Origin of the sequence: Pseudomonas flavocrustae, assembly GCF_029872515.1 — a bacterium.
In the GTDB taxonomy this organism is placed as follows: Bacteria; Pseudomonadota; Gammaproteobacteria; order Pseudomonadales; family Pseudomonadaceae; genus Chryseomonas; species Chryseomonas aestiva.
On the sequence record NZ_JAPDIQ010000004.1, the window covers coordinates 331,315 to 387,965 of the forward strand.

At 66.3% G+C, this 56,651-nt stretch carries 49 protein-coding genes (2 of these 49 only partly in view); 25 read left to right on the forward strand and 24 right to left on the reverse strand.

The window, feature by feature from the left end:
• From apaG to OMP44_RS12120, 5 genes are all read right to left on the reverse strand, one after another.
• Positions 1 to 347, reverse strand: partial view of a Co2+/Mg2+ efflux protein ApaG gene (apaG, locus tag OMP44_RS12100; protein WP_280308395.1) — the 5' portion only. 40 nt of this gene lie to the left of the window's left edge; the window shows 347 of its 387 coding nt (coding positions 1-347); it begins with the start codon at positions 345 to 347; its stop codon lies beyond the left edge, outside the window.
• A gap of 34 nt (positions 348 to 381) precedes the next feature.
• Positions 382 to 1,173, reverse strand: a complete 792-nt coding sequence (rsmA, locus tag OMP44_RS12105) for a 16S rRNA (adenine(1518)-N(6)/adenine(1519)-N(6))-dimethyltransferase RsmA (protein ID WP_017640354.1) — start codon at positions 1,171 to 1,173, stop codon at positions 382 to 384.
• A gap of 277 nt (positions 1,174 to 1,450) precedes the next feature.
• On the reverse strand, positions 1,451 to 2,446 hold the full coding sequence (pdxA, locus tag OMP44_RS12110) for a 4-hydroxythreonine-4-phosphate dehydrogenase PdxA (RefSeq protein WP_280308401.1): 996 nt from the start codon (positions 2,444 to 2,446) through the stop codon (positions 1,451 to 1,453).
• Positions 2,447 to 2,496: 50 nt separating this feature from the next.
• Positions 2,497 to 3,792, reverse strand: coding sequence for a peptidylprolyl isomerase (locus OMP44_RS12115; protein WP_187981267.1), 1,296 nt, complete (start codon positions 3,790 to 3,792; stop codon positions 2,497 to 2,499).
• Positions 3,773 to 6,577, reverse strand: a complete 2,805-nt coding sequence (locus OMP44_RS12120; protein WP_187980504.1) for an LPS-assembly protein LptD — start codon at positions 6,575 to 6,577, stop codon at positions 3,773 to 3,775. Before OMP44_RS12120 ends, OMP44_RS12115 begins: the two co-directional genes overlap by 20 nt.
• A 119-nt stretch (positions 6,578 to 6,696) precedes the next feature.
• On the opposite strand from OMP44_RS12120, the gene OMP44_RS12125 reads away from it, so the two are divergent.
• The 3 genes from OMP44_RS12125 to OMP44_RS12135 are packed head-to-tail and all read left to right on the forward strand — an operon-like array spanning position 6,697 to position 9,142.
• Complete coding sequence (locus tag OMP44_RS12125; protein WP_280308406.1) at positions 6,697 to 7,719, forward strand: aminoglycoside phosphotransferase family protein; 1,023 nt, start codon at positions 6,697 to 6,699, stop codon at positions 7,717 to 7,719.
• Positions 7,716 to 8,381 (forward strand): N-acetylmuramate alpha-1-phosphate uridylyltransferase MurU, encoded by a 666-nt coding sequence (gene murU, locus OMP44_RS12130; protein ID WP_280308408.1) that lies wholly within the window; start codon positions 7,716 to 7,718, stop codon positions 8,379 to 8,381. Before OMP44_RS12125 ends, murU begins: the two co-directional genes overlap by 4 nt.
• The gene (locus OMP44_RS12135) at positions 8,378 to 9,142 is read left to right on the forward strand and encodes a DnaJ domain-containing protein (RefSeq protein ID WP_273862366.1); all 765 of its coding nucleotides are present in this window, start codon (positions 8,378 to 8,380) and stop codon (positions 9,140 to 9,142) included. Before murU ends, OMP44_RS12135 begins: the two co-directional genes overlap by 4 nt.
• Here the strand turns inward: OMP44_RS12135 and OMP44_RS12140 are convergent.
• Positions 9,117 to 10,127: a DUF3530 family protein gene (locus tag OMP44_RS12140; RefSeq protein WP_280308411.1), complete on the reverse strand. Its 1,011-nt coding sequence runs from the start codon at positions 10,125 to 10,127 to the stop codon at positions 9,117 to 9,119. The two genes, OMP44_RS12135 and OMP44_RS12140, sit on opposite strands and share 26 nt — an antisense overlap.
• A gap of 137 nt (positions 10,128 to 10,264) precedes the next feature.
• Between OMP44_RS12140 and rpe the strand changes: the two genes are divergently transcribed.
• The 7 genes from rpe to OMP44_RS12175 all read left to right on the forward strand — a co-directional run bounded on the left by rpe (position 10,265) and on the right by OMP44_RS12175 (position 17,871).
• Positions 10,265 to 10,942: a ribulose-phosphate 3-epimerase gene (gene rpe, locus OMP44_RS12145; protein ID WP_187980500.1), complete on the forward strand. Its 678-nt coding sequence runs from the start codon at positions 10,265 to 10,267 to the stop codon at positions 10,940 to 10,942.
• A complete protein-coding gene (locus OMP44_RS12150) occupies positions 10,939 to 11,619 on the forward strand; it encodes a phosphoglycolate phosphatase (RefSeq protein WP_348529677.1) in 681 nt (226 codons plus the stop codon). Before rpe ends, OMP44_RS12150 begins: the two co-directional genes overlap by 4 nt.
• 243 nt (positions 11,620 to 11,862) lie before the next feature.
• A complete protein-coding gene (trpE, locus tag OMP44_RS12155) occupies positions 11,863 to 13,341 on the forward strand; it encodes an anthranilate synthase component I (protein ID WP_273805779.1) in 1,479 nt (492 codons plus the stop codon).
• A gap of 10 nt (positions 13,342 to 13,351) precedes the next feature.
• Positions 13,352 to 13,945 (forward strand): anthranilate synthase component II, encoded by a 594-nt coding sequence (locus OMP44_RS12160; protein WP_158891520.1) that lies wholly within the window; start codon positions 13,352 to 13,354, stop codon positions 13,943 to 13,945.
• Positions 13,946 to 14,995 (forward strand): anthranilate phosphoribosyltransferase, encoded by a 1,050-nt coding sequence (trpD, locus tag OMP44_RS12165; protein ID WP_017640366.1) that lies wholly within the window; start codon positions 13,946 to 13,948, stop codon positions 14,993 to 14,995.
• A complete protein-coding gene (trpC, locus tag OMP44_RS12170; protein ID WP_187980491.1) occupies positions 14,992 to 15,819 on the forward strand; it encodes an indole-3-glycerol phosphate synthase TrpC in 828 nt (275 codons plus the stop codon). The genes trpD and trpC overlap by 4 nt, the downstream gene beginning before the upstream one ends.
• Positions 15,820 to 16,089: 270 nt before the next feature.
• Complete coding sequence (locus OMP44_RS12175) at positions 16,090 to 17,871, forward strand: BCCT family transporter (RefSeq protein WP_280308423.1); 1,782 nt, start codon at positions 16,090 to 16,092, stop codon at positions 17,869 to 17,871.
• Positions 17,872 to 17,929: 58 nt separating this feature from the next.
• On the opposite strand, the gene crp is transcribed toward OMP44_RS12175, so the two are convergent.
• Positions 17,930 to 18,574: a cAMP-activated global transcriptional regulator CRP gene (crp, locus tag OMP44_RS12180; RefSeq protein ID WP_017640369.1), complete on the reverse strand. Its 645-nt coding sequence runs from the start codon at positions 18,572 to 18,574 to the stop codon at positions 17,930 to 17,932.
• A 209-nt stretch (positions 18,575 to 18,783) separates the two neighbouring features.
• Here crp and OMP44_RS12185 point away from each other — a divergent pair, with 209 nt between their 5' ends.
• Both OMP44_RS12185 and speD read left to right on the forward strand, forming a co-directional pair.
• Positions 18,784 to 19,206, forward strand: a complete 423-nt coding sequence (locus OMP44_RS12185; protein WP_158891526.1) for an OsmC family protein — start codon at positions 18,784 to 18,786, stop codon at positions 19,204 to 19,206.
• A 265-nt stretch (positions 19,207 to 19,471) separates the two neighbouring features.
• A complete protein-coding gene (speD, locus tag OMP44_RS12190) occupies positions 19,472 to 20,266 on the forward strand; it encodes an adenosylmethionine decarboxylase (RefSeq protein ID WP_007159721.1) in 795 nt (264 codons plus the stop codon).
• Between the two features lie 54 nt (positions 20,267 to 20,320).
• On the opposite strand, the gene OMP44_RS12195 is transcribed toward speD, so the two are convergent.
• The 3 genes from OMP44_RS12195 to OMP44_RS12205 form a co-directional block, all read right to left on the reverse strand.
• A complete protein-coding gene (locus tag OMP44_RS12195) occupies positions 20,321 to 21,580 on the reverse strand; it encodes a cation:proton antiporter (RefSeq protein ID WP_133861932.1) in 1,260 nt (419 codons plus the stop codon).
• Positions 21,581 to 21,780: 200 nt separating this feature from the next.
• A complete protein-coding gene (locus OMP44_RS12200; RefSeq protein WP_273862362.1) occupies positions 21,781 to 21,972 on the reverse strand; it encodes a hypothetical protein in 192 nt (63 codons plus the stop codon).
• Between the two features lie 87 nt (positions 21,973 to 22,059).
• Entirely contained in the window at positions 22,060 to 25,566 is a 3,507-nt protein-coding gene (locus tag OMP44_RS12205) for a bifunctional diguanylate cyclase/phosphodiesterase (RefSeq protein ID WP_273862361.1), read from the reverse strand.
• A 367-nt stretch (positions 25,567 to 25,933) separates the two neighbouring features.
• Between OMP44_RS12205 and OMP44_RS12210 the strand changes: the two genes are divergently transcribed.
• A complete protein-coding gene (locus OMP44_RS12210; RefSeq protein ID WP_017640375.1) occupies positions 25,934 to 26,293 on the forward strand; it encodes a BON domain-containing protein in 360 nt (119 codons plus the stop codon).
• Positions 26,294 to 26,370: 77 nt separating this feature from the next.
• A complete protein-coding gene (locus tag OMP44_RS12215; RefSeq protein WP_133861929.1) occupies positions 26,371 to 26,823 on the forward strand; it encodes a PA2169 family four-helix-bundle protein in 453 nt (150 codons plus the stop codon).
• A gap of 53 nt (positions 26,824 to 26,876) precedes the next feature.
• Here the strand turns inward: OMP44_RS12215 and acs are convergent, their stop codons facing one another.
• The 9 genes from acs to OMP44_RS12260 form a co-directional block, all read right to left on the reverse strand.
• Positions 26,877 to 28,820, reverse strand: a complete 1,944-nt coding sequence (acs, locus tag OMP44_RS12220; RefSeq protein ID WP_280308432.1) for an acetate--CoA ligase — start codon at positions 28,818 to 28,820, stop codon at positions 26,877 to 26,879.
• 126 nt (positions 28,821 to 28,946) lie between these two features.
• Positions 28,947 to 30,611 carry a glucose-6-phosphate isomerase gene (gene pgi, locus OMP44_RS12225; protein ID WP_280308434.1) on the reverse strand — a complete coding sequence of 555 codons (1,665 nt, stop codon included), beginning with the start codon at positions 30,609 to 30,611 and terminating at the stop codon, positions 28,947 to 28,949.
• A 181-nt stretch (positions 30,612 to 30,792) separates the two neighbouring features.
• Positions 30,793 to 31,650, reverse strand: coding sequence for a pantoate--beta-alanine ligase (gene panC, locus OMP44_RS12230; protein WP_280308436.1), 858 nt, complete (start codon positions 31,648 to 31,650; stop codon positions 30,793 to 30,795).
• Positions 31,647 to 32,447: a 3-methyl-2-oxobutanoate hydroxymethyltransferase gene (panB, locus tag OMP44_RS12235; protein ID WP_273862359.1), complete on the reverse strand. Its 801-nt coding sequence runs from the start codon at positions 32,445 to 32,447 to the stop codon at positions 31,647 to 31,649. Before panB ends, panC begins: the two co-directional genes overlap by 4 nt.
• Before the next feature lie 129 nt (positions 32,448 to 32,576).
• Positions 32,577 to 33,080 carry a 2-amino-4-hydroxy-6-hydroxymethyldihydropteridine diphosphokinase gene (folK, locus tag OMP44_RS12240; RefSeq protein ID WP_280308439.1) on the reverse strand — a complete coding sequence of 168 codons (504 nt, stop codon included), beginning with the start codon at positions 33,078 to 33,080 and terminating at the stop codon, positions 32,577 to 32,579.
• Positions 33,077 to 34,468 (reverse strand): polynucleotide adenylyltransferase PcnB, encoded by a 1,392-nt coding sequence (locus OMP44_RS12245; protein WP_280308441.1) that lies wholly within the window; start codon positions 34,466 to 34,468, stop codon positions 33,077 to 33,079. Before OMP44_RS12245 ends, folK begins: the two co-directional genes overlap by 4 nt.
• Before the next feature lie 698 nt (positions 34,469 to 35,166).
• Complete coding sequence (locus OMP44_RS12250) at positions 35,167 to 36,582, reverse strand: sigma-54-dependent transcriptional regulator (RefSeq protein WP_133861922.1); 1,416 nt, start codon at positions 36,580 to 36,582, stop codon at positions 35,167 to 35,169.
• A 115-nt stretch (positions 36,583 to 36,697) separates the two neighbouring features.
• Positions 36,698 to 39,646 (reverse strand): sensor histidine kinase, encoded by a 2,949-nt coding sequence (locus OMP44_RS12255; RefSeq protein WP_133861921.1) that lies wholly within the window; start codon positions 39,644 to 39,646, stop codon positions 36,698 to 36,700.
• Entirely contained in the window at positions 39,630 to 39,806 is a 177-nt protein-coding gene (locus OMP44_RS12260) for a hypothetical protein (RefSeq protein WP_007159707.1), read from the reverse strand. Before OMP44_RS12260 ends, OMP44_RS12255 begins: the two co-directional genes overlap by 17 nt.
• A 104-nt stretch (positions 39,807 to 39,910) precedes the next feature.
• On the opposite strand from OMP44_RS12260, the gene OMP44_RS12265 reads away from it, so the two are divergent.
• Entirely contained in the window at positions 39,911 to 40,327 is a 417-nt protein-coding gene (locus OMP44_RS12265; protein WP_280308455.1) for a VOC family protein, read from the forward strand.
• Here the strand turns inward: OMP44_RS12265 and gluQRS are convergent.
• Complete coding sequence (gene gluQRS, locus OMP44_RS12270; RefSeq protein ID WP_280308457.1) at positions 40,324 to 41,214, reverse strand: tRNA glutamyl-Q(34) synthetase GluQRS; 891 nt, start codon at positions 41,212 to 41,214, stop codon at positions 40,324 to 40,326. The two genes, OMP44_RS12265 and gluQRS, sit on opposite strands and share 4 nt — an antisense overlap.
• A gap of 84 nt (positions 41,215 to 41,298) precedes the next feature.
• Entirely contained in the window at positions 41,299 to 41,742 is a 444-nt protein-coding gene (gene dksA / locus OMP44_RS12275; protein WP_007159704.1) for an RNA polymerase-binding protein DksA, read from the reverse strand.
• A 291-nt stretch (positions 41,743 to 42,033) separates the two neighbouring features.
• On the opposite strand from dksA, the gene OMP44_RS12280 reads away from it, so the two are divergent.
• From OMP44_RS12280 to deoA, 6 genes are all read left to right on the forward strand, one after another.
• Positions 42,034 to 43,209 carry a pyridoxal phosphate-dependent aminotransferase gene (locus OMP44_RS12280; protein ID WP_280308460.1) on the forward strand — a complete coding sequence of 392 codons (1,176 nt, stop codon included), beginning with the start codon at positions 42,034 to 42,036 and terminating at the stop codon, positions 43,207 to 43,209.
• Positions 43,206 to 43,913, forward strand: a complete 708-nt coding sequence (sfsA, locus tag OMP44_RS12285; RefSeq protein WP_280308463.1) for a DNA/RNA nuclease SfsA — start codon at positions 43,206 to 43,208, stop codon at positions 43,911 to 43,913. The genes OMP44_RS12280 and sfsA overlap by 4 nt, the downstream gene beginning before the upstream one ends.
• Before the next feature lie 105 nt (positions 43,914 to 44,018).
• Positions 44,019 to 45,281: a NupC/NupG family nucleoside CNT transporter gene (locus OMP44_RS12290; RefSeq protein ID WP_187980479.1), complete on the forward strand. Its 1,263-nt coding sequence runs from the start codon at positions 44,019 to 44,021 to the stop codon at positions 45,279 to 45,281.
• Between the two features lie 151 nt (positions 45,282 to 45,432).
• The gene (locus OMP44_RS12295) at positions 45,433 to 46,368 is read left to right on the forward strand and encodes a nucleoside-specific channel-forming protein Tsx (RefSeq protein ID WP_280308471.1); all 936 of its coding nucleotides are present in this window, start codon (positions 45,433 to 45,435) and stop codon (positions 46,366 to 46,368) included.
• A gap of 13 nt (positions 46,369 to 46,381) precedes the next feature.
• Entirely contained in the window at positions 46,382 to 46,795 is a 414-nt protein-coding gene (locus tag OMP44_RS12300; protein ID WP_273862355.1) for a cytidine deaminase, read from the forward strand.
• Positions 46,796 to 46,806: 11 nt separating this feature from the next.
• Positions 46,807 to 48,117, forward strand: a complete 1,311-nt coding sequence (deoA, locus tag OMP44_RS12305; RefSeq protein WP_280308473.1) for a thymidine phosphorylase — start codon at positions 46,807 to 46,809, stop codon at positions 48,115 to 48,117.
• A gap of 177 nt (positions 48,118 to 48,294) precedes the next feature.
• On the opposite strand, the gene OMP44_RS12310 is transcribed toward deoA, so the two are convergent.
• Together OMP44_RS12310 and OMP44_RS12315 are read right to left on the reverse strand one after the other, a co-directional pair.
• Positions 48,295 to 49,107: a cyclic nucleotide-binding domain-containing protein gene (locus tag OMP44_RS12310; protein ID WP_158895641.1), complete on the reverse strand. Its 813-nt coding sequence runs from the start codon at positions 49,105 to 49,107 to the stop codon at positions 48,295 to 48,297.
• Between the two features lie 130 nt (positions 49,108 to 49,237).
• Complete coding sequence (locus OMP44_RS12315; RefSeq protein ID WP_280308477.1) at positions 49,238 to 50,785, reverse strand: bifunctional aminoglycoside phosphotransferase/ATP-binding protein; 1,548 nt, start codon at positions 50,783 to 50,785, stop codon at positions 49,238 to 49,240.
• A 153-nt stretch (positions 50,786 to 50,938) separates the two neighbouring features.
• Between OMP44_RS12315 and mrcB the strand changes: the two genes are divergently transcribed.
• From mrcB to OMP44_RS12330, 3 genes are read left to right on the forward strand one after another with little or no spacing between them, the layout of a single operon-like run.
• Complete coding sequence (gene mrcB / locus OMP44_RS12320) at positions 50,939 to 53,281, forward strand: penicillin-binding protein 1B (RefSeq protein WP_263259366.1); 2,343 nt, start codon at positions 50,939 to 50,941, stop codon at positions 53,279 to 53,281.
• 35 nt (positions 53,282 to 53,316) lie between these two features.
• The gene (locus OMP44_RS12325) at positions 53,317 to 54,066 is read left to right on the forward strand and encodes a tetratricopeptide repeat protein (RefSeq protein WP_280308508.1); all 750 of its coding nucleotides are present in this window, start codon (positions 53,317 to 53,319) and stop codon (positions 54,064 to 54,066) included.
• The gene (locus OMP44_RS12330) at positions 54,066 to 54,392 is read left to right on the forward strand and encodes a YqcC family protein (RefSeq protein WP_133861910.1); all 327 of its coding nucleotides are present in this window, start codon (positions 54,066 to 54,068) and stop codon (positions 54,390 to 54,392) included. The genes OMP44_RS12325 and OMP44_RS12330 overlap by 1 nt, the downstream gene beginning before the upstream one ends.
• 1 nt (position 54,393) lies before the next feature.
• Here OMP44_RS12330 and OMP44_RS12335 read toward each other — a convergent pair whose 3' ends face one another.
• Positions 54,394 to 54,858 carry a DUF4124 domain-containing protein gene (locus tag OMP44_RS12335; protein WP_280308482.1) on the reverse strand — a complete coding sequence of 155 codons (465 nt, stop codon included), beginning with the start codon at positions 54,856 to 54,858 and terminating at the stop codon, positions 54,394 to 54,396.
• Positions 54,859 to 55,256: 398 nt separating this feature from the next.
• On the opposite strand from OMP44_RS12335, the gene OMP44_RS12340 reads away from it, so the two are divergent.
• A protein-coding gene (locus OMP44_RS12340; protein WP_133861908.1) for an acetolactate synthase 3 large subunit crosses the window boundary here: on the forward strand, positions 55,257 to 56,651 show its 5' portion. The gene runs 330 nt beyond the window's last position; the window shows 1,395 of its 1,725 coding nt (coding positions 1-1,395); the start codon lies at positions 55,257 to 55,259; the stop codon falls past the right edge of the window.

The window sequence follows — 56,651 nt, forward strand, 5'->3', positions numbered from 1 at the left end:
ATGGTGGCCTCGAAGGTATGGCCATCGCTGGCGACCATCTGGTAGCTGCCCCTCATGCTGCCCACCTGGGTCGGCATCAGGGTGCCGCTGGAATAGCTGTGGGTTTCGCCCGGCGCGATCAGCGGCTGCTCGCCCACCACGCCCGGGCCGCGCACTTCCTGCGCCTCGCCATTGCCGTCGGTGATGATCCAGTGGCGGCTGAGCAGCTGCGCCGGCAGCTGGCCGTCATTGCGGATGCTCACGTCGTAGGCGAAGGCGTAGCGCTCCTGGCTGGCGCTGGATTGTTCGGGCAGGTAGCGGGTGGTGACCTGCACGGTGATGAGGTAGCGCGGATCGGGCTCGGTCACAAGAGGATTCTCGGCAGATACGGATGGAGGGGCTTCAGCTGGACGCCAGCTGGTTGGCCAGGCGTACATAAGCGGCCAGGTCCAGCTGTTCGGGGCGCAGCCCCGGGTCGACATCGGCGGCTTCGATGGCGGCGCTGTCCAAGGTGCCCTTGAGGGTGTTCCTGAGGGTCTTGCGCCGCTGGCCGAAGGCCTCGCGGACGACGCGCTCTAGCAGGACCGGATCGCGCGCCACGTGGGGGCGCTCGGTGTGGGGCACCAGGCGCACGATGGCCGAATCCACCTTGGGCGGCGGATTGAAGGCGCCCGGACCGACATTGAAAAGGTGTTCCACGCGGCAGTGGTACTGCACCATGATCGACAGCCGACCCCAGTCGCCGTTGCCGGGCACCGCGGCCAGGCGTTCCACCACTTCCTTCTGCAGCATGAAGTGCATGTCGGCGATGATGTCGGCGAAGCTGAGCAGGTGGAAGATCAGCGGTGTGGAGATGTTGTAGGGCAGGTTGCCCACCACCCGCAGCCGATCGCCGGCGGCGATGCTGGAGAGGTCGTACTTCATGGCGTCACCCTGGTGCAGGGTGAACAGCGGATTGAGGCCGAACTTGAGTCGGAGCAGGGGAATCAGGTCCTGGTCCAGCTCGATGACGTCGAGCCGGGCGCCACTGCCGAGCAGGCCTTCGGTGAGGGCGCCCTGGCCCGGGCCGATTTCCAGCAGGCGTTCGCCGGGTCGACCGTGGATGGCGCGCAGGATGCGATGGATCACTCCGGCGTCGTGCAGGAAGTTCTGGCCGAACCTCTTGCGGGCGCGGTGTTGGTAGAGCTCGGTCATCAGGTGCTCCGGCGCAGGCAGCGGGCCTGCGATTTCAAGACGGCAAAGACCCACCAGTTTAGCAGACCCTTTACCGTCACCGGAGCGCTCAGAGCCTGTTCATAACCTGCTGTGCGTCGGCAAACTGCGTTGAAAAGACCCTGGAAGGCCAGCTCCGTCGGAGATGCTCTTTTACCCTTCGTAAACTCGCCCGCGAGTCCGATCCGCTTCCTCAGGGCTTTTTGCGGGGCCGCCCAGGCCTTGTTTGTCTCTAACTCGCGAGGTTATGAATAGCCTCTTAAGTCACCGAATAGCGATGGGCCGCCATGCTGTAGGCGGTCTCCAGGGCGACCTTCAGACTGCCGGTATCGATGCGTCCGCTGCCGGCCAGGTCGAGAGCGGTGCCATGGTCGACCGAGGTGCGGATGATCGGCAGGCCCAGGGTCACGTTGACCGCGGCGCCGAAACCCTTGTGCTTGAGCACCGGCAGGCCCTGGTCGTGATACATGGCCAGGACCGCATCGCAGTGCTCGAGGTGCTTGGGCGTGAAGAGGGTGTCGGCGGGCAGCGGCCCGATGAGGTCGAGGCCTTCGGCGCGCAGGCTGTCCAGCGCCGGCTCGATGATCTCGATCTCCTCACGGCCCAGGTGACCGCCTTCGCCGGCATGGGGATTGAGACCGCAGACCAGGATGCGCGGCCGCGCCACACCGAAATAGCGCTGCAGATCGCCATGCAGGATGCGGGTCACGTCCAGCAGTGTCTGGCGATCGATGGCATCGGCCACCTCGCGCAGTGGCAGATGGGTGGTGACCAGGGCCACTCTCAGGCCGGCCGTTGCCAGCAGCATCACCACCTGGGGGGTTTGGGTCAGCTCGGCGAGAAATTCGGTGTGGCCGGAAAAGGCCACGCCGCCGTCGTTGATCACGCCCTTGTGCACCGGCGCGGTGATCATCCCGGCAAAGGTGCCGTCGAGACAGCCCTGGCCGGCGCGGGTCAGGGTGTCCAGGACATAGGCGGCATTGGCGGTATCGAGCTGGCCGGTCACCACCGGGGCACCCAGCGGGGTATCCCAGACATAGAGCGCACCGGCGGGTGCCGGGCGGTCGGGCCAGGCCGTGGGAGCGACCTCGATGAGCTCGATGGCGAGTCCCAGCTCGATCGCGCGAGCGGCCAGGAGGTCGCGGCTGGCGATGGCGATCAGGGCGTGGGGCTGGGCCACGCGGGCCAGCAGCAGGCAGAGGTCGGGACCGATACCGGCGGGCTCACCGGGGGTCAGGGCGAAGCGCAGGGCCATGGCGGGCTCCGGAAACAAGAAGGCCGCAGGGGGTGCCTGCGGCCTTGGGGTTACTGCTTGATCTCGACGTAGGCTTCGTCGCGGATCTGGCGCAACCAGGTCTGCAGTTCCTGGTCGTACTTGCGGCTACGCAGGAGATTCAGCGCCTGCTGCTCGCGCGCCTGCTGGGTGTTGTCGGTGGCCCGACGGCCCAGGACTTCCAAAATGTGCCAGCCGAAGGCGGTGCGGAACGGCTGCGACAGCTGGTTGACCGGCGAGTTGTTCATCACCTCGCGGAATTCCGGGACCAGGGATTCCGGATTGATCCAGCCCAGGTCGCCGCCATTGAGCGCCGAGCCCGGGTCTTCCGAGAAGCTCTTGGCCAGGGTGGCGAAGCTCTCGCCGTTCTGGATGCGCTCGCGCAGGCGCGCCGCCAGGCGCTGGGTCTCGGCATCGCTGCGCACGGCATTGGGCTTGAGCAGGATGTGCCGGACGTGCACCTCGTCGACGATGCTGGCCTCGCCTCCGCGCTTCTCTTCCACCTTGAGGATCACGAAGCCACCGGGCACGCGCACCGGCTGGGTGATGCCGCCGACGCCGACACTGCCGATCAGGCGATCAAAGGGCGGGGGCAGCTGGGCGGCCTTGCGCCAGCCGATCTCGCCACCGTCGAGGGCGTTGTCACCGGCCGAGCGGGCGATGGCCAGCTGGTTGAAGTCGGCGCCCTGACGCAGCTGGTTGTAGGTGTCCTGGGCCTGGCGCGCGGCGGCGTCGAGACCGGCGGTGCCAGCGTTGTCCGCTGCCGGGATCAGGATGTTGGCCAGGCGATACTCTTCGGATAGCTGTAGCTTGCCCAGGTCCGAGGCGAGGAAGTTCTGCACCTCCTGCTGGGTGACCTGCACGCGCTGACCGACCTGACGCTGACGCACCCGGCTGATCATCATCTCGCGGCGGACCTGCTCGCGGGCGGCGTCGTAGGAGAGACCGTCGCGGGCCAGGGCCTTGCGGAAGTCGGCCACGCTCAGGCCATTGCGCTGGGCGATGGTGGCCACGGCCTGGTTGAGCTCCTCGTCGGAGATCTTGACGCCCATGCGCCCGGCCAGCTGCATCTGGATGTCTTCCAGGATCAGCCGTTCGAGCACCTGCTGACGCAGCTCGCTTTCCGGCGGCGCCGCGGCGCCGCGGCGGGTGATGTTCTGCTTGACCTCGTTGAGTCGCTGATCGAGCTGGCTCTGCATGACCACGTCGTTGTCGACGATGGCCACGACCTTGTCCAGCGGAACCACGGCAGCCTGAGCCAGAGGGGAGAGAGCGAGCGCCGCGCCCAGGGCGAGCGGGCGCAGGGCGTTACATAGCTTGGTCTTCACGTTCACGATAGCCTTGAATGCCTCTGTCCAGGAAGCCTTCGGTCTTGCCGCCGAAGACGTTGCCAAGTCCCTTGAGCACGATCTGCAGGAAGATCCCGCGATCGGCTTCGGAACTCTGGGCGGTGTAGAAGACGTCGTCTTCGCTCTTGAGCCAGTAGCGGCTGATCAGGCGCAGCTTCCAGCAGCAGTTGTCGTATTCGAAGCCACCGAAGGCTTCGAGGGTACGGCTCTTGTTGTAGTCGAACTGCCAGCGGGCAATCGCGGACCACTGGGGCACGATCGGCCAGATGAAGGAGATGTCGTGCTGGTCGACCTTGTAGTCGTCGCTGTTGTAGGTGAAGCGGCCGAAGTTCGGATCGAACACCCGGACGTTGTCACGATAGCGATAGCCGACGTTGAGGATCTTGCCCGGCTCGGCTTCCGGCTGGTAGTGGAACATGACGCTGCCGGAGTCCGTCTGGTGCAGGGTCGGATCCCAGTTGAATTCGCCATTCACGCGCCAGTCGCGATTGAAGCGATACATGCCGGCCAGGGCATAGGGCGAGCGCGAGGTGGTGGCCTGGGGATTGTCGATGTTCTGCCCCAGGCTGCGGGCGTAGGCCAGGTCGTCCTTGGTCAGGCCGGGCAGCTGCACTTCGCGGTCGCGGAAGTAGAACAGCTGACCGAAGCTCACGTTGGCGCGCTCGAAGCCGTTGGGCTCGATGAAGCGGCTGGTGGCACCCAGGGCCAGCTGGTTGGCGTCGCCGATGCGGTCGCGACCGGTGAAGCGGTTGTCGCGCCACAGCGAGCTGTAGCTGAAGGTGTATTCGCCGGTATCGAACACCGGCAGATCGTCCTGGTCGCGGTTGGGTACGTAGAGGTACTTGGCGCGGGGTTCCAGGGTCTGCTTGCCGCCTTCGCCGAACAGATTCGAGGTGCGGTCGAAATAGAGGCCGCTGTCGAGGCTGAAGATCGGCACCGAGCGGGTCGGGCTGTCGTTGAAGCTGGTCACGCTGGAACCGGCCGCAGCACGACGGCTACCGCCAACCAGCGGCGAGTTCAGGTCGTTCTGGCCGGTGCTGTCCAGATCCAGGTCGTAGCGGGTATAGGCATAGCGCAGCGACGGCGTCAGGAAGCCCCAGGACGCGGTCATCGGGCGGGCAATGCCCGGCTCGACGTGGTAGCGATTGCCTTCGGCGCGGGTCAGGCCGAACAGGTTGACGTCCGGGCGGTTGCGCACGTTGGTGCGGTTGCCGTTGTCGTCCAGGTCGAAGTAGGTGTTGTCGTCGAAGCTGCGGGTGAAGCGCACCGCCTCGGTGTCGTAGGTGAAGTCCAGACCGCCCGGGTTGTAGGGCAGGGCGCCGCTCAGGGTCAGCTGCGGCAGGCGGTTGTAGGGCGTCACGTCGGAGACGGTGGCCAGCTGGTAGGCCTGGGCGTTGAGGCCGGCGACGAAGGTGTCGCCGCGGTAGGTCAGGCGACCCTGCTGGTTGACGTAGGTCGGCTTGTTGATGCCGAGGTCGGTGTCCAGGTCCTGGAAATAGTAGGGGTCGCTGATGCGGGTGTAGTCCACCTCGGCCATCAGGCGCGAATCCAGGCCGCTGCGATTCTTCCAGCCGTACAGCCAGCGGTTGTCGGTGGCTTCCGGTTCGCCCTCGTGCTCCGGGTCGGTGTCCTTGAGGTAGGAGCCGTAGACCTCGCCTTCGCTGCTGCGGGTCAGGTAGCGGAAGTCGCCCTCGGTCTGCAGGCCGTGCTTGGCCATGTAGCGCGGATAGAGGGTGGCGTCATAGTTGGGCGCCAGGTTGAAGTAGTAGGGCGTGGTGATCGCGAAGCCGGTGTCGCTGGAGGTACTGATCGAGGGCGCCAGGAAACCGGACTGCCGACGGTCGTCGATCGGGAAGTAGATGAAGGGCGTATAGAGGACCGGGATGTCCTTGACCCGCAGCGTGGCGTTGGTCGCGTAGCCGAGGCCGGTGGCCGGATTCAGGGTGACGGTGTTGCCCTTGACCTGCCAGGCGTTGCTGCCCGGTTCGCAGGTGGTGTAGGTGCCATCCTTGAGGCGGATGATGGCGTCGTCGCCACGCTTGGCGTAGAGCGCGCTGCCACGGGCGCGGCTCTGGTGCATGACGAATTCGGCGTTGTCGACCTGGACCTGGCCGTTGTCCAGCTGCATGTCGGCCTTGTCGCCGACCATCAGCAGGCCGTTGTCGCGGAATTTGACGTTGCCCTTGAGCTCGCCGCGATTCTCCAGCTGGTGCAGGTTGGCTTCCTGGGATTCCACCTGCATGCCGCCCTGGCGCAGCACCACGTCACCGGCCAGGGTGGCGACCTGCTGCTCCTGCTCGTAGCGCGAGGCCTTGGCGGAGATATAGGTCGGGGCCTTGGCGGTCGGGGTGTCGTCGTACATGCCCGGACGCTGCGGCTCGACATAGGCACCGCTGCAGTAGGGACCGGTCTCGGCCAACTGGGCCGGGGTCAGCTGATCGCGCGGGACCCAGTCCAGGTGGCTGTAGTCGGCGCTGCGGGACTTGAGGGCGCGGCCCTTGCTCTCGGTCACCAGCACGGCAGCATCGCCCTTGCGCGCGGCGGGCTCCGCCGCGACGCCCTGGGTCTCGCCCTTGCTGGGGCGGGGCGGAATGGCCGCGGTGGGTGCCTGGGTGTTGCACGACCAGCCGCCGCCGGCTCCGGCGTTACAGCTAAACTGCTCGGCGGGGGCGGCGATAAGGGCGGTGACGGGCTGCATGGCGAGCAGGCTGCCGGTTACCAAGAGGGGAAATTTTCTGCGAAACGCGGGGGTTTTCACGGCCATCCTTAAAGTCGTCCTGCACGCCGGCCATTAAGGGGCCGCGGCCTCTCGATGGGCTCAAAAAGATAGCGGATAATAAAACATGACCTGCACATCGGCTAGGGCCGAGGGATCCGCTGTAAATGACTGAAGATGTTCGCTTAAACCAGATAGAAGACTGGCTGACCACCGTTCTACCGGAAATTTTCCGGGAACAGGCCTGGGGCGAGGTGCCCAAGGTTAGCCTGACCGCGGCCAGCAGTGATGCCAGTTTTCGCCGTTATTTCCGCTGGGCGGGCGAGGGCCGCAGCCTGATCGTGATGGATGCGCCGCCGCCGCAGGAGGACTGCCGTCCGTTCGTCCAGGTGGCCGCGCTGCTGGCCGAGGCCGGGGTCCATGTACCGCGCATCCTGGCTCAGGATCTGGAGCGGGGATTCCTGCTGCTGAGCGATCTCGGCACCCTGACCTATCTGGAGGTGATCAATGCGGCCAATGCCGACGATTATTTCCAGGCGGCCATCGATGCCCTGCTGGCTTTCCAGGGCAAGCAGCCGACGAACGGCAGCCTGCCGCTCTACGACAGGGCTCTGCTCGCCCGCGAGTTGAGTCTGTTTCCAGAGTGGTACGTGGGTCGCGAACTGGACATGACCTTCAGCGCGAGTCAGCTCGAACGCTGGCAGGCCGTCTGCGACCGATTGATCGACAGCGCCCTGGCGCAACCCCAGGTGCTGGTCCACCGGGACTTCATGCCGCGCAACCTGATGCTGAGCACGCCCAATCCGGGCGTGCTGGACTTCCAGGATGCGGTCATCGGGCCGGTGACCTATGACATCACCAGCCTGTTCAAGGATGCCTTCCTCAGCTGGCCCGAGCCGCTGGTGCAGCGCTGGCTGCTGGGCTACTGGGAGCAGGCGCGTGCCGTCGGCATCCCGGTGCAGCCCGACTTCGCCGATTTCCAGCGCGCCTCGGATCTGATGGGCGTGCAGCGCCATCTCAAGGTGATGGGCATCTTCGCCCGCATCTGGCATCGCGACGGCAAGCCGCGCTACGTCGCCGACACCCCGCGCTTTCTCGCCTACATCCGTACCGTGGTGGCGCGGCGACCGGAGCTGGCCGATCTCGGCGCCTTGCTCGACGAGCTGCACGCCGCGCGGGTCGACGCATGAAGGCCATGATCCTGGCGGCGGGCAAGGGCGAGCGGATGCGACCGTTGACGCTGAGCCTGCCCAAGCCGCTGATCGAGGTGAACGGCCGGCCGCTGATCGAGCATCACATCCGGGCGCTGGCCGCGGCAGGCATTACCGAGCTGGTGATCAATCACGCCTGGCTGGGCGCCCAGCTGGAAGCCGCCCTCGGCGATGGCGGCCCGCTGGGGGTCACCATCCGCTTCTCTGCCGAAGGTGAGCCGCTGGAGACCGGGGGCGGGATCTTTCGCGCTTTGCCACTGCTGGGTAGTGCGCCCTTCGTGCTGGTCAGCGGCGATATCCGCACCGATTTCGCCTTTGGCACCCTGACCTTGCCAGCCGGTTGCCTGGCGCACCTGGTGCTGGTCGACAATCCGCTGCATCACCCGGGCGGCGACTTCGGTCTGGTGGACGGGGGGATCACCCTGGATGCCCCGGAAAAGCTCACCTACAGCGGCATCGCCGTGCTGCATCCGCAGCTGTTCGCCGAGCGCACGGCCGGGGCCTTCAAGCTGGTGGACGTGTTGCGACCCGCCATTGCCGCCGGACAGGTCTCGGGCCAGCGGCTGGACGGTCGCTGGGTGGACGTGGGCACCCTGGAGCGGCTGGCGGAAGCGGAGCGGCTGTTCGGGACGGCTTCTTGAAGGTCTGGTTCTGGCCGCTGACGGTGCTGGGCTTCCTGGCCGGCTGGGCCGTGGCCAGCATTCCCGGCGCCCTGCTGGTGGCGCTGCTCGCCCATGCCGGCGAGCGCCAGCTGGGGCTGACTTCCCTGGCGGGCTGGAAGGCACGCTGGCAGGGGCGCCCCGGGCGCTTCGAACATCAGGCGCAATTCCAGATGCTCGGTCGTCTGGCCAAGCGCGGCGGTCGGGTGCTGACGGCCCACATCCGCCAGGCCGAAGGCGAGATCGAGCGTCTGGGGCTCGGCGCCGACGACCGCAAGAAGGCCATCGCCGCCTTCGAGCAGGGCAAGGGCGGCACCCTGCCGTCGACGGCCGACCTGCAGCGTCTCAGCGAGCGCAGCGAGGGCATCCTGCGCGCCTGCTGGCGCATGGTCTGGATCAGCGGCAGCGTGCGCCCTGGGGACCGCGACGAGATCCTCGGTTGGGGGCAGGCGATGGGTCTGGCCGAAGCCCAGGTGCTGGCCCTGCAGCCACCGGTGCAGGCGGCGCCGCGCCAGCCCGGCAGCGAGGAGAGGTATCGCAAGGCGCTGCAATTGCTCGGCGTTACCGATGACGCCGACGCCGCCACGGTCAAGCAGGCCTATCGGCGGCTGCTCTCCCGCCACCACCCCGACAAGAAGGCCGGTGCCGGAGCGGGCCAGTCGGCGGTCTATGCCGCTGCCCAGCGCACCGCCGAGCTGCATGCCGCCTATCAGCTGATCAAGAGGCGGCGGGGCTTCCGCTAGCGGCCGGTGGCAGGCGATCCAGCCAGGCGCGCAGCCGGCGAACGGTCTGCTCCTGCTCCGCGGCGCGGTCGCCGGGAATCACCGGCAGGTCGATCTGCCGATAGCCCTTGTTGGCCTTTTGCGCCGCGCGCTCCTTGCGCCGTTGGGCGGCCGGTCCGGGTGCATGTACCAGGTCGGCGATCTGCAGATCGGTCTTGCCCATGGTGGCGTCCAGCCGCGGCGGCAGCCCCTGGGGCTCACGACCATCGATGAGCACCAGTTGCTTGACCTCGGCCGGTTCCTTTTCCGCCAGATAGCGCGCGGCCCAATAGGCGCCGGTGCCGTGGCCGACCAGTACGATGGGGTTGGCGCCCTGTTGCAGTGCCAGGTCGATGCCAGCGGCTATGCGGGCCAGCACCCGGGTGGCCTGGGCATTGGCCGCGGCTTCGGGATCGACCGGCGCGACCGCCGCCTGGGCCGGTTCGCCGCTGCCGGCTTCGGCCTGGGTCGGGGCGGCGGGCGCCGTGCCGCTGCCACCGGTCACCGGCGGTGCCGTCTGCTCGCTGTTGACCTGGGCGTCGGTGTCCGCCGGGGCGGTATCGCGTTCGATCGCCACCACCGGGTCATAGGGGTCGGGCAGGCTCAGGCTGATGGTCTGCCAACCGTAAGTGGGTAGCTCCTGGCGTACGGGGGCTATCACATTGGGCCAGTCGGCCGATTCGCCGTCGCCCGGCACCAGCACTACCGTCCCGCTGGCCTTGGCCCGGGCGGCGGGCACCAGCAGGGCAAGAAAGGACTCGTCGCCGGCCTGCAGGGTCTTCTGCTGCTCGGCGGGCAGCTGCCGCATCAGCGCCTGCTGCTGCTCCTGACTTCGCGTCAATGCTGGCGCCAGGGCTGTGGGAGCCGCAGGCGGTTCCGGCGCCGGGGTGGGCGCTTCTTCGGCACGCACCGGGGCGGCGAGGCCAAGCAGAAGGAGGCAGAGCGGCAGCAGGGCTGGCGACGACATCGACGGGAATCCTCGACAGGGGCACGGTTGACCCTGGCGAGCGTACCGCCGTTCGCCCCGTCGGGGCAGCGGGAACGCCCGAGCCGCACACGGATCTCCGTTACAATGCCGTCCTCAACCTTCGCCGAGGCTATCCCATGCAACCCTTCGCCATCGCCCCCTCGATCCTGTCCGCCGATTTCGCCCGCCTGGGCGAGGAAGTCGACAAGGTCCTCGCCGCCGGTGCCGACATGGTCCATTTCGACGTGATGGACAACCACTATGTGCCCAACCTCACCATTGGCCCGATGGTCTGCAAGGCGTTGCGCAACTACGGGGTCACCGCGCCCATCGACGTGCACCTGATGGTCAAGCCGGTGGATCGCATCATCGGCGACTTCATCGAGGCCGGCGCCACCGACATCACCTTCCATCCCGAGGCCTCCGAGCACATCGATCGCTCGCTGCAGCTGATTAAGGATGGCGGCTGCCGGGCCGGCCTGGTGTTCAATCCGGCCACCTCGCTGGACGTGCTCAAGTACGTGATGGACAAGATCGACATGGTGCTGCTGATGAGCGTCAACCCCGGCTTTGGCGGCCAGAAATTCATTCCCGGTACCCTGGACAAGTTGCGCGAGGCGCGCGCCCTGATCGATGCCTCCGGCCGGCCGATCCGGCTCGAGATCGATGGCGGGGTCAACGTCAAGAATATCGGCGAGATCGCGCGCGCGGGTGCCGACACCTTCGTCGCCGGCTCGGCCATCTTCGGCCAGGCGGACTACGCCGCGGTGATCCAGGCGATGCGCGCCGAGCTGGCCAAGGCCCGCTCGGTATGAGCGCCCTGGTGCGGCTCGGTGGCGGGCATCCGCCGGCCCTGGTGATGTTCGACCTCGACGGCACCCTGCTGGATTCGGCACCGGACCTGGCCGCCGCGGTGGACGCCATGCTCGAACGCCTGGACCGCGCGCCGGCGGGGCTGGACAAGGTGCGGCTGTGGATCGGCAACGGCGCCCGGGTGCTGGTGCGTCGCGCCCTGGCCGATGACATGCAGCACGACGCCGTGGACGCTGCCGCCGCCGACGAGGCCCTGGCGCTGTTCATGGAGCTCTATGGCGGCAGCCACGCCCTGACCCGCGTCTATCCGGGGGTGCTGGACAGCCTGGCGCTGCTCCGCACCCTGGGCGTGCGCCTGGCGGTGATCACCAACAAGCCGGAGCGCTTCGTCGCGCCGCTCCTGGCCGACATGGGCCTGGGTGACTTCGACTGGATCGTCGGCGGCGATACCCTGCCGCAGCAGAAGCCGGACCCGGCCGGCTTGCTGTGGGTCATGCAGCAGGCCGGCGTGGTGGCCGGCCAGGCCCTGTTCATCGGCGATTCGCGCAACGACATCCGCGCCGCCCGTGCCGCGGGGGTGCGCTGCGTGGCCCTGAGCTATGGCTACAACCATGGCGAGGCCATCGCCCTGGAGCAGCCGGATCTGGTCGTCGACGATCTGCGCGAGCTGTTCATCTAGCACGCCGAGGTGGCCGGCCGGTTGCCATGCTGCGCCGGCTAGGCTAACGTGGCCCTTCAACCCCCCGCCTCAAGAGCAAGAGATCGCATCGTGGTGGTCACCCGCACAGGCTCCTCGCGAGCATGGATGAAAGTCATCAAGGCCCTGGCCCGTTGGCGCTGGCGCGCCTGATTTCGTCCTGGCCGGTATCTGACCGGCGCGCTGTGCACCCGACCTTTCGTTTTCCTCGCCACGAGGCTGATCATGACCCGCGACGATTTCCTGCGCCTGGCCGCTCAAGGCTATAACCGCATTCCCCTGGCCTTCGAAACCCTGGCCGACTTCGACACCCCGCTGTCCATCTACCTGAAGCTGGCCGACGGCCCCAATTCCTATCTGCTGGAATCGGTGCAGGGCGGCGAGAAATGGGGGCGTTACTCCATCATCGGCCTGCCGTGCAGCCGTGTCCTGCGCGTCCATGGTCATCGCGTGGTGGTCAGCGATGCCGGTCGCGAGGTCGAGGTGATCGAGCACTGCGACGATCCCCTGGCCTTCGTCGAAGCCTTCAAGGCGCGCTATCGCGTGCCGACGCTGGACGGCCTGCCACGCTTCAACGGTGGCCTGGTGGGCTACTTCGGCTACGACAGCGTGCGCTACGTCGAGCGGCGCCTGGCGGCCTGCCCCAATCCCGATCCGCTGGGTACGCCCGACATCCTGCTGATGGTGTCCGATGCCGTGGTGGTGTTCGACAACCTGGCGGGCAAGATCCACGCGATCGTGCTGGCCGATCCGGACGAGGCCGACGCCTTCGACGCCGCCCAGGCGCGTCTGGCCGACATCCTCGACCGCCTGCGCCAGCCCATCGTGCCGCGCCGCGGCCTGGATCTCGCCGCCCCGGCCGGTCCGGAGCCGAGCTTTCGTTCCAGCTTCAGCCGCGAGGATTTCGAAGGCGCGGTGCAGCGCATCAAGGACTACATCCTGGCCGGCGACTGCATGCAGGTGGTGCCCTCGCAGCGCATGTCCATCGCCTTCCAGGCGGCGCCCATCGACCTCTATCGGGCGCTGCGCTGCTTCAACCCCACGCCCTACATGTATTTCTTCAACTTCGGCGACTTCCATGTGGTGGGCAGTTCGCCCGAGGTCCTGGTGCGGGTGGAGGACGGCGAGATCACCGTGCGTCCCATTGCCGGGACCCGTCCGCGTGGCGCCACCGAAGAAGCCGATCTGGCCTTGGAACGCGATCTGCTGGCCGATGCCAAGGAGCTGGCCGAGCACCTGATGCTGATCGACCTGGGGCGCAACGACGTGGGCCGGGTCTCCACCACCGGCAGCGTGACCTTGACCGAGAAGATGGTCATCGAGCGTTATTCCAACGTGATGCACATCGTCAGCAACGTGACCGGTCGGCTCAAGCCCGAGCTGAGCGCCATGGACGCCCTGCGCGCCATCCTGCCGGCCGGCACCCTGTCCGGCGCGCCGAAGATCCGCGCCATGGAGATCATCGACGAACTGGAGCCGGTCAAGCGGGGCATCTACGGCGGCGCCGTGGGTTACCTGGCCTGGAACGGCAATATGGACACCGCCATCGCCATCCGCACCGCGGTGATCAAGGACGGCGAGCTGCACGTGCAGGCCGGGGCAGGGATCGTCGCCGACTCGGTGCCGGCGCTGGAGTGGGAAGAGACCCTCAACAAGCGTCGCGCCATGTTCCGCGCCGTCACCCTTGCCGAACAGTCCGTCTGAGGAATCCGCCATGCTGCTGATGCTCGATAACTACGATTCCTTCACCTACAACCTGGTGCAGTACCTGGGCGAGCTGGGCGCCGAGGTCAAGGTGGTGCGCAACGACGAGATGCCGGTCGAGGCACTCGAAGACCTGGCGCCGGAGCGCATCGTCGTCTCTCCCGGTCCCTGCACGCCCAACGAGGCGGGCATCTCCCTGGCCACCCTGGAGCGCTTCGCCGGCAAGTTGCCGGTGCTGGGCGTCTGCCTGGGGCACCAGAGCCTGGGCCAGGCCTTTGGCGGTGAGGTGGTCCGGGCCCGCGAGCCGATGCACGGCAAGACCAGCCCGGTCTACCACAACGGCGAAGGCGTCTTCGCCGGTCTGCCCAATCCCGTCACCGTGACCCGCTACCATTCGCTGGTGGTCAAGCGCGAGACCCTGCCCGAGTGCCTGGAGATCACCGCCTGGACCCAGCATCCGGACGGCAGCATGGACGAGATCATGGGCCTGCGGCACCGCGAATTCATGATCGAGGGGGTGCAGTTCCACCCCGAATCCATCCTTACCGAACATGGCCATGATCTGCTGGCCAACTTTCTCCAGCAGCAGGGAGGGCGGCGCTAGATGGACATCAAGCAGGCCCTGAATCGCATCAGCGGACAACTCGACCTCAACGTCGCCGAGATGCAGGCGGTGATGCGCCAGATCATGACCGGTGGCGCCGACGAGGCGCAGATCGGTGCCTTCCTCATGGGTATGCGCATCAAGAGCGAGACCATCGACGAGATCTGCGGCGCGGTCAGCGTGATGCGCGAGCTGGCCACCCCGGTGGTGCTGCCGAGCCTCGATCACGTGGTCGACGTGGTGGGTACCGGTGGCGATGGCGCCAATATCTTCAACGTCTCCTCGGCCTCGGTGTTCGTGGTCGCGGCGGCGGGCGGCAAGGTCGCCAAGCACGGCAATCGCGCGGTGTCCGGCAAGAGCGGCAGCGCCGATCTGCTGGAGGCCGCCGGCATCTACCTGGAGCTGACTCCGGCGCAGATCGCCCGCTGCGTCGAGCAGGTGGGCGTCGGCTTCATGTTCGCCCAGTCGCACCACAGCGCCATGCGTCACGCCGCCGGGCCGCGCCGCTCGCTGGGGCTGCGCACCCTGTTCAACATGCTCGGTCCCCTGACCAATCCGGCCGGGGTCCGGCACCAGGTGGTCGGGGTGTTCAGCGCCGCGCTGTGCCGGCCGCTGGCCGAGGTGCTGCAGCGCCTGGGCAGCCACCATGTGCTGGTGGTGCACTCCCGCGACGGCCTGGACGAATTCAGCCTGGCCGCGGCGACCCAGGTCGCCGAACTCAAGGACGGCAGCATCAGCGAATACCAGGTGCTGCCGGAGGATCTGGGCATCAAGAGCCAGACCCTGGTCGGCCTCACCGTGGACGGCCCCGAGGCCTCCCTGGCGCTGATCCGCGACGCCCTCGGCCGGCGCAAGACCGAGGCCGGGCAAAAGGCTGCCGACATGATCGTGCTCAATGCCGGCGCGGCGCTCTACGCCGCGGATCTCGCCCACAGCCTGCACGAAGGGGTACTCTTGGCCCACGACGCGCTCTACAGCGGCCTGGCCCGGGAAAAGCTGGACGAGCTCGCCCATTTCACATCCGTCTATCGCGAGGAGGGTCGCCCGTGAGTGTGCCAACCGTGTTGCAGAAGATCCTGGCCCGCAAGGCCGAGGAGATCGCCCAGCTCAAGGCTCGGACCAGCCTGGCCGAACTCGAGGCCCAGGCCCGTGCCGCCGACGCCCCGCGCGGCTTCGCCCGCGCCCTGCAGGCCCAGGTGGCGCGCAAGGAGGCAGCGATCATCGCCGAGGTGAAGAAGGCCTCGCCGAGCAAGGGTGTGATCCGTGAACACTTCGTGCCGGCCGAGATCGCCCACAGCTACGCCCTGGGCGGGGCCACCTGCCTGAGCGTGCTCACCGACGTGGACTTCTTCCAGGGTGGCAACGCCTATCTGCAGCAGGCGCGCGCCGCCTGCCAGCTGCCGGTGATCCGCAAGGACTTCCTCGTCGACCCCATCCAGGTGGTGGAAGCCCGGGCCATCGGCGCCGACTGCATCCTGCTGATCGTCGCCGCGCTGGACGACGGCCTGATGGGCGAACTGGCCGCCACGGCCAAGGACGTCGGCCTGGACGTCCTGGTCGAGGTACATGACGGCGCCGAGCTGGAGCGCGCCCTGACGGTACTGGATACCCCACTGGTGGGGGTCAACAACCGCAACCTGCACACCTTCGAGGTCAGCCTGGAAGCCACCCTCGATCTCTTGCCGCGTATCCCCCAGGATCGCCTGGTGATCACCGAGAGCGGCATCCTCAATCGCGCCGACGTGGAGCTGATGGAGATCAACGAGGTACGCGCCTTCCTGGTCGGCGAAGCCTTCATGCGCGCCGACGAGCCGGGTCAGGAGCTGCAGCGTCTGTTCTTCCCGGATCGCCGGTTCCCGCTCAGAGACGCCTGAGGCGCCGGTCGTTCGCACAAGGCCCCGGGGATAACCCTGGGGCTTTTTTCTTTCCGCAGGGTGATCCATGTCGACTCGCGCCCACCCCGGGTGGCGGGAACGACCTCCGTGTGCCCGCTGCCGACGCAGGGCTTTGTTTCCATCGGAATAAACCCGGTTAATGGCCTCCGACTCGCTGAACCGTGGCGAGGCGCGGAGACGGCTGGCTGTCGCAGGACAAGACAGCGCTCCGCCGCACCAGGCCATCCATAACCAGGGCAAGCAAGCACCATGGCAACGGAAGAAAAAAGCGAAACACTTGATATCAGCGTCACCGATCCCTCCCGGACCGAGGAGTCGCGCCGGGATCGGCGACTCGCCGGCACCACCGACTGGGTAGTCTTCGGCGTCACCAGCATCGCCGCGCTGGCCTTCGTGATCTGGGGCTTCGTCAACCAGGCCAGCCTGGCCAGCAGCGCCTCCACCGCCCAGGGCTGGGTGATCACCCACTTCGGCTGGCTGTTCGTGCTCACCTCCACCGGCTTCGTGGTCTTCGTCATCTGGCTGGCCGCCAGTCGCTATGGGCGGATCCCCCTGGGGCGCGACGACGAGCAGCCGGAATTCCGCACCCTCTCCTGGGTGGCGATGATGTTCAGCGCCGGCATGGGGATCGGCCTGATGTTCTTTGGCGTCGCCGAACCGCTGTCGCACTATCTCAATCCGCCGCCCGGTGGCGCCGCGGGGCAGAGCAGCGCCGCCCTGCAGGTGGCCATGGCGACCACGCTTTTCCACTGGACCCTGCATCCCTGGGCCATCTATGCCGTGGTCGGGCTGGCCATCGCCTATGGCACCTATCGGCGCGGTCGCAGCCAGCTGATCTCGGTGGCCTTTCGCCCCCTGATCGGCGAACACGCCAATGGCCCCGTCGGTCGCGTCATCGACATGATGGCGATCTTCGCCACCCTGTTCGGCTCGGCGGCCTCCCTCGGTCTGGGCGCCCTGCAGATCGCCGGCGGACTCGAACACAATGGCTGGATCGAGCAACCCGGAAAAATGCTCTACATCAGCATCATCACGGTGCTGACGGTGGCCTTCGTCATCTCCGCGGTGTCCGGGGTCGAGAAGGGCATCCAGTGGCTGTCCAACACCAACATGGTGCTGGCGGTGGCCCTGGCGCTGTTCGTCTTCGTCGCCGGTCCGACCCTGCTGATGCTCAATCTGCTGCCCACCGCCATCGGCGACTACATCGACCTCCTGCCGGAGATGATGGCGCGCACCAGCGCCAGCGGTGGCGAGGCCATGGGCAACTGGCTGTCCAGCTGGACGGTGTTCTACTGGGCCTGGTGGATTTCCTGGACGCCCTTTGTCGGCATGTTCATCGCCCGTATCAGTCGCGGTCGCACCATCCGCCAGTTCGTCACCGGCGTGCTGCTGGTGCCGAGTCTGGTCAGCGTGGTCTGGTTCGTCATCTTCGGCGGCGCGGCCATCGACGCCATGCGCCTGGGTGCCTTCACCCTGGTCGACGGCGCGGTGAACAGCAACTTCGCCCTCTACGACCTGCTGGCCAGCTATCCCTGGGTCTCGGTGACCTCGGTGCTGGTGATGGTGCTGGTGGCGATCTTCTTCGTGTCCGGCGCCGACGCCGCGTCCCTGGTGATGGGCACCCTGTCCGAGCGCGGCACTACCGAGCCTTCGCGGCGCACGGTGATCTTCTGGGGCGCCCTCACCGGCGCGGTGGCGGCGATCATGCTGGCCATCGGTGACCCGGGCAACCCGGGTGCGGCGCTCAACGGCCTGCAGAATCTGACTATTGTGGTCGCGCTACCCTTCGTGGTGGTGATGGCGCTGCTGTGCCTGGCGCTCTATCGCGATCTGCGTTGCGATCCGCTGATGCTGCGGCATCTGCGCGGTACCGAGCTGATCGAGAAGGCGGTGCTCTATGGCGCGGTCAAGCACGGCGAAGAATTCCACTTCGTCGTGGGCGAGCCCAAGGCCAAGGGCAATGACGAGAAGATCGTCGACGAGAAAGCCACGGTGCGGGTCGCGAAGGTCCAGCCGCAGGTCGAGAACTGAAGCCAGGATGGGCGGGGGGAGCGGCCCCCGCCTGCTGGCAGGGGCACGCTAAGCGGGCTCAGCGGGTGCCGAACACCACCATGGTCTTGCCCTTGACGTGGACCAGACCCTGTTCTTCGAGGGACTTCAACACGCGACCGACCATCTCGCGGGAGCAACCGACGATGCGGCCGATTTCCTGACGGGTGATCTTGATCTGCATGCCATCCGGGTGGGTCATGGCGTCGGGCTGCTTGCACAGGTCGAGCAGGGTACGGGCCACGCGACCGGTGACGTCGAGGAAAGCCAGGTCGCCGACCTTGCGGGTAGTCTGGCGCAGGCGCTCGGCCATCTGGCGACCGAGGGAGAACAGCATGTCCGGATCGTGCTGGCTCAGTTCGCGGAACTGACCGTAGCTGATCTCGGCGACTTCGCACTCGGTACGGGCACGCACCCAGGCACTGCGCTCGGGCTCGCTGCCTTCCTTGGAGAACAGCCCCATCTCGCCGAAGAAGTCCCCGGCATTGAGATAGGCGATGATCATTTCGCGGCCTTCATCGTCTTCGATGAGGATGGTCACCGAACCCTTGAGGATGAAGAACAGGCTTTCGCTGTTGTCGCCAGCGTAGATGATGGTGGTTTTTGCGGTATAGCGGCGACGCGAGCAGTGCGCTAGCAGCTTGTCGATGTGCTGTAACTTCGCGGGTGGGATGATAGCGGCCATGCTGATTCCTGAGGTTGAAAGCTAACCTGAGTCGGGGGCACCGAGGTCCGAACCGGTGCATGCACAGGCTGCGCCGGTTCCAATCCAAAGACCGGATAAGAACATGCGCAGCTTAAATGCGAGCTGAATAACCCTTCACTGCGCCCCAGTTTACGCCATCCAGCATGTTAAGCTGATCACCATTTGCATATATAAGTAGGACGAAAGCGATGAAAGCGCGCATCCAGTGGGCAGGCGAGGCCATGTTCCTCGGTGAATCCGGCAGTGGCCACGTGGTAGTCATGGACGGCCCGCCGGAAAGCGGTGGTCGCAACCTCGGCGTGCGGCCGATGGAAACCGTGCTGATCGGCCTGGGCGGCTGCGCCAGCTACGACGTGGTCAGCATCCTGCGCAAGGCGCGGCAACCGGTGGAAAGCTGCGAAGCCTTCCTCGAAGCCGACCGCGCCGACACCGAGCCCAAGGTGTTCACCCGTATCCACCTGAAGTTCGTGGTCAAGGGCCGTGGTCTCAAGGAAGCCCAGGTCAAGCGCGCCATCGAGCTGTCGGCGGAAAAGTACTGCTCGGCGTCCATCATGCTCGGTCGGGCCGGCGTCGAGATCACGCACAGCTACGAACTCGTCGAACTCGCCTGATGCTCTTGCAGGCGACGCCCGTCCAGGCGTCGCCCTCCGCGTCACCCCTTCCCGCCGACATCAATTCATCACCTGGGCCCGGCAGACTCTGGCCCCAGCCGCTGCCGATCTGCATAATGCGCCGCTCTTAAGGGGCAAGCCCCCGACAAGTACAGCCAATCGCCATCGCGAAGAGGTGTTCGCCGCCCTACGCAGCTTGCGCAATCCGCAACTGACGGGCACTCAGGACCGCGGTCAGAGACCGCACGACGGGAGCTTTACCACCGTGAAAAGCAAACTCAGGCTTCATGGTTTCAACAACCTGACCAAGACCTTGAGCTTCAACATCTACGACATCTGCTACGCCGAGACGTCGGAAGATCAACAGGCCTATGTCCAGTACATCGACGAGGAATACGACGCCGAGCGTCTGACCCAGATCCTGACCGACGTGGTCGATATCATCGGGGCCAACATCCTCAATATCGCCCGCCAGGATTACGATCCCCAGGGCGCCAGCGTGACCATCCTGATCTCCGAGCAACCGGTCGAGCCGACCGAGAGCCAGATCGAGGAGTCGCCCGGTCCGCTGCGCGAGACCATTCTCGGCCATCTGGACAAGAGCCACATCACGGTGCACACCTATCCGGAGATCCATCCGGACGACGGCATCGCCACCTTCCGCGTCGACATCGACGTTTCCACCTGTGGCGTGATCTCCCCGCTCAAGGCCCTGAACTACCTGATCCACCAGTTCGACTCGGATATCGTCACCGTGGACTATCGGGTGCGCGGTTTCACCCGCGACATCGAAGGGCGCAAGCACTTCATCGACCACGAGATCAATTCGATCCAGAACTACCTGTCCGAGGACACTCGCGCGGCCTACCAGATGACCGACGTGAACGTGTATCAGGACAACCTGTTCCACACCAAGATGCTGCTCAAGGAATTCGAGCTGGACAACTATCTGTTCGGCGACGCCTCGCGCAGCCTCTCGTCCGAACAGCGTCAGCAGATCACCCAGCGCCTCAAGCACGAGATGCGCGAGATATTCTCCGGCCGCAACCTGCCGCGCTGATCGCTCGGGTACCCAGAAACCCCCGCCATGGCGGGGGTTTCTCGTTTCCGGCGATCAGTGATGCTCGTCGCGCGCGACCGGGGCGCCACCGGTGACGCTCTTGACCACCCGGCCGATGGTCAGGCCCTGGCCGAGGATGGAAACCAGCACCACGATGTAGGTCAGGGCGAGGATCAGATCCCGTTCCGGACCGGCCGGCAGACTCAGCGCCAGGGCCACGGAGACCCCGCCGCGCAGGGCGCCCCAGGTGAGGATGCGCGCCGTGCCACGGGTCATGTTGCGCCAGTGCGGGCTGAGCAGCACCACCGGTGCCACGCTGATCCAGCGGGCGAAGAGGATCGCCAGGGTCACCAGCAGCGCCGCGCCCAGGTGAGCCCAGCTGAACGGCAGTACCAGCAGCTCCATGCCGATCAGGGCGAACAGCAGGGCGTTGAGGATCTCGTCGATCAACTCCCAGAAGCCGTCCAGGTAACGCCGGGTGAAGTCGCTCATTGCCTTGGTTCGTCCCAGGTTGCCGATGATCAGTCCGGCCACCACCATGGCGATGGGACCCGAGACGTGCAGGTGGCTGGCCAGCGTCGAGCCGCCGATCACCAGGGCCAGCGACAGCATCACCTCGATCTGATGCTGCTCGATACTCAGCATCAGCCAGTAGCAGGCGAAGCCGATCAGCAGGCCGAACAGGATGCCGCCACCGGCTTCTTCGAGAAACAGCCAGAGCGCCGCGTTGACCGTGGGCGCCTCGCCCAGCTGGATCACCCCCAGCAGCACCGAATAGACCACCACGGCCACGCCGTCATTGAACAGCGCCTCCCCGACGATGGTGGTTTCCAGCGACTTGGGCGCGCCGGCCGAGCGCAGGATGCCGAGTACGGCGATGGGATCGGTCGGAGAGATCAGGGCACCGAAGATCAGGCAGTAGAGGATGTCGACGTGCCAGCCCAGCCAGCCGAAGATCCAGTGGCTGAGATAGCCGATCAGCACCGTCGAGATGATCACCCCGAGGGTCGCCAGGCCGCCGATGGCCCATTTGTAGTCGCGCAGGTCCTTGAGATTGACGTGCAGGGCGCCGGCGAACAGCAGGAAGCCGAGCATCCAGTTCATCAGCAGGTCGTTGAAGTCGATCTGCCCGAGCAATTCGCCGATGCGGTGTTCCAGGCCGGGAAAGCCGAGCCAGGAAAGACTTTGCAGGCCGACCGAGAAGATCAGCGCGATGACCATGACGCCGATGGTGGGCGGCAGGCCGACGAAGCGATAGTTGAGGTAGGTGAGCAGCGAGGTGAAGCAGATGAAGGCGGCAGCGAGTTCAAGCATGGCGTTCCAGATCCATCAGACAGCGAGCCCCTGCGAACGCAGGGCCTAGGGGTAGGATGGGGCGGACGCCGCAAAAGTTACATTTTCGATAGCTGGCTAGCCAATCGTTCGCCGAAGAACAGCCGTGAACCGCCCTGGGCCGTCGCTGAACGGGCGGCGCCAGGGTGATCCAGAAGACGAACGGTCAGGGTGCTGCCGGCCTAGAGCGGCACGGCCATTGCCGTGGTCGCTTCGCGCAGCGGCAACGGATGGGGGGCGGCGATGCGCGCCTCCAGCGTGGCCACGTAGCTGCGGGCATCGGCTTCGCTGAGGAAGGTGATGGCCTGCTTGTCGATGCAGACCTGCCAGGCACTGGTGGTGGACTTGCGCAGGGGACGAACCACGATCTTCATGCTGGTACCCTCGGGGACAGACGGAAAGTGGAAACCCGAGTCTAGAGCGGTTTTGATTGCAATACCGTGACATTCGTCGCTTAGCCGCTAGGCGCGCGCCTTCTGCCGTTCGGCATACCAGGCCTCGAACTCGTCCGGCGGCAGTGGCGGACTGAACAGGAAACCCTGGCATTGCTGGCAACCCAGCTTGCGCAGGATGTCCCACTGCTCGGTGGTCTCCACCCCTTCGGCCAGCACGTCGAGATCCAGCCCCTGGCCCAGGGCGACGATGGCCGCGGCGATGGCCTGGCTGCTGTGGGTGCCGCTGTCGCTGCGCAGTTCGTGCATGAAGCTCTGGTCGATCTTGAGCTTGTCCAGGGGGAAGCGGCGCAGGTAGGCCAGCGAGGAATAGCCGGTGCCGAAGTCGTCCACCGCGATGCGCACCCCCAGGGTCTTGAGGGTGGCCAGGGACAGCAGCGCCTCCTCGACATTGTTCATCAGGGTCCCTTCGGTGATCTCCAGTTCCAGATTCTCGGCCGGCAGGCGACTGCGCGCCAGGGCGCGGGAAATGGTGCTGGCCAGGTCGCGCTTGGCGAATTGCCGGGGCGAGATGTTGATCGCCAGGGTCTCCAGCTCCAGTCCCTGGGCGAGCCAGCTGTGCATCTGCTGGCAGGCGCTTTCGATGATCCAGTCGCCCAGTGGCACGATGAGTCCGGTCTCTTCGGCCAGCGGAATGAATTCGGTGGGTGGGATCAGCCCCAGCTCCGGATCCCGCCAGCGCACCAGGGCTTCCACGCCAATGGTCTGGGCCGTGCTGACACTCATCAGCGGCTGGTAGTAGAGGACGAAATCACCGCGCTTGAGCGCCGTGCGCAGCCGCGATTCCAGATTCAGCCGCCGCCGCGACTGCTCGGTGAGGGCCTGGGTATAGAAGCGGAAGGTGTCGCGACCCTGGTCCTTGGCCTGGTGCATGGCGGTGTCGGCATTGCGGATGAGGTCATCGGCGGTGGCGCCATCGTCGGGAAAGAGACTGATGCCGATGCTGGCGTTGAGATAGATGTCGTGCTCGCCGAGGTGAAAGGGCTGCTCCAGCTTGCCGAGCATGGCCTGGGCGATCTGGGCGGCGAATTCGGGCCGGTCTATCCGCTCGATGATGACCAGATACTCGTCGCCACCGATGCGCGCCAGGGTGATGTCTTCGCTGAGCAGGGCGCGCAGGCGGGCGGCGAATTCCACCAGCAGTTCGTCACCCAGGGCATGGCCGTGGCTTTCGTTGACCGTGCGGAAATGATCGAAGTCGAGGATCAGTACGGCGACCAGGTATTCCTGGGGCTCGGCCAGGGCCAGGGCATGCTCCAGATGGGTGCGCGCCAGCAGGCGATTGGGCAGGTCGGTCAGGGGATCGTGATGCGCCAGGTGACTCAGGCGCGCCTCGCTTTCCCGCAGGCGCGTGGTATCGCTGACGGTGACCGTGTACTGCCGGGTTTCCCGGGGGTAGAGGGTGTCGATGGCGGTCCAGGCCGGAAAGGTAGTGCCGTCGAGGCGCGGCCAGAGCAGTTCGCCCTCCCAGCGGCCCTCGCGGCGCACCGCGCGCCAGAGTTCACGGTAGAAGCGCTGGTCCTGGCGACCGCCGCCGGGCAGTCCCAGCCGCTGGCCGAGCAGGGTGCCTTCCTGGGCGCCCAGCAGGCGGGCGAAGGCCGGATTCACCGCCAGGATCCAGCGGCGCTCGTCGAGCAGCAGCAGGCCGTCGCGACTGTTCTGGAACATCGCCGCGGCCTGGCGCAGGCTTTCTTCCTGCTGCTTGCGCAGGGTGATGTCCTGGGCGGTGCTGATGAAATACTGGGGCACCCCCTGGTCGTCGCGGATCAGGCGCGTGGTGACATTGGCCCAGACCGGCTGGCCACTGCGATGCAGATAGCGCTTTTCCAGGGTGTAGCGGTCCTGGCCGGTGTCGACCAGTTGTTTGCGCAGGGTGGCGCCCAGGGCGCGCTCGTCCGGATGGGTCACCGAGGCGGTGTCCTTCTGCAGCAATTCCGGTTGCGAGTAGCCGAGCATCTGGCAGAAGTGGTGGTTGGCGCTCAGCCAGCGACCTTCCAGGTCGCTGAGCATGATGCCGGTGTAGGCCTGCTCGAAGATGCCGCGGTAACGCGCCTCGCTCGCGCGTTGGGCCTGGACCACGCGCTGTTGGCGGATGGCCAGCACTGCGAGGCGGGTGAATTCGGTGATCAGCGCCTGGGTTTCCGTCTCGGGCAGCCGCGCTTCTCCATAGTAGACGCCCAGGGCGCCCACGGCGCGCTGCTGCTCGTCCTGCAGGGGCAGGGCCCAGGCGCCGCGAATGCCGGCCGCCTGGGCGGCCGGCAGCAGCTTCTGCCAGGCCGGATCCAGTTCGACATCGATGGTGAACACCGGGGCATTGGTGGTGATGGCACTGCAGCAGCCCTGGTCATGGTGGCTGCGCGGCACGCTTTCCAGTGCCGCCTGGAAGGCGGGTGGCAGGCTCGGTGCGGCGGCGACCCGCAGATGCTCGCCCTGGTCGTCCAGCAACAGGGCGACGCGCATCTCCGGATAGATCCGTTCCAGCCGCTGGGCGATGCCCTGCTGGATCTCCGCCAGCGGCAGGCCGGTGAGCAGATCGTCGAGGACGTCGCTGCGGGCCTGTTGCAGCTGCTGCGCCTGGTAATCGTGATGAATGTCGGTGAGGGTACCCTGAATCTCGCCATCGAGACCGGCGCGCAGCTCCATCTGCATCCAGCGATGACTTTCCACCGACAGGCGCAGCCGTACCACGCCATTCCAGTGCAGGCGCTGACCGGCGGCGAAATCGGCCACCAGCTGGCGCAGGCGGGCCCCATCCTGGGGGTGGAAGGCCTGATCCAGGGGGTGGTTGAGTTGCTGGCTGGCGGGTTGGCCGGTCAGGGCTTCCCAGGCCGGATTGAGAAACTGCCAGCGGCCACGGTGATCACTGGCGAAGACCACCAGCGGCAGGTGCTGGACCAGTTCGCGATAGCGTCTCTGGCTGTCCTGCAGCGCCTGCTCGGCCAGCTTGTGGCTGGTGATGTCGACCAGGGCACCGCGCGTGGTGCCGGCTTCGTCGAAGTCGCTTTGCCAGTTGAGCCAGCGCCAGCTGTCCTGGCCATCGGCGAAATGCGCGGAGAAATTCAGCGGGCCCTGCATGTGCTGCAGGCGTTCGAGCATGCTGTGCACATGATCGCGGTCATCGGCACGGGCGCAGGCCGCGATGGTGGCGAAATCCAGCGGGTCGCTGCCCTTGGGCTGGTGCAGCATCAACAGGGCACGTTCGGAGCAGAGCAGGCGACCATCGGCCGTCAGCTGCCAGTCACCGGTGTTGGTCAGGCGCTGGACGAAATCCTGGGTGGCGCGCTGATTCTGCAGCTCTTCGATGAAGCCTTCGCGATAGCTGACCTGGCGCCGCAGCAATGCATAGAGCACCAGCGACAGCAGACTCATGAAGGCCAGGCCCTTCAGGGTGTGCCACAGATAGACACTGTCCTGATCGCTGACCAGCAGATACAGCAGCCCGTCGCTGCCGATGACCCAGAGGGCACTCAGCAGCAGATAAACCAGGGCAATGCGCGCAGGAGAAAGAGGCCGCATGCCGGATCCTCAAGGCCCGATCGCAGGTGTCGGGTTCGATTGGGCTTCGACCGGATAAAGGTATGGCAGTTCTGGCCTGGTCACGAGGAAATCTTTTCCATAAGTCCGGCTTTATCGGGTGAGGTGCCCTGACAGGCCACTCTTCCCATCCAGGCTCAAGAGTCGTCTGACCTCGTGCAAATTACCAGGCCTATCCACCTGCGAATTGCATTTTGCCCGCTTCCTGTCTCTATCTATTTTATATAAGTCATTGATAAATAACGTCTTTAACAAGTTTCGGAATTCGGCGCCACCGTTGCGCTCTACATCTAGGTCGCTGCTGCCAGGACCTGAGCGCAGTACAACCAAGGAAAACAGGAGTCATCTCATGAAAAAGACTTTCGGTACTTTTGCCCTCGCTGCCGTTACCGCTTCCGTACTGAGCCTGCCGCTGGCCGGCGGTGCCTTTGCTGCCACCAGCCAGAACATGACCCTGGCCGCCAACAACACCATGGACAAGACCGAAGAAGCCGCTTCCGACACCTGGATCACCAGCAAGGTGAAGGCTTCCTTCCTGGCCGACGAACACATCAAGGGCACCTCGATCAAGGTCGAGACCAACAAGGGTGTCGTGTCTCTGTCCGGCACCGTGGCGACCGAAGCCCAGCGCGACCTGGCGATCAAGGAAGCCAAGGCCATCAAGGGCGTCAAGGCCGTATCGGCTGACGCGCTGAAAGCCGCCCAGTAAGAACGCCCGGTACACCCGGCACGATGGCGGCGCCGCGCGCTGCCATCACCCCCTGTCCTTCGCCCCGGAGAACTGCCATGACCAGCACGACTGAAACCCTCAACGATCTGATCGAGATCGCCCGTGACGGCAAGAATTTCTACGAGCACGCCCTCACCGAAGTGAAGAACCCCGAATTGAAGGCCCTGTTCACCGAGATCGCCCAGAGCAAGGCCGAGATCATCAGCGCCCTGAGCAGCCAGGTATCGGCCTCGGGTGAAAAGCCCGCCGAACAAGGCACCTTCGCCGGCAGCTTCCGCAAGTACTACACCGACGTCAAAACCTCCTTTGCCAGCAAGGAAAAGGAAGAAGTCACCTACGTCAGCGAGCTGGAAGAGCAGGAAGACCGCCTGCTGCACGCGCTGGAGCGTGCCGTCAACGAACACGCCACCCCGGATGCCCAGGCCAACCTGCGCAGCCAGCTGGAAAAGGCCCGTGCGACCCATGATCGCATGCGTGACCTGAAGCACCGTATGCAAGCCGCCCACTAAGGCTGCGCGCAGAAAAAGCCCCGCCTAGGCGGGGCTTTTCTTTGGGCCGGCGTTCAGTTTTGGGGCGCGCGATTGAGGCGGGCGTCGATCAGGCTGTCGACCACCGAAGGATCGGCCAGGGTCGAGGTATCGCCCAGGCTGTCCAGTTCGTCGCAGGCGATCTTGCGCAGGATGCGCCTCATGATCTTGCCGGAGCGGGTCTTGGGCAGGGCGGGTGCCCACTGCAGGAATTCCGGCTTGGCGAAGCTGCCGATCTCGTCGGCCACCTGCTGGCGCAGGCGGGCCTTGAGTTCGTCGCTCGGGGTCACCCCGCCCTTGGTGGTGACGAAGGCATAGACCGCCTGGCCCTTGACCTCGTGGGGGCAGCCGACCACGGCGGCCTCGGCCACGTCCGCATGTTCGGTCAGCACGCTCTCCACTTCGGCGGTGCCGATGCGGTGACCGGACACGTTGAGCACGTCGTCCACCCGCCCGGTGATCCAGTAGTAGCCGTCTTCGTCCCGCCGTGCGCCGTCGCCAGTGAAGTAGTAACCCGGATAGGCGCTGAAATAGGTGTCGATCAGGCGCTGGTGGTCGCCATAGACGGTACGAATCTGGCTGGGCCAGCTGGACTTGATCGCCAGTACGCCGCTGCCAGGGCCGTCGATCTCCTTGCCCTGCTCGTCCAGCAGCACCGGCTGGACGCCAAAGAAGGGCAGGGTGGCCGAACCCGGTTTCAGCGCCAGGGCGCCGGGTGGCGGAGCGATGAGGATGCTGCCGGTCTCGGTCTGCCACCAGGTGTCGACGATGGGGCAGCGCCCTTCGCCCACCACCCGGTGATACCACTCCCAGGCCTCGGGATTGATCGGCTCGCCGACGCTGCCCAGCAGCTGCAGGCTCTTGCGCGAGGTGCGCTGTACCGGCCCGTCGCCTTCGCGCATCAGGGCGCGCAGGGCCGTGGGGGCGGTATAGAAGATGTTGACCTGGTGCTTGTCCACCACCTGCCAGAGGCGACTGGCATCGGGATAGCTCGGGACGCCTTCGAACATCAGGGTGGTGGCGCCATTGGCCAGGGGGCCATAGACGATGTAGCTGTGGCCGGTGACCCAGCCAACGTCGGCGGTGCACCAGAAGACCTGACCCTCGTGGTAGTCGAAGAGGTACTTGAAGCTCAGGGTGGCGCCCAGCAGATAGCCCCCGGTGGTGTGCAGCACGCCCTTGGGTTTGCCGGTGGAGCCTGAGGTGTAGAGGATGAACAGCGGGTCCTCGGCGTCCATGGGCTCCGCCGGGCAGTCGGGCGAAGCGGCGGCCACCGCCTGGGCGTAGGGCAGGTCGCGTCCCTCCTGGCGGGCCACGGCGACGCCGGTGCGTTCGACCATGACCACGGTGTGGACCTCCGGGCATTTGGCCAGGGCCTTGTCGACATTGGCCTTGAGCGGGACACGCTTGCCGCCGCGCACACCCTCGTCGGCAGTGATCACCACCCGGCAGTCGGCATCGAGGATGCGGTCGCGCAGCGCCTCGGGCGAGAAGCCGCCGAATACCACCGAATGCACCGCGCCGATGCGCGCGCAGGCGAGCATGGCGTAGGCCGCCTCGGGAATCATCGGCATATAGAGACAGACGCGGTCGCCTTTCCCGACCCCGCGATCCTTGAGCACATTGGCCAGGCGGCTGACGTGCTCGTGCAACTGGCGATAGCTGATGGCCTGACTGTCGGCGGGGTCGTCGCCTTCCCAGAGGATGGCAGTCTGATCGCCGCGGGCGGCGAGGTGGCGATCGATGCAGTTGTAGGCGACGTTGAGCTGGCCGCCGCTGAACCAGCGGGTCTGGCCCTGGCGCATATCGCCGCTATGGACGTCGTCCCAGGTGCGCGACCAGTCGAGCAGCGCGCTGGCCTGTTCGCTCCAGAAGCGCTCCGGCTGTTCCACCGAGCGCTGGTAGAGCTCGCGATAACGGGCTTCGTCGAGGTGGGTGCGGGCACTCAGGCTCTCGGGCACGGGATAGCGTTGGCTCATGGCCGGCTCCTTCTTGGTGTTGTTGTGCTACCAGTTTAGGCTGCGGATGGCCTGCCGGGGTTCAGCGAGGCGATAAAACGAAAAAAGCGCCGCAGAGCGGCGCTTTTCCGAGCGGACCTTGATCGATCAGCCGCGGTGACGACCGCGGAAGTAGTCGATCAGGCCCTGGGTCGAACCATCGTCGGCCTTGCCTTCGCTGCGGCCGATGATGTGCTGGTAGACGTCCTTGCCCAGCTCCTTGCCCAGCTCGACGCCCCACTGGTCGAAGCAGTTGATGCCCCAGATGACGCTTTGCACGAACACCTTGTGCTCGTACAGGGCCACCAGCGCACCCAGGCGCCGCGGCGAGATGCGCTCCAGCACCAGGGTGTTGCTCGGGCGGTTGCCCGGGATCACCTTGTGCGGCGCCAGCTTGGCGATCTCGGCTTCGCCCAGACCCTTCTCGCGCAACTCGACCTCGGCTTCTTCGCGGGTCTTGCCCAGCATCAGCGCCTGGCTCTGCGACAGGCAGTTGGCATAGAGCCACTGCTGGTGATCGGCCACCGGGTTGTGGCTCACCACCGGCACGATGAAGTCGCCGGGGATCAGTTGGGTGCCCTGGTGCAAGAGCTGGTGGTAGGCGTGCTGACCGTTGCAGCCGACGCCGCCCCAGATCACCGGGCCGGTCTCGACGCTCACCGGCGAGCCGTCCTGACGCACGCTCTTGCCGTTGGACTCCATGTCCAGCTGCTGCAGGTGCTTCACGAAGTTACGCAGGTGGTGGTCGTAGGGTAGGATGGCATGACTGGTCGCGCCCCAGAAATTGCCGTACCAGACTCCCAGCAGGCCCAGCAGCACCGGCATGTTCTCTTCGAAGGGGGCGCTGGTGAAGTGCTGGTCCATGGCATAGGCGCCGGCCAGCAGGTCCTTGAAATTGGACATGCCGATGGCCAGGGCGATGGGCAGGCCGATCGCCGACCACAGCGAATAGCGGCCGCCGACCCAGTCCCACATGGGGAAGATGTTCTCTTCGGCGATGCCGAATTCCACCGCCACCTTGACGTTGCTGGAGACGGCGATGAAGTGCTTGTGCAGCTCCGGCTCCGGGCAGCCCTGGGCCAGGCACCAGGCGCGGGCGGCCTGGGCGTTCTTCAGGGTCTCCAGGGTGCCGAAGGACTTGGAGGAGACGATGAACAGCGTGGTGTCGGCGGCGAGCTTGGAGGTCACCTCGCGGAATTCGCTGCCATCGATGTTGGCCAGGTAGTGGCAACGCACGCCGCGCTGGGTGAAGGGCACCAGCGCCTCGGAGACCAGTTGCGGACCGAGGAAGGAGCCACCGATGCCGATGTTGACCACGTCGGTGATCGGCTTCTTGGTGTAGCCGCGCCAGAGGCCGTTGTGGATGCGGGTGACCAGCTGGGTCATCTGGTTCAGAACCCGGTGCACCTCGGGCATGATGTCCTGGCCGTCGATCTGGACGCTGTCGCCCACCGGGCGGCGCAGGGCAGTGTGCAGGGCGGGGCGGTGTTCGGAGGAATTGACGTAGGCGCCGTCGAACAGGGTGTGGATGGCGCCTTCCAGGCCCGCTTCGCGAGCCAGGTTCACCAGCAGCTCACGGGTCTGCTCGGTGATGAGATTCTTGGAATAGTCGAGGAACAGACCACTGGTGTTCAGGGAGAACTGCGTGAACCGCTGCGGGTCGGCGGCGAAGGCGTCGCGCATGCGAAAGTTCTGCATGGCCTTGCGGTGCTCTTGCAGCGCTTTCCAGGAGGCGAGCTGGGTCACGTCGAGGGGATGTTGATAGTACTCCATGGGTAGGCTTTTCCTTGGTGGCTCTTGTTTGCTGTTGTGCCCCACAAGCCGCTGGCTTGCAAGAGAAAGTCGGTGACCGCGAGACGCCGGTCGTGGCGCCGCGCTTCGAGCATGAAAAAGCCCGGTATGTTCCGGGCTTCCAGGGTTCAGTCAGGGTCGGGTGAGCTAACCTTCGGTTGCGTCACACTCGGGCCCTGCGGCGAAAGCTCAGGTTGTCGATCAGGCGGGTCTGGCCGAGGTAGGCCGCCACCAGCAGGACCAGTGCCGAGGTGTCCGGCCCGGCCGGTTGCAGACTCAGCTGCTCACGCAGTTCCAGGTAGTCCACTTTAAGCCCCTGAGCTTGCAGTTCGGCGACACCGGCGGCCAGGGTGGGCTCCGCCGCGGCGCCGGCGGCGAGTTGATCGGCGAGCCGCCTGAGCAGGCTGTACAGGCAGGGCGCACTGGCGCGCTGGCCGTCATCGAGATAGCCATTGCGGGACGACAGCGCCAGGCCGTCGGTGGCCCGCACCGTGGGCTGGGCGACGATCTCGATGGGCATGTCCAGGTCCTGGACCAGCTTGCGGATCACCGCCAGCTGCTGATAGTCCTTTTCGCCAAACACCGCCACGTCCGGTTGCGCCATCTGGAACAGCTTGGTGACCACCGTCGCCACACCCTCGAAATGCCCGGGCCGGCGTGCGCCGCAGAGGCCTTCCGAGACCTGGGGGACGTTTACCCGGGCCAGGCCGTCCATGCCGCTGGGATACATCTCGGCCACCGCCGGTGCGAACAGCAGATCGCAATGGGCTTCGTTCAACTGGCGGCTGTCTTCCGCCAGGGTGCGGGGATAGGTGTCCAGATCCTCGCCGGGGCCGAACTGCAACGGATTGACGAAGATGCTCGCCACCACGAAGTCGGCGTGACGCCGGGCAGTCTCCACCAGCGCGATATGGCCGGCGTGCAGATTGCCCATGGTGGGCACCAGGCCGATGCGCAGGCCCTGGCGGCGCGCGGCGGCGACGGCGGCGCGCAGTTCGCGGACGCTATGGACCGTTTTCATGCGGAGAATCCGTGTTCGGGAGCGGGAAAGCTGCCGTCCTTGACGGCGGCGACGTAGGCCGCCAGGGCAGCCTGGATGCTGTCCTGACCGGCCATGAAGTTGCGGACGAATTTCGGCGTGCGCCCGCGCAGGGCCAGACCGAGCATGTCGTGCAGCACCAGCACCTGGCCATCGGTGGCGGCACCGGCGCCGATGCCGATCACCGGCACCCGGGCGGCCCGGGTGATTTCCTCGGCCAGCGCCGAGGGCACGCATTCCAGCAGCAGCATGGCCGCGCCGGCTTCTTCCAGCTCGCGCGCGGCCTCGCGCAGCTGCTGCGCGCGGAGCGGATCGCGGCCCTGCACCTTGAAGCCACCGAAGACGTTGACCGACTGGGGCGTCAGGCCCAGGTGGGCGCAGACCGGCACGCCATTGGCGGCCAGGCGGCGAATCGGCTCGGCCAGCCAGGCATCGCCCTCGAGCTTGACCATCTGCGCGCCCGCCTGCATCAGGCGACCGGCGCTGGTCAGGGTCTGCTCCAGGGTGGCATAGGTCATGAACGACAGGTCGGCGACGATGAAGGCACCCGCATGGCCGCGCTTGACGCAGGCGGTGTGGTAGACCATGTCGTCGAGGGTCACCGGCAGGGTGCTGTCGTGACCCTGCAGCACCATGCCGAGGGAATCGCCGATCAGCAGCATCTCCACGCCGGCCTGACTGGCGGCCTGGGCGAAGGTGGCATCGTAGGCGGTCAGCATGGCGATCTTTTCGCCGCGCTGCTTGAGCCCCTGAAGGGTCGTGAGGCTGATATCAGGCATGCAAGGGGTCCTCGTGGGACGGCGCTATGGTTGTTGTCTGGGCGCCGCAGGCGCGGGGTTGCCGCGCGCAAACGGCTGCTATAGTCCCGGCGCGTCCGGCACAAGTCAATGCTCGGTGTTACGGCTGTGTTACCGGCTGGGTGAGGACGGTAGCAGCCGTTCCAGGCCTTCGAAAGGACAGGCGGACAGCAGGTCCGGCAAGCGGCGGCCGTCGGGCAGATGCAGAGAGGGGGCCAGCTCGGCCAGCGGATAGAGCACGAAGGCGCGGGCCTGGAGGTGATAGTGCGGCACCTGCAGGCGTGGCTCGTCGATCAGCCGTTCGCCGAACAGCAGGATGTCGATGTCCAGGGTGCGCGGACCCCAGCGTTCGTCCTTGCGCACGCGGCCCTGCTGCTGCTCGATGGCCTGGGTGGCGTCGAGCAGCGCCAGGGGGGCGAGGGCGGTATCCAGCGTGGCGACGGCATTGACGTAGCGCGGCTGGTCGGGCGGACCCAGGGGGTCGCTGGCATAGAAGGCGGAGACCGCCACCAGCCGACTCTCGGGCAGGCTGTCCAGGGCCTCCAGGGCGGCGTCCAGCTGCCGCCGTGGCTCGGCCAGGTTACTGCCCAGGCCGAGATAGACCCGTTCCATCATTCGTCGCCGGCGGTGGGCGCATCCGAGGCGCGCCGCTTGCGACTGCTGCCGCCCCGGCGGCGACGCTTGGCCGGCGCGCCTTCGTCCCGGCTGAGGTTCTTGATCATCTCGCGCCGCTGGCTGTCACCGACCTCCTGGTAGCGCGTCCACCAGTCGCCCAGGCCGCCGGTCTCTTCGCCCGCGCTCTCGCGCAGCAGGAGAAAATCGTAGCCGGCACGGAAGCGCGGATTTTCCAGCAGTTGATCGGCGCGCTTGCCCTGACGGCGCGGCAGGCGTTCCTGCATGTCCCAGATCTCGCGCATCGGCAGGGTGAAGCGCTTGGGGACGGCGGTGCGTTGGCACTGCTGCGCGGTGAGGTCGTGGGCGGCTTCCTGCATGGCCGGAATCGGCGCCAGACCGAGGTCCTGGTGATGCCGGACACGCTCGGGCAGGGCCGGCCAGAGCAGGGCGGCGAACAGGAAGGCCGGAGTGACCGGCTTGCCTTCACGGATGCGGGTATCGGTATTGGCCAGGGCCTGGCGAATCAGGCTGCCGGCGTATTCCGGGTCGCGTTCCAGGGCTTCGCCGCTGGCCGGGAACAGCGGGGCGAACAGGCCGTACTGGCAGAGCAGCTCGAAGGTACGTTCGGCCTTGCCGCCGAGCAGCAGCTTGATGACCTCGTCGAACAGGCGCGGTGCGGGAATGTCCCGCAGCAGTGGCGCCAGACGACTGATGGGCTCGGCGGTAGCGGTCTCGATCTGGAAGTCCAGTTTGGCGGCGAAGCGCACGGCGCGCAGCATCCGCACCGGGTCTTCCTGGTAGCGCTGCTCCGGATCGCCGATCAGGCGGATCTGCCGCAGGCGGATGTCCTGGGTGCCATTGGCATAGTCGAGGATGCGTTCGCCGCTGGCGTCGTAGTAGAGCGCGTTGATGGTGAAGTCGCGCCGCTGGGCATCCTGTTCCTGGTTGCCATAGATGTTGTCGCGCAGGATCCGGCCGCTTTCATGGCGCGAGCCCTGGGCCTCGTCCTCGGCATCGCCGGTGGGATGGTTGGCGCGGAAGGTCGCGACCTCGATGATCTCGCGGCCGAAATGCACGTGGACCAGCTTGAAACGCCGACCGATGACCCGTGCATTGCGGAATTCGGCCCGCACCTGTTCGGGCGTGGCACTGGTGGCGACATCGAAGTCCTTGGGCTCGAAGCCCAGCAGCAGGTCCCGGACGCAACCGCCCACCAGGTAGGCCTGATAACCCGCCTTTTCCAGCCGCTCGACGACGCTCAGGGCGTAGCGGCTGATGCGCTCTCGTTCCAGAGCATGCTGACTGCGGGGCAGTTCGATGGGCAAGGCAGGCGCGGGCGGAGTACGCCGCAGGGGCGAGCGCAGAGTCTGGATGAGCTTCTTCAGCATGCGAGTTTCTGTTCGGAGAGACGGCTATACGCAATCTGGCCCACAGCGGGAACCGTTGCGCAATAGATAAGGAGGGGATCTTGAACGAGGGAGGGGAGGCTGTCAAAGGCACTGGGGGAGCCGAAGCTCCCCCCCAAAGTGGTACGTGCTTTGTTTTTATTGTTTATCCAGACCTCTTGTTTTTCTTGTGTGGTCTGTTCCGTGCGGTTACCTGCCGCCGGAAAGGCTCTGAAGTCTAGAGCCAAGAGCAAACGGATTACTTTGGAAGCTGATGCCGTCAGGATCATTCCTGCTCTGCCTGGTACGGGTGCTGCCTCGGGGCAGTTTTGTTGTTCTCTGGCCTGACATCGCGCGGACCATCCCGTTAGACGACTCTTCTCCAAAATGATCAGTTAGCTACGCCTCCGCCTGCTTGTTCTTGTTGTGCTGGAGTCGCTACGTCTTGTTTTTGTTATGGCTGGGGTACGTTCTTATTGTTCTTGTACGAGAACATAAAGCAGATGCCGTGCCAGTTTTATAAAATCCTTTATTTTCAATGACTTGCGAAAAATGTAGCCTTTTTGCTCAGGGGCTACAGGCAAATTTTCGTTACCGCTGAACCCGCCGGCTGTTACGGCGGTAACACATTGCAAAGGATGGGGGAGAGACTGGAGAGGTGTTACCGCGGGACGTGCAGGGCTGTCACGTCCCGGTATGGATCAGGAGGCGTCGCTGCTGGCGCTGGCCTTGCGCCGCGGGATGCCCAGGCGCTGACGACGTTCCCACAGGCACTTGCGGCTGACGCCCAGCTTGCGCGCCAGCTCGGTCTCGGTCATGTGGTCCTGATGCTCGAGCACGAAGTGCTGGAAGTAGTCTTCCAGCGACAGGTCCTCGGTGGGTTCGTGGGCGCCATTGCCGTTACCCAGTCCCGAGCTGGGCAGCGGATCCAGGTAGCTGTCGGCCAGCTCCAGTTCGCCGAGCTCGACGTCGATGCCCAACTGATCGGCATTGATTTCCTGGCCTTCGCTGAGAATCACCGAGCGCTCGATGGCGTTCTCCAGTTCGCGCACGTTGCCCGGCCAGCTGTAGTGGCGAATGGCGGCCTCGGCCTCGGCGCCGAGCTTCAGGCCTGGACGACTCATGCGCGCCGACTGGCGAGCGAGGAACACCCGGGCGATCTCCATGACGTCGCCGCCGCGTTCGCGCAGGGCGGGCAGACGCAGGGAGATGACATTGAGGCGATAGAAGAGGTCTTCGCGAAACTGGCCGATCTTGGCCAGGCCCTTGAGATCCCGGTGGGTCGCGGCGATCAGGCGAACATCGACCTTTTGCGACTGCACCGAGCCGACCCGGCGAATCTCGCCTTCCTGCAGCACGCGCAAGAGGCGTGCCTGAGCTTCCAGCGGCAATTCGCCGATCTCGTCGAGAAACAGGGTGCCGCCATCAGCCGCTTCCACCAGGCCGGTACGGCTGGCACTGGCGCCGGTGAAGGCGCCCTTCTCGTGGCCGAAGAGTTCGGATTCGATCAGGGTCTCGGGAATGGCCGCGCAGTTGACCGAGATCAGCGGCGCCTTGGCCCGCCGCGACAGATTGTGCAGTGCCCGCGCCACCAGTTCCTTGCCGGTACCGGATTCACCCTGGATCAGCACGGTGGAATCGGTGGGCGCGACCTTGCGGATCTTGCCGAAGAGGTCCTGCATCGGCGCGCAGTTGCCGATGATGCCGATCTCGCCGGTGGCCGGCGCCGGCGTGACGCTTTCCTCGGCGACCATCGGCGGGCGCTGCTCGCGTTCCACCAGGATGCGCGCCACGGCCTGCAGCATCTCGTCGTGATCGAAGGGCTTGGCTATGTAGTCCACCGCACCCTGCTTCATGGAATCGACTGCCGAGCGAAGGCTGGCGTAGCTGGTCATGATCAGCACCGGCTTGCCCTTGGCGAGATCGATCATCTCGGTACCCGGGGCGCCGGGCAGGCGCAGATCGCTGATGACGAGATCGAAGCTGGAAACGTCGTAGAGATCCTGGGCTTCCTGGACGGAGCCGGCTTCGCTGACGCGGAACTGGTTGCGCTCGAGCAGGCGGCGCAGCGCCGAACGGATGATCTTCTCGTCTTCGACAATCAGGATATGGGCCATCAAGTGCGCTCTCTTACGGGAAGGCAAGACGACCCACGCCAGGCAGCGTGTGTTGTCGCGGTCGTCTGGACTTCCGAATGCTTTAGCAGATCCATCCAGCAGGCGGATGGGTCCGTCACGGCGCCTCCGGCAACCCGAGATAGCGCGGCAGCAGTACCCGAATGCGGGTGCCCTGGCCGGTCACGGGGTCGGTAGGACTATCGATCATTATCTGACCATAATGCTCTTCTACGATGGAATAGACCAGCGCCAAGCCAAGCCCTGTCCCCTTGCCCGGATCCTTGGTGGTGAAGAAGGGTTCGAACAGCCGACTGACGATGGCCTTGGGAATGCCGCTGCCTTCGTCTTCGACGCTCAGGGTCACGGTCTGGCCATGGGCCTCGCTGCGCACCCGAATCGGCGCGCCGGCCGGCGAGGCGTCGCGGGCGTTGGACAGCAGGTTGATCATCACCTGCACCAGGCGCTGGGGATCGCCCTGCACCAGGTGTTCCGGGTCGCAGAGATTGAAGAAGTCGACGTCCACGCTCTGCCGATTGAGCGAGAGCAGGGCGATGGCCTCCTGCGCCGCCTCGGCCACGCACACCGGTTCGTGGGCCTGCTGGCGGCCGCCGGCGTGGGCGAAACTCATCAGCGACTGGACGATGCGGGTGATGCGGCGGGTCTGCTCGATGATCTGGCTGCTGATCTCGTCGATCTCTTCGTCCGCCTCGCGCTCCTCGCGCAGATTCTGCGCCAGGCAGGCGATGCCGGTGACCGGGTTGCCGATCTCGTGGGCGACGCCCGCGGCCAGCCGGCCGATGGAGGCCAGGCGCTCGGAGTGGATCAGGCGGTCTTCCAGCAGTTGCGTCTCGCTGATGTCTTCCACCACCAGCACCGTGCCGTTGCTGCCCACCGCCAGGGGTTCGTCGATGGTCGCCTTGTGCAGGTTGAGCCAGCGCTGCTCGTGTTCCTGGGGCAGGCGCTGCTTGTAGAGGTGCTGCTGCGCCGGTTCGGCGAGAAAGCGCTCGAACAGGTCCTGCCAGGGATCGGGCAGGGCGCTCAGGCGCGAGCCCACTACCCGGGCGCCATCGATGCCGGTGAGTTCTTCCATGGCGCGGTTCCACATGAGGATCTCGCGGTCCCGGGCCAGGGAGCAGACGCCCATGGGCAACTCCTGCAAGGTCTGGCGGTGATAGCGGCGCAGGGCGTCCAGCTCGGCGGCGAGACCGGTCAGGCGCGACTGGTAGTCTTCCAGGCGATTCTCGATGAAGTGGATGTCTTCGGTGGCATAGGCCTCGCTTTCCGCCTTGAACGGCAGAAAGGTCTCGACGATGTCCTGGGCGACCCGCGGGCCCATCAGGCCCGAGAGGTTGGCCTCGATGCGATCGCGCAGCCGGCGCAGGGCATAGGGGCGGCGTTCGTCATAGGGCAGCAGCAGGTCGGCCAGGGCGCGCTCGACTTCCTTTTGCGCGGTCTTGGCGCCCAGCGGCTTGGCCAGCTGGGCCGCGAAGTCCTGGGGCGAGCTGGCCGCCAGTTCGCGGCGCTGCGGCCGGCGGACGTTGTCCACCGCGCAGGCTTCGGCGGCGCTCTTCTCTTCTTCGCTGGCTTCGGTGAACAGCGAGACCAGGGCGAACACCAGCACGTTGACGGTCAGCGAGGCCACGGCGGCGAGGTGCCAGTTGCTGGCGCTGATGCGATAGCTGAAGACGCCGATGTGCAGCGGATTGATGTCGGCCACCAGCGGCATGAGCATGCTCAGGAACCACAGGCCCAGGCCGCATAGCAGGCCGGCGATGAAGCCCTTGCGATTGGCCGTCTGCCAGTAGAGCACCGACAGCGCGCCGGGCAGGAACTGCACGGTGGCGACAAAGGAGACGATGCCCAGGCTGGAGAGATCGCCATGGCCCTGCAGCAGGCGATAGAAGCCGTAGCTGCCGAGGATGATGGCGGCGATCAGCAGGCGCCGGGTCATGCGCAGCCAGCGATAGATGTTGCCGTCGGTGGGCGGCTGGTAGAGCGGCAGCACGATGTGGTTGAGCAGCATGCCCGACAGCGCCATGGTTACCACGATGATCAGGCCGCTGGCCGCCGACAGGCCGCCGACGAAGGCCACCAGCGCCAGCAGCGGATTGTCCAGCGCCAGGCCCACGCCCAGGGTGAAGTACTCCGGCGGCGTCGGCGAACCCAGCGCCAGGCCACCCCAGAGAATCGGCGGTACTGCCAGGCTGATCAGCAGCAGGAACAGCGGCAGGCCCCAGCTGGCGCTGACCAGCGCCTGGGGACTGAGATTCTCGGTAAAGGCCATGTGGTACATGTGCGGGGTGACGATGGCCGCAGCGAAGAACACCAGCAGCAGGATCCGCCAGGGGCCTTCCTGCAGCGGGGTGTGCAGGGTGGAGAGGGCGCTCTGGTTCTGCTGCAGCCAGGTCTCCAGGCCGTTGGGGCCGCCGAACACGGTATAGAGGGTGACGCCGCCGACGATGCCCAGGGCCAGCAGCTTGACCAGGGATTCGAAGGCGATGGCCACCACCAGGCCCTCGTGGCGCTCCTTGGAGTTGATCTGGCGCGCGCCGAAGAGCATGGCGAACAGGGTGATCAACAGGCAGAAGCCCAGCGCCGGGGCGTCCTGGGCGCGGGCCTGCACCAGGATGCCGGTGCTGGTGGCCACCGCCTGGATCTGCAGCGCCAGCAGTGGCAGCACAGCGATCAGCATGCCCAGACTGGTCAGGGCGCCGGCCCAGGTGCTGCGGAAGCGGAAGGCGAAGAGATCGGCCAGGGACGCCAGCTGGTAGGCACGGGTCAGGCGCAGGATGGGGTAGAGCAATACCGGCGCCAGCAGAAAGGCGCCGCACAGCCCCAGGTAATAGGCGAGAAAACCGTAGCCGTAGTCGTAGGCCAGGCCCACGGTGCCATAGAAGGCCCAGGCGCTGGCATAGACACCCAGCGACAGGGTGTAGATCAGCGGATGGCGCACCAGCCGGCGCGGCACCCAGCCCTTCTCGGTCATCCAGGCGACGCCAAAGAAGATCAGCAGGTAACCGGCGCTGATCAGGACCAGTTGGGACAGACTAAAGCTCGTCGGCATCGCGCTGGCTCTGCAGGATGAAGGTCACCACGATGAGGATGAGCCACAGCAGGTAGGGCCGATACCAGGCGCCGCTGGGAGCGATCCACCAATCCATGATGGCGGGGGAGAACAGATAGATGCCTACCACGAGGAGCAGGACCAGCCGGTAGATGTACATGCGCGGTTCCCGAACGGCGATGGCGCCATGGTAAAGCAAAAGCGCTGTACCCCGGAGAGGGAGGCTTCTACCGTGAAGGCTTACTTGCCCGCTGGAGTTAGCCAATGACCAGACCCCGCCTCGCCGCCGTGCTGGAAACCGCGCTCTATGTCGCCGATCTGCCGAGGGCCCGGCGCTTCTATGACGAGGTGCTGGGCCTGGGGCCGCTGTTCGCCGACGACCGCCTGGCCGCCTATGCGGTGGGCGCCAGCGTCCTGTTGCTGTTCCAGCGGGGCACTACCGAGCAACCCGTCAGGTTGCCGGGCGGCTGCATCCCCCCTCACGGCGCCCAGGGCTGTCAGCACCTGGCCCTGGCGATCGCGGCGGATGAACTGGACGCCTGGGTCACGCACCTGGCAGCCGCCGAGGTCGCCATCGAGGAGCGTACCCAGTGGCCACGGGGCGCGATCAGCCTGTATTTCCGCGATCCGGACGGGCACCTGCTGGAACTGGTCACGCCCGGACTCTGGCCCAACTACTAGTCCGGCAGCTGGGCTTCGGCCAGGTGGGGCACCCGCGGGATCAGCGTGGCGTCCCAGTGGGCGACGCCCCAGGCCAGCACCCGGGTCGGGGGCTCCTCGGCCAGCGCCGGCTGGATCGGCTGGCCCAGGGCGCGCAGGGCGCGTACCAGCAGGGCGCCGGCCTGTTCGGCTGGCAGCGGCGGCGAGCGATAACTTTTGCCCAGCTTGTGGCCGTCCGGCTGGATCAGCAACGGCACGTGCAGGTAGCACGGCGCCGGATGGCCGAGCAATTCCTGCAGATAGAGCTGGCGCGGCGTGGAGTCCAGCAGGTCGGCGCCCCGCACCACGTCGGTGATGCCCTGCAGGGCATCGTCCATCACCACCGCCAGCTGGTAGGCGATCAGGCCGTCGCGACGCTGGATGACGAAGTCGCCCACCTCCCGTCCCAGGTGCTGGCGGAATTCGCCCTGCACCCGGTCGGCGAAGCGGTAGTCCAGCTCAGGGACGCGGATGCGGAGGGCGGCGTCCGTCGCCGGCAGGCCGCGATTGCGACAGTAGCCGGGGTATATCCCGCCACTGCCTTCGAGCTGCTTGCGCGAGCAGTCGCAGGCATAGGCCAACCCGCTGGCCAGCCACTGCGCGATGACTGCGCGATAGGCGTCCAGGCGTTCGCTCTGGCGCAGCACCGGGCCGTCCCATTCGAAGCCATAGGCCTCCAGGGTGGTGAGAATGGCCGCCTGGGCGCCCGGGACCTCGCGTGGCGGATCCAGGTCTTCCATGCGCACCAGCCAGCGCCCGCCCGCGGCGCGGGCATCCAGGTAGGAGGCGAGGGCGGCGACCAGCGAGCCGAAGTGCAGATAGCCGCTGGGCGTGGGGGCGAAACGGCCGACATAGGGGCGCCTGGCCATAGCTCATCCTGTGAATGCCGGAAAAACCGAAATCTGAACAGAACAAAGGGCGCCGTAGCGCCCTCGTCGGTGAGGCAGCAGGACTCAGGTCCCGGTCTGCTTCTCGCGGATCTCGGCCAGGGTCTTGCAATCGATGCACAGACTGGCGGTCGGACGGGCTTCCAGACGACGGATGCCGATTTCCACGCCGCAGGAATCGCACCAGCCGTATTCGTTGTCTTCGATCAGCTGCAGCGTCTCGTCGATCTTCTTGATCAGCTTGCGCTCGCGGTCGCGGGCACGCAGTTCCAGGCTGAATTCCTCTTCCTGGGTCGCGCGATCGGCCGGGTCGGCGAAGTTGGCCGCTTCTTCCTTCATGTGGTGCACGGTGCGATCGACTTCTTCGCGCAGTTCCTGCTTCCACTTGTTCAGAATGCCGGTGAAGTGGGCGCGCATGCGCTCACTCATGTATTCCTCGCCCTTGGCAGGCTGGTAGGGTTCGTAGCCACGGGCCAGATGATTGTTCTGCTGATTTGCTTCGCTGGGCATGATTGACCCTCTCACTTTCGCTGATCCTGTCCACAGGCTGGATGCGTTTCCAGGCCTCTCCATGTTGGAACGCCCGGGGTCTGTGGCTGCCGATGACGTCCCGCGCAATGCCGACGCCAGGCTGAATATGTTCTCGACTGGCCAGTCGCCCTGCGGATGCAAGCCGGCGAACTTACCAGAAGCTTCCAGGGGGCGCTACTACTGGCCTCCCGCTCCGTGCCGACGCGGCGGGTGCCGGTCTGCGAAGCCTTGGTTAGAATCCCGCCTTCGCCACAAGTTCGGACCCCGTCCATGTCCAATTCCTACAGCGCACGCAGCCAGGCCATCGAGCCCTTCCATGTGATGGCCCTGCTGGAGCGCGCCAACCAGCTCCAGGCCGCCGGGCACGACGTCATCCACCTGGAGATCGGCGAGCCCGATTTCACCACCGCCGCCCCGGTGGTCGCCGCTGGCCAGGCCGCGCTGGCAGCCGGTCAGACCCGCTATACCGCGGCCCGCGGCCTGCCGGAGTTGCGCCGCGCCATCGCCGCCTTCTATGGCGAGCGCTACGGCATCGACCTGGATCCGGAGCGGGTGCTGATCACCCCCGGTGGCTCGGGCGCCCTGCTGCTGGCCAGCGCCCTGCTGGTCGATCCCGGGCGGCACTGGCTGCTGGCCGATCCCGGCTATCCCTGCAACAGGCACTTCCTGCGCCTGGTGGAAGGCGCGGCTCAGCTGATCCCGGTCGGTGCCGACACCCGCTACCAGCTCACGCCCGAGCTGGTCGAGCGGCACTGGCAACCGGCCAGCGTCGGCGCCCTGGTGGCCTCGCCGGCCAATCCGACCGGCACCCTGCTCGATCGCGATGAACTCGCCGGGCTGTCGGCCGCCCTCAGGGCGCGGGGTGGTCACCTGGTGGTGGACGAGATCTACCACGGCCTGACCTACGGCCTGGACGCCCCCAGCGTACTGGAAGTCGACGATTCGGCCTTTGTGCTCAACAGCTTCTCCAAGTACTTCGGCATGACCGGTTGGCGCCTCGGCTGGCTGGTGGCGCCGCCCGCCGCTGTGCCGGAGCTGGAAAAACTGGCGCAGAATCTCTACATCAGCGCCTCCACCGTGGCGCAGCAGGCGGCCCTGGCCTGTTTTACCCCAGAGGCCATGGCCATCTTCGAAGATCGGCGCACCGAATTCGCCCGCCGTCGCGACTACCTGCTGCCGGCGCTGCGTGGCCTGGGCTTCGAAATCGCCGTCGAGCCCCAGGGCGCCTTCTATCTCTATGCCGACATCTCCGCCTTTGGCGGCGACGCCTATGCCTTCTGCCAGTTCCTGCTGGAGACCGAACACGTGGCCATCACCCCCGGCCTGGACTTCGGTCGCCACCGTGCCGACACCCATGTGCGCTTCGCCTACACCCAGTCGCTGCCGCGCCTGGAAGAGGCCGTCGCCCGCATCGCCCAGGGCCTGCAGCGCTGGAGGGCCCGGTGAGATTTGATCCGCCCCTGGAGGAGGGTCGCCTGCTGCGCCGCTACAAGCGTTTTCTCGCCGACATCGAGACCGCCAGCGGTGAGGTGCTGACCCTGCACTGCCCCAATACCGGGTCCATGCGCCATTGCCAGCCGGCGGGTGCCCGCGTCTGGTTCAGTCGGGCCAGTGGTCCCAAGCGCAAGCTGCCCGGCACCTGGGAACTGGTCGAGACGGATCATGGGCGCCTGGCCTGCATCAATACCGCCCGCGCCAATCGCCTGGTGGAAGAGGCCCTGCTGGCGGGTGGCATTCCCGAGCTGGCCGGCTTCACCGCCCTGCGCCGGGAGGTGGCCTACGGCCTGGAGAACAGTCGCGCCGATTTCCGCCTAGAGTATCCCGCCGGGCCGCTGTATCTGGAGGTGAAGAGCGTCACCCTGGGTTTTGCCGACACCACGGTCGCCGCCTTTCCCGATGCCGTGACCACCCGCGGGACCCGCCATCTGCGCGAGCTGGCGGCCCTGGCCGCGGCCGGCGAGCGGGCGGTGCTGCTCTATTGCGTGCTGCTCGATGGCATCGAGGCGGTGCGCCCGGCGGCGGAGATCGATGCCGCCTATGCCCTGGCCCTGGGCGAAGCCCGCCGGCAGGGCGTGCAGGTGCTGGCTTATGGGGCACGGCTCTCCCCCACGGGTCTGCAGCTGGACCGACCGCTACGCCTCGCTGACTGAGCAGTCACAAAAAGCTGATCGCCCGGACAGGATCTGGCAGGCGCCTTGCTTACGGATATCGCCCATCGATCGCCGCTATCGGGCGATCCTGTCAGGAGTCTCTTGATGATCTCTGTGCTGGGCATGCTGTTGCTGGTGGCCATCGCCATCCTCTTTTCCCGCCAGCGGCGCGCCATTCGCGTGCGTACCGTGCTTGCGGCCTTTCTGTTGCAGGCGGGGCTCGGTCTGTTCGTCCTCTACATTCCCTGGGGCCAGCAGGTGCTCGGCAGCGTCTCCGGAGCCGTTTCCTCCCTGCAGCTCTATGCCGACAAGGGCATCGAATTCCTCTTCGGCGGCCTCGCCGGACCGAGGATGTTCGAGTACTTCGGTAACGGCGGCTTCGTCTTCGCCGTGCGGGTGCTGCCCCTGATCGTGTTCTTCGGCAGCCTGATCGCGGTGCTCTACTACCTGGGCATCATGGGCTGGATCATCCGTGTGGTGGGCGGGGCCTTGCACGCCCTGCTCGGCACCAGTCGGGTAGAATCCACCACGGTCACCGCGACGTTGTTTCTCGGCCAGTCGGAAATGCCGCTGGTGGTGCGGCCCTTCATCGCCGATCTCACCCGCTCGGAGCTGTTCGCCATCATGGTCGGCGGGTTCGCCGCGGTGGCCGGTTCGGTGCTGCTGGGCTACGCCGGCATGGGCGTGGAACTCAAGTACCTGATCGCCGCCAGCTTCATGGCCGCCCCGGGCGGACTGCTGATGGCCAAGCTGATGGAGCCGGAGACCGAGCAGCCGCGCGACCAGGCCATGAAGACCCTGGGAGAGGGCGAGGAGCGTCCGGCCAACGTCATAGATGCGGCCGCCGAAGGCGCCCAGGTCGGTCTGCGCATCGCCCTGGCGGTCGGTGCCATGCTGCTGGCCTTCATCGCCCTGATCGCCCTGCTCAACGGCATCCTCGGCTGGTGCGGCGCCTGGTTCGGCGTGCCGCAACTGAGCATGCAACTGGTGCTGGGCTATCTGCTGGCGCCGGTGGCCTTCCTCATCGGGGTGCCCTGGAGCGAGGCGGTGCAGGCCGGTGGCTTCATCGGCCAGAAGCTGGTGCTCAACGAATTCGTCGCCTATGCCGACCTCTCGACCTACCTGGACCCGGTCAAGTCGGCGGCGGCTGGCGTCCAGCCGCTGTCGGCGCACACCCAGGTCATCGTCACCTTCGCCCTGTGCGGCTTCGCCAACCTCTCCTCCATCGCCATCCAGCTCGGCGGCCTGGGCGGCATCGCCCCGCAGCGGCGTCACGAACTGGCTCAGCTGGGCCTGCGCGCCATGCTTGGCGGCACCCTGGCCAACCTGATGAGCGCGGCCCTGGCCGGCTTCTTCATCGGCCTCTAGGTCGATGTCGATCGGACCATCGGGTCCACTTTATGGTGCACAGCTGGCCTGGGTGCGCCAAAACGTAACAGCGGATGACCGTGGCGTGCTGCGGCTTCGCCGCCACGGGTTGTCCGCGGCTTCTCAAGGCTTTTGCTCAGGAACCCTCCTCATGACGTTTTCCCGCCCCCGTCGCGTGTGCTTCGGCGCCTTATCGCTCCTGCTCTGCTGCAGCACTCAGCTGTTGGCCGCTCCCGCTGTCGCGACCGACAGCGCCCAGGGCGAGACCGCCAGTCCCGCCGCGCAACAGACGGAAAATCGCTCGCCCTATCTATCGTCCTGGTACAACCAGGATCTGACCCTGATCGGCAGCAAGGACATCAGCTTCGGCCCGCAGCCCGTGGACGACGTCTATCTGGAGTACGAGTACTTCGGCCGCAAGGGGCCCTTCGAACTCTATGGCTACATCGACGTGCCCAAGGTGCTGGGCATCGGCAACAGCCACGACTCCGGCGTCTGGGACCGCGGTTCGCCCCTGTTCATGGAGCATGAACCGCGGATTTCCCTCGATCAGCTCACCGGCCGCTCGCTGGCCTTCGGGCCGTTCAAGGAGTGGTACCTGGCCTTCGACTGGATCTACGATCACGGCAGCAGCCAGGCCAGTCGGCAGAACACCCTCTACGCCGGCTTTGGGACCGACATCGAGACCCATACCCCGGTACTGCTGTCCGCCAACCTCTACGGCCGCCGCCAGTGGGAAAACTATGGCGCCGCCAACGAGAATTCCTGGGACGGCTATCGGGCCCAGCTCAAGTACATCTGGCCGCTGGCCAGGTTCGACAACGGCGCCTCCCTGACCTATGTCGGCTTCACCAACTTCGATTTCGGCTCGCAGTTGGGCGACGAGCCGGGGCGTACGGCCAATGCCACCGTGTCCACCAACGTGCTGCTCTATGCCTTCACCCACCTGCGCTTCATGTTCGCGGCGCGGCACTTCCACAATGGCGGCAACTGGCGCGACGGCACCGAGCTGAACTTTGGCGAGGGCGATTTCGAGGGTCGCTCCAACGGCTGGGGCTACTATGCGGGGGTGGGTTATCAATTCTGATCTGGAGACTGTCATGAGCACCAACCTGCCTGCGCACCTCGCCGCATTGCTTCCGGAAGCGGTCGCTGCAGCCGAGCGCGCCTACTGTCCGCATTCGGAATTTCCCGTGGGCGCCGCCCTGCTGACCGCCGAGGGCGAGGTCATCCATGGCTGCAACGTGGAAAACATCTCCTACGGCCTGACCAACTGCGCCGAGCGCAGCGCCCTGTTCGCCGCCATCAGCCGAGGCCTGCCGCCGCGCAGCTTCGCTGCCATGGCCATCCATGCGCCGGGCGTCCCCCTGATCAGTCCCTGCGGCGCCTGCCGGCAGGTGCTGCTGGAGCTGATGGCGCCCGACGCGACCATCGTCTGCAGCGGCAGCGAACCCGGCCGTACCCGCACCTGGACCCTGGCCGAGCTGCTGCCCGGCGCCTTTGACGACTTCTAAGGAGTCCGCCCATGTGGCTCGCCCAGGAAGTGATCCGCCAGAAGCGCGATGGCCTGGAGGTGTCCGCTGCGGACCTTCAGCGCCTGGTCAGCGGCATCGTCGATGACAGCCTCAGTGAAGGCCAGATCGCCGCCTTCGCCATGGCTACCCTGCTGCGCGGCATGACCGCTGCGGAGCGCACCGCCCTGACCCTGGCCATGCGCGACAGCGGCCAGGTGCTGCACTGGGACCTGCCGGGGCCGGTGGTGGACAAGCACTCCACCGGCGGCGTGGGCGATCTCACCAGCCTAGTGCTGGCGCCACTGCTCGCCGCCTGTGGCTGCCATGTGCCGATGATCTCCGGGCGCGGCCTGGGCCATACCGGCGGCACCCTCGACAAGCTGGAGAGCATCCCCGGCTATCGTATCCGTCCTGGCCTGGCGCGCTTTCGCCAGGTGGTGGCCGAGGTGGGTTGCGCCATCGTCGGTCCGGACGCCGATCTGGCCCCGGCCGATCGCCGCCTCTATGCCATCCGCGACGTCACCGCCACGGTGGAATCGGTGGACCTGATCACCGCCTCCATCCTGGCCAAGAAACTGGCCGCCGGCCTGGACGTGCTGGTCATGGACGTCAAGACCGGCGGCGGCGCCTTCATGGCCGAGCAGGAAGCCGCCCTGCGCCTGGCCGACAGCATCGTCGCGGTCGCCGGGGCGGCAGGTGTCCGTACCCGCGCCCTGGTCACCGACATGGGCCAGCCCCTGGCGCGCAGCGCCGGCAATGCCCTGGAAGTGGAAGAGGCCATCGCCCTGCTGGCCGGCGAGGTGCGCAGCGCGCGCCTCTGGCAAGTGATCCAGGCGCTGGCCGAGGAGACGCTGCAATTGGCCGGACTGGCCGACGATGCCATCGCGGCCGAGCGCCTGGTGCTGGAGGCCTGGCAGAGCGGCGCCGCCCTGGCGCGTTTCGCGGCGATGAACCTGGCCCTGGGCGGCCCGTCCGACCTGACCGAGCGGCCCTGGCAGCATCTCCCTCGGGCTCTGATCGTGCGCGCCGTCCATCCGGCCCGCCCGGGCTGGGTGCAGCAGGTCGATACCCGTGCCTTGGGTCTGCTGGTGGTCGAACTGGGTGGCGGTCGACAGCGCCCGGAAGATGAAGTGGATCCTGCGGTGGGCCTGGCTGATCTGGCATTGCCCGGCGAGTGGGTCGACGAGAATCGGCCTCTAGGTCTGATCCATGCCGGCGACGCCCACCGTGCCGCGCGGGCTGCCCGGCAACTGCAGGCGGCCTATGTTCTAGGGGAGGAGCGGCCGGCTGATGCTGTGCCAGTCGTACTGGATCGCCGCTAGCGCCAGATTCCGGACAAAAAAAGACCCGGCAGAGCCGGGTCCAAAACCGTGATTAGCCTGATGAGGAGATAACCCGAAGACCACTGCTGGACCTCTAGTTATCGACCGATCTCGCGACCGGCTGAGTTGAATAATAACAATTCTCATTCCATCGTCAAGCGTATTCGAGAATATTTCTTAATTACTGCCAGCGGGGCGCTCCGGGGCACTGCGCAGGCGGGTGACTTCCTTGTTCAGTGTGTCGATATGGCGCGCCATGTTCTCGATCAGGCTGTGGGCGATGCGCGGAGTGGTCTCCATCAGCGAGACGAACTGATCCTGGGGAATCACCAGCACGGTGCAGACGGTCTTGGCGATGACGCTGGCGGTACGCGGCGTATGGGTGAAGACCGCCAGGGCGCCAACGATCTCGTCCTGGCAGACCTCGCCGACCTTGCAGCCATCCACCCAGGCCTCGGCATGGCCTTCGGTGATGACGAAGACATGCTCGGCGGAGTCGCCCTGGCGGATGATGACCTCGCCGGCGGCATAGCGACGGAAGCCGGTCGCCGGCTGGGTGACTGGCGGCTTGAGCCGGATCAGCGCCTGAGCCAGCAGCGACTGCTGGCCCAGCATGTACCTCAGCAGGGCATCGCGCTGGACCGGCGTGGCGGTGGCCGCCGCGAGAAAGGTCTCGCGGTCGTAGGGCAGCACCCGCACGTCGGCCTCGCTCTCGTAGTTGAGGATCGGCAGATCCAGGGTGCGCCCCAGGCCGATCAGATCGCCCTCGCCGAGCTGGAACAGCGCCCGCTGATCCAACACCACCCGCAGCGGGCCGCGCTGGATCAGATAGACCTCGTCATTGCGCATCCAGTCCTGCAGCAGGGCGGCGGGACTCAGCTGCAGCGGCTGCCGACTCGGCGCCACACCACTGACCAGCCGCGCCGGAATGGCCTGCAGCGCCTGACGCAGCTGATCGACATAGGGAGGCTGATCGCCGATGAGGTACATGGTGCCAATTCCTTCTTGTTACGCAGAGGTTGTGACGTGGGTCGCACGATAAGCCGCTCGTCGGCGACCGTAAATCCACAACTCCACGAGCTGTGACGGAACGCTTGTTCTGCCTCCCAGGAGGTCGCGGTCAGACCGGCGCGCGACCCAGGCGGCGCAGCAGTCGAGTCGGCAGGGCCTCCAGCTGTCCCGCGCGCTCCAGTTCCACCACCAGTGCCCGATCCTGCTCGGCGGGTTCGAGCGGATCCTGCGCCTGGCGCTGGGCTGCCACCACCGCGAGGGTGGCTTCGGAAGGATCGGTCCCCTCGGCCTGGCGCTCCTGCAGCCAGCGGGCAATGAGTTCGTCGTCCGCCTGGCAGTCGATGATCAGCAGGGGGGCGGCCTGGGCTTCGGCCAGGGCCTGGGCCGCGGCGCGCTGGGCCTGCTTGAGATAGGTGGCGTCGAGCACCAGCGGATAGCCGGCCGCCAGCACCTGGGCGCCGATCTCGTGCAGTCGCGCATAGGTGGCTTCGCCGGCTGCGGCGCTGTAACGGGTGGCTTCGTCGCTGTCGACATAGAGGCGCTGGCGCTCGACATCGGATCTCAGGCGAATGGCGCCGAGCGCTTCGACCAGGACCAGGGCCACGGTGCTCTTGCCGATGCCCGAGACGCCATGCATCACCGCCGCGAAGGGCTGAGGCACCTGGGTGTAGCCCTCGGCCAGGGCCGTGTAGCTGCGATAGCTGGCGAGGATCTCGGCCCGCAGCGCCGGCTCCTCGGCCTGGCCCAGGCGGAACAGGGCGATCTTGGCGCGCACCATGGCGCGATAGGCCTTGTAGAAGTCGAGCAGGGCAAGACCGGCATAGTCGCCGGTCGCCTCGAAGTAGGCGTTGACGAATCTGTTGCTCAGCGCCTTGAGACCCCGGTCTTCCAGGTCCATGGCCAGGAAGCCGGCATCGCCCATGGTGTCGGTCAGGCGGAAGGGCTCGTTGAACTCGATGCAGTCGAACAGCACCACCTCGCCGTCGAGCAGGGTGGCGTTGGCCAGGTGGATGTCGCCGTGGCATTCGCGGATGAAGCCGTCTCGGCAGCGGGTCTCGAACAGCGGCAGCAGGCGGGCGTAGCTGGCTTCGGCCCAGGCTTCCAGCTGATCGAGCTGCTTGAGGTCGGCCGCCTCGCCGAGCATGGCGCGGATCTGCTCGAAATTCTGCCGCACCGGCGCCATGGCGGCGTCCGGGGTGCACAGCGGATGCTCGGTCGCCACCTGGGGCGCTGCCAGGTGGAAGCGGGCGATCTGGGCGGCCAGGGCATCGATGTGCGCCTCGGTCAGTTCGCCGCGTTGCTGCACTTCGCTGAGCAGCTGGCTCTGGGGGAATTCGCGCATGCGCAGGGCGTATTCGATCACCGGACCGCTGCCATCCAGCTCGGGAGCGCCTTCGCTGCCAGTGATGGCCACCACGTCCCGGTAGAGATCGCGGGTCAGGCGCTGATTGAGGCGCAGCTCCTCACGGCAGAAGTGACCGCGGGCCTCCAGGTCGGTGAAGTCGAGGAAGCCGAAGTTCACCGGCTTCTTGATCTTGTAGGCGACCTCGCCGGTCAGCACGACCCAGGAAATATGGGTTTCGATCACCCGGAACGCCGAGGTGGGGTGGGGATAGAGCGCCGGGTTCTGCAGGGCGGAAATCAGGAGCTGGCTCACGGGCGGTCCTTGTAGGAAATGGATGGCGGCATTATCGCTGCCAGGGCGGTCCACGCAAGCCAAGACACCGGGAAGGGGCATCCTTGAACCCCAGCTGACGAAGCGCTTGTGGGCCGCTGTCGGCCAACGGGCAAGTGCGTATAATGCGCCGCCATGAAGCGACCCCGATCCTCTCGTTCCCGCAAGCGCAAGACCTTTGACTGGCGCCGTCTGTCCGGCTGGGCAGTCAAGCTTGGTCTGGTCGCGCTGGTAGCCCTGGCTGGCGTATGCATCTATCTGGATGCCGTGGTCCAGGAAAAATTCTCCGGCAAGCGCTGGACCATCCCGGCCAAGGTCTATGCCCGGCCGCTGGAATTGTTCAATGGCGTCAAGCTCAGCCGTGACGACTTCCTCACCGAACTCGATGCCCTCGGCTATCGCCGCGAGAAGACCGTGGACGGCCCCGGCAGCGTCTCCGTGGGCGCCTCCACGGTCGAGCTGAACACCCGCGGCTTCCAGTTCTACGAAGGCGTCGAACCGGCCCGGGCGATCCGCGTGCGCTTCGCCGGCGGCACCGTCTCCGGCGTTAGCGCCCTGGATGGCAGCAACCTGGCCGTGGCCCGCCTGGAACCGCTGATGATCGGCGGCATCTATCCGGCGCATAACGAGGATCGCATCCTCATCAAGCTCGACCAGGCGCCACCGCACCTGGTCGATGGCCTGGTGGCCGTCGAGGACCGCGAGTTCTGGCATCACCACGGCGTCTCGCCCAAGTCCATCGCGCGCGCCGTCTGGGTCAACGCCACCAGCGGCCAGGTGCGCCAGGGTGGCAGTACCCTGACCCAGCAGCTGGTCAAGAACTTCTATCTCACCAACGAGCGCAGCATCACCCGCAAGGGCACCGAAGCCCTGATGGCGCTGCTGCTGGAGCTGCACTACAGCAAGCAGGAAATCCTCGAGGCCTATCTCAACGAGGTATTCCTCGGTCAGGATGGCTCGCGCGCCATCCACGGCTTCGGTCTGGCCGCCCAGTACTTCTTCGGCCAGCCCTTCAGCGAACTGAAACTGCATCAGGTCGCCCTGCTGGTCGGTCTGGTGAAGGGCCCGTCCTACTACAACCCGCGTCGCTATCCCGAGCGCGCCATGGCCCGCCGCAATCTGGTACTCGACCTCATGGCCGAGCAGGGCGTGGTCAGCGCCACCGAGGCCGAGGCCGCCAAGGCCCGCCCGCTGGGCATCACCAAGGCCGGCAGCCTGACCAACAGTTCCTTCCCGGCCTTCGTCGACCTGGTCAAGCGTCAGCTCAAGCAGGACTACCGCGACGAAGACCTCACCGAGGAAGGGCTGCGCATCTTCACCAGCTTCGACCCCATCCTGCAGACCAAGGCCGAAGCGGCCATGGCCGAGGCTTTGAAGCGCATCGATGGTCGCAAGGGCGCGGAAAACGTCGAGTCGGCCATGGTGGTGACCAATCCGGAAACCGGTGAGGTCCAGGCGCTGCTGGGTGGCCGCGATCCGCGCTTCGCCGGCTACAACCGCGCCCTCGATGCGGTGCGCCAGGTCGGTTCGCTGATCAAGCCGGCGGTCTATCTCACCGCCCTGGAACGCCCCAGCAAGTACACCCTGACCACCCTGATCCAGGACGAGCCCTTCTCGGTGAAAGGCGCCGACGGCCAGGTCTGGCGGCCGCAGAACTACGAGCACAAGGCGCACGGCACCATCTTCCTCTATCAGGGGCTGGCGCATTCCTACAACCTCTCCACGGCGCGCCTGGGCCTGGACCTGGGGCTGCCCGAGGTGCTCAAGACCGTCGAGCGCCTGGGCGTGAGTCGCGCCCTGCCGCCTTACCCGGCGACCCTGCTCGGTGCCGGCGCCCTGACGCCCATGGAAGTGGCGACCATGTACCAGACGCTGGCCAACGGCGGCTTCAATACCCCGCTGCGCAGCATCCGCAGCGTGCTCGACGCCAATGGCGAGCCGCTCAAGCGCTATCCGTTCCAGATCGAGCAGCGCTTCGATACCGGCGCCATCTACCTGGTGCAGTACGCCATGCAGCGTGTCATGCGCGAGGGCACCGGCCGCTCGGTCTACAACCAGATCCCTACCAGCGTGAACCTGGCGGGCAAGACCGGTACCACCAACGATTCCCGCGACAGCTGGTTCTCCGGCTTCAGCCAGGATCTGCTGGCGGTAGTCTGGCTGGGTCGCGACGACAACGGCAAGACACCGCTGACCGGTGCCACCGGCGCCCTGCAGGTCTGGAGCAACTTCATGCGCCGGGCCGATCCGGTCTCCCTGGATATGCCGGTGCCGGACAACATCACCCAGGCCTGGGTCGATGCCACCACCGGCCGCGGCACGGATCCCTCGTGTCCCAATGCCGTGCAGATGCCTTATATTCGCGGCAGTGAACCGCCAGCGGGCGCCTCCTGTGGTGCACCGGCCGCACCCGCCACCGGCGGTAACGGCAACAGCGGCAGTCCGGTCATGGATTGGGTCAAGGGTTGGTTGAATTGAGAGGTCCCAAGGTGACGAAAGCAGTCTGGCCGGTGATGATCGCCGGTGTTCTCCTCGCCGGTTGCGCCGCGCCGCAGCGTGGCGCCATCCCCGTGGTCGATTCCGGCGGTCCGGTGTCCAACGGCGAACTCTATCGCCAGGGCAACAACCGGCCCCTGCCGGCGCAGCGCCAGGCCCCGGTGGCCGCAGCGCCCAGCGCACCGGCCGATGCTGGGGTGACCGTCATGGTGCCGGGCGGCAGTTCCGCGCCCCTGGAGACCTATGCCGCGCCGGCGGCCTCGGCGCCGCTGATCACCTCGTCCAGCCCCGGCACGCCGCCCGCCCAGGCGCCGGTGCAGCCCAGCTATTCGCAGCCGGTCTATCCGCCCGCCACTCAGGGCGCCGCCGCTGCCAGCAGCGCGCCGACTGGCATCCCCTCCGCCAGCACTTCCACGGGCGGCGGCCTGGCTGCCGACGAGCAGCTCGACGGTCCGGTGCTGGCCCTGCTGACCACCGCCCAGCAACAGCAGGGTGGTGGCGATCTCAACGGCGCCTCCTCGAGCCTGGAGCGCGCCATGCGCATCGCCCCGCGCGAGCCCCAGGTGCTCTATCGCCTGGCCCAGGTGCGCCTGGCGCAGAACGATCCGGCCCAGGGCGAGCAACTGGCCCGTCGCGCCCTGACCTACGCCAATGGTCGTCCGGCCCTGCAGGCCAGTCTCTGGCAGTTGATCGCCCAGGTCCGTGAAGCCCAGGGCGATGCCTCCGGGGCCGCCCTGGCCCGGCAGAAGGCGCAGGTGGGTACCTGATGGACGAGCGCCTGCCCGCCCTGGCCGATCAGCTGCTGCAGATCGAGCGTGAATTGCGCCTGCTCGGCTGGTGGTCGGCGCAGGCGCCCAGCGCCGAGGCCCTGGCCAGCCAGGAGCCCTTCTGCGTCGATACCCTGAGCTTCGCCCAGTGGCTGCAGTGGATCTTCGTGCCACGGATGAAGCTGATCATCGAAAGCGATGCGGTCCTGCCGGCGCGCTCGGGCATCCGGCCGATGGCCGAAATGGTCTACCAGGGCAATCTCGATCCGGTCCTGCCCCTGCTCGCGTCCCTGGCCGAATTCGACCGCATCATCGAAGGCCCCTGAGCTACTTGCCGCAGTTCTGCTCGATGGACAGCTGGGTCTCGGCCAGCCGCTGCTGACGCTCCTCTTCGCTCAGCCGCCGCGTCTCGCCACGACCGGACTGCACCAGGATGCGTGGATTGTTGCGCAGCTGCGCCAGATTCTGGCGCGCTTGGTCGCACTGCTCCTTGAGCTTGTTCTGCTCCTCGCGCACCTGCGCCTTCACCTGGCGATCCAGCTCCTGCTGCTGGGCATCGTTGGACACCGACGGCTGCTGGGCGCCGTTGGGCATCTTGTAGGTGGGCGCAGTGCCAGCGCCATTGATCTGCGGCGCCGTCTTCACGTCCACCTCGTTGGCCTTCTGGCCCTCGGGCGGCTGGGCACTGAAATGGGTGACACCCTTGTCGTCGGTCCACTTGTAGACCTGCGCGGCCTGGGCGGACAGGCTGCAGGCGAAAGCCAGGGCGGAAAGCCAGAAGATCGAGCGCATGGGAATCCTGGAAGGGGAGAGGACAGGACTTCACTATAAGAGGAGACGTCGACCTTTTCATCACGGCTGATCGCCGACGACCGATTGCGCCCGGTTGCACCTTTCGGCTTGACTTGCACCGGTCGAATGCGAACAATCCAAAGTTCGCTGTAGCGAGTCGGCCCAAAGCTGACTGCTCGGCAGACCATGAGGTGCCTACCCGCGCCGCCACAGTCAAATACCCTGCACCGCGTTACCTCGCGTCGGGTGGAAGCTCCAGCATTCATCGGAATCTTCCAACAAGGCTTTCTAGGCAGCTGAATCGTCGGTGACCACCGTCGCCCATGCTCTGCCTTGCAGTCAACCGAACCTTGAGCGTCCACCAATGGGCGCTCGCCATGCGTGGAATGAGGTGATACGTGGAGCTATTAACTGGCGCTGAGATGGTCGTCCGCTTCTTGCGCGACGAGGGCGTGAAACACATCTACGGGTACCCGGGCGGTGCCCTGCTGCACATCTACGACGCCCTGTTCAAGGAACCGGCGCTGAACCACATCCTGGTTCGTCACGAGCAGGCCGCCACCCACATGGCTGACGGCTATGCCCGCGCCACCGGCAAGGCCGGCGTGGTCCTGGTGACCTCCGGCCCCGGTGCGACCAATGCCATCACCGGCATCGCCACCGCCTACATGGACTCCATTCCCATGGTGGTCCTGTCCGGGCAGGTGCCGAGCAACATGGTGGGCACCGACGCCTTCCAGGAAACCGACATGGTCGGCATCTCCCGGCCGATCGTGAAGCACAGCTTCATCATCAAGCATCCCTCCGAGATCCCCGAAGTCCTCAAGAAGGCCTTCTACCTCGCCGAGTCCGGCCGTCCCGGTCCGGTGGTGGTCGACATCCCCAAGGACATGGGCGATCCGACCAAGAAATTCGAATACGTCTATCCGAAGAAGATCAAGCTGCGCTCCTACAATCCGGCGCAACGCGGTCATTCCGGGCAGATCCGCAAGGCCATCGAGATGCTGGTGGCGGCCAAGCGCCCGGTTCTCTACGCCGGTGGCGGGGTCATCCTCGGCGGCGCCTCCGCGGCCCTCACCGAGCTGGCGCGCCTGCTCAACCTGCCGGTCACCAATACCCTGATGGGGCTCGGCGGCTATCCGGGCAGCGATCGCCAGTTCCTCGGCATGCTCGGCATGCACGGCAGCTACCCGGCCAACCTGGCCATGCACCACAGCGACGTCATCCTCGCCGTGGGCGCACGCTTCGATGACCGCGTCATCAACGGCGCCACGCGCTTCTGCCCGAACGCCAAGATCATCCACGTGGACATCGACCCGGCGTCGATCTCCAAGACCATCAAGGCCGACGTGCCCATCGTCGGTCCGGTCGACAGCGTCCTCACCGAGATGGTCGCCGTGGTCCGCGAACTGAGCGAGAAGCCCCACGCCGAAAGCCAGGCCGCCTGGTGGAAGCAGATCGAGGAATGGCGTGGCGGTCGCGAGATGTTCCCCTACGACAAGGGCGACGGCAGCATCATCAAGCCGCAGACGGTCATCGAGACCCTGTACGACGTCACCGCGGGCGATGCCTACATCACCTCGGACGTGGGCCAGCACCAGATGTTCGCCGCCCAGTACTACCGCTACGACAAGCCCAATCGCTGGATCAACTCCGGCGGCCTCGGCACCATGGGCTTCGGCTTCCCGGCGGCCATGGGCGTCAAGCTCAACTTCCCGGACGCCGACGTCGCCTGCGTCACCGGTGAAGGCAGCGTGCAGATGAACATCCAGGAACTCTCCACCTGCATGCAG

What these genes read in the sequence shown, in the direction of transcription:
- crp (WP_017640369.1), bottom strand. Translation starts at nt 18,574, where the DNA reads ATGGCCGCTATCATCCCACCCGCGAAGTTACAGCACATCGACAAGCTG.
- OMP44_RS12300 (WP_273862355.1), top strand. Translation starts at nt 46,382, where the DNA reads ATGAGCACCAACCTGCCTGCGCACCTCGCCGCATTGCTTCCGGAAGCG.
- panB (WP_273862359.1), bottom strand. Translation starts at nt 32,447, where the DNA reads ATGCCTGATATCAGCCTCACGACCCTTCAGGGGCTCAAGCAGCGCGGC.
- mrcB (WP_263259366.1), top strand. Translation starts at nt 50,939, where the DNA reads ATGAAGCGACCCCGATCCTCTCGTTCCCGCAAGCGCAAGACCTTTGAC.
- OMP44_RS12150 (WP_348529677.1), top strand. Translation starts at nt 10,939, where the DNA reads ATGAGCGCCCTGGTGCGGCTCGGTGGCGGGCATCCGCCGGCCCTGGTG.
- OMP44_RS12255 (WP_133861921.1), bottom strand. Translation starts at nt 39,646, where the DNA reads ATGCCGACGAGCTTTAGTCTGTCCCAACTGGTCCTGATCAGCGCCGGT.
- OMP44_RS12280 (WP_280308460.1), top strand. Translation starts at nt 42,034, where the DNA reads ATGTCCAATTCCTACAGCGCACGCAGCCAGGCCATCGAGCCCTTCCAT.
- OMP44_RS12140 (WP_280308411.1), bottom strand. Translation starts at nt 10,127, where the DNA reads ATGTCGTCGCCAGCCCTGCTGCCGCTCTGCCTCCTTCTGCTTGGCCTC.
- OMP44_RS12335 (WP_280308482.1), bottom strand. Translation starts at nt 54,858, where the DNA reads ATGCGCTCGATCTTCTGGCTTTCCGCCCTGGCTTTCGCCTGCAGCCTG.
- OMP44_RS12205 (WP_273862361.1), bottom strand. Translation starts at nt 25,566, where the DNA reads ATGCGGCCTCTTTCTCCTGCGCGCATTGCCCTGGTTTATCTGCTGCTG.
- OMP44_RS12200 (WP_273862362.1), bottom strand. Translation starts at nt 21,972, where the DNA reads ATGAAGATCGTGGTTCGTCCCCTGCGCAAGTCCACCACCAGTGCCTGG.
- OMP44_RS12160 (WP_158891520.1), top strand. Translation starts at nt 13,352, where the DNA reads ATGCTGCTGATGCTCGATAACTACGATTCCTTCACCTACAACCTGGTG.
- OMP44_RS12195 (WP_133861932.1), bottom strand. Translation starts at nt 21,580, where the DNA reads ATGCTTGAACTCGCTGCCGCCTTCATCTGCTTCACCTCGCTGCTCACC.
- trpD (WP_017640366.1), top strand. Translation starts at nt 13,946, where the DNA reads ATGGACATCAAGCAGGCCCTGAATCGCATCAGCGGACAACTCGACCTC.
- OMP44_RS12250 (WP_133861922.1), bottom strand. Translation starts at nt 36,582, where the DNA reads ATGGCCCATATCCTGATTGTCGAAGACGAGAAGATCATCCGTTCGGCG.
- dksA (WP_007159704.1), bottom strand. Translation starts at nt 41,742, where the DNA reads ATGCCCAGCGAAGCAAATCAGCAGAACAATCATCTGGCCCGTGGCTAC.
- rpe (WP_187980500.1), top strand. Translation starts at nt 10,265, where the DNA reads ATGCAACCCTTCGCCATCGCCCCCTCGATCCTGTCCGCCGATTTCGCC.
- OMP44_RS12290 (WP_187980479.1), top strand. Translation starts at nt 44,019, where the DNA reads ATGATCTCTGTGCTGGGCATGCTGTTGCTGGTGGCCATCGCCATCCTC.
- OMP44_RS12265 (WP_280308455.1), top strand. Translation starts at nt 39,911, where the DNA reads ATGACCAGACCCCGCCTCGCCGCCGTGCTGGAAACCGCGCTCTATGTC.
- OMP44_RS12185 (WP_158891526.1), top strand. Translation starts at nt 18,784, where the DNA reads ATGAAAGCGCGCATCCAGTGGGCAGGCGAGGCCATGTTCCTCGGTGAA.
- OMP44_RS12325 (WP_280308508.1), top strand. Translation starts at nt 53,317, where the DNA reads ATGATCGCCGGTGTTCTCCTCGCCGGTTGCGCCGCGCCGCAGCGTGGC.
- panC (WP_280308436.1), bottom strand. Translation starts at nt 31,650, where the DNA reads ATGAAAACGGTCCATAGCGTCCGCGAACTGCGCGCCGCCGTCGCCGCC.
- deoA (WP_280308473.1), top strand. Translation starts at nt 46,807, where the DNA reads ATGTGGCTCGCCCAGGAAGTGATCCGCCAGAAGCGCGATGGCCTGGAG.
- OMP44_RS12125 (WP_280308406.1), top strand. Translation starts at nt 6,697, where the DNA reads ATGACTGAAGATGTTCGCTTAAACCAGATAGAAGACTGGCTGACCACC.
- rsmA (WP_017640354.1), bottom strand. Translation starts at nt 1,173, where the DNA reads ATGACCGAGCTCTACCAACACCGCGCCCGCAAGAGGTTCGGCCAGAAC.
- pdxA (WP_280308401.1), bottom strand. Translation starts at nt 2,446, where the DNA reads ATGGCCCTGCGCTTCGCCCTGACCCCCGGTGAGCCCGCCGGTATCGGT.
- OMP44_RS12215 (WP_133861929.1), top strand. Translation starts at nt 26,371, where the DNA reads ATGACCAGCACGACTGAAACCCTCAACGATCTGATCGAGATCGCCCGT.
- gluQRS (WP_280308457.1), bottom strand. Translation starts at nt 41,214, where the DNA reads ATGGCCAGGCGCCCCTATGTCGGCCGTTTCGCCCCCACGCCCAGCGGC.
- OMP44_RS12260 (WP_007159707.1), bottom strand. Translation starts at nt 39,806, where the DNA reads ATGTACATCTACCGGCTGGTCCTGCTCCTCGTGGTAGGCATCTATCTG.
- OMP44_RS12310 (WP_158895641.1), bottom strand. Translation starts at nt 49,107, where the DNA reads ATGTACCTCATCGGCGATCAGCCTCCCTATGTCGATCAGCTGCGTCAG.
- OMP44_RS12175 (WP_280308423.1), top strand. Translation starts at nt 16,090, where the DNA reads ATGGCAACGGAAGAAAAAAGCGAAACACTTGATATCAGCGTCACCGAT.
- OMP44_RS12210 (WP_017640375.1), top strand. Translation starts at nt 25,934, where the DNA reads ATGAAAAAGACTTTCGGTACTTTTGCCCTCGCTGCCGTTACCGCTTCC.
- trpE (WP_273805779.1), top strand. Translation starts at nt 11,863, where the DNA reads ATGACCCGCGACGATTTCCTGCGCCTGGCCGCTCAAGGCTATAACCGC.
- OMP44_RS12295 (WP_280308471.1), top strand. Translation starts at nt 45,433, where the DNA reads ATGACGTTTTCCCGCCCCCGTCGCGTGTGCTTCGGCGCCTTATCGCTC.
- OMP44_RS12120 (WP_187980504.1), bottom strand. Translation starts at nt 6,577, where the DNA reads ATGGCCGTGAAAACCCCCGCGTTTCGCAGAAAATTTCCCCTCTTGGTA.
- murU (WP_280308408.1), top strand. Translation starts at nt 7,716, where the DNA reads ATGAAGGCCATGATCCTGGCGGCGGGCAAGGGCGAGCGGATGCGACCG.
- OMP44_RS12330 (WP_133861910.1), top strand. Translation starts at nt 54,066, where the DNA reads ATGGACGAGCGCCTGCCCGCCCTGGCCGATCAGCTGCTGCAGATCGAG.
- OMP44_RS12245 (WP_280308441.1), bottom strand. Translation starts at nt 34,468, where the DNA reads ATGCTGAAGAAGCTCATCCAGACTCTGCGCTCGCCCCTGCGGCGTACT.
- acs (WP_280308432.1), bottom strand. Translation starts at nt 28,820, where the DNA reads ATGAGCCAACGCTATCCCGTGCCCGAGAGCCTGAGTGCCCGCACCCAC.
- folK (WP_280308439.1), bottom strand. Translation starts at nt 33,080, where the DNA reads ATGATGGAACGGGTCTATCTCGGCCTGGGCAGTAACCTGGCCGAGCCA.
- pgi (WP_280308434.1), bottom strand. Translation starts at nt 30,611, where the DNA reads ATGGAGTACTATCAACATCCCCTCGACGTGACCCAGCTCGCCTCCTGG.